A 57,174-nucleotide genomic window follows, 5' to 3' on the forward strand; every position below is an offset into this window, starting at 1 on the left:
CCAGACCTCGGGGTAGTTGTCGCGGATATAGGTGGACACGGTGCCTTTGCCAACAGCCGTAGGACCAGCGAGGACTGTCAGTCCGGGTTTCTTGCTCACGTATTCCTTTGGGCGGTCTACAGATGACTCTGTTCGGATGTAGCTATTTCTCGTTCATAAAATCTACCAGCGCCCGGCGCTGGTGGATGCCCAGCCCCCGGACCCTGCGGGACGCGGCGATCCCCAGGCTGTCCATGATGGCCGCGGCACGGACCTTCCCGATCCCCGGCAGTGCCTCGAGGAGTTCCGAAACGCGCATGCGCGCTATGGCTTCCTCGGTGCCGCCGGAATCCAGGATCTGGGCCACGGTCAGCTCTCCGGATTTAAGCCGCTCCTTGGCCGTGGCCCTGGCAGCCCTTGCCGCCGCGGCCTTCCTGAGTGCGTCGGATCGTTCCTGCGGAGACAAGGGTCGCAAGCTCACGGTTATTTCCCCTGGGGTCAGCCAACGGATCCGCGGCCGGCGGCGTTGGAGCAGCCGCGGATTTGTCCTGAACCTACTCCCTGCCGGCCGGAGAAATCAATGGACTATTCGTCGCGGAGCCCGGCGAGCGTCCGCTCGGCCGCTTCCCTGAGCTCCCGGACGCCGGGACCGGCCTTGAGGATGTCGCGGCTGGAGGTTCCCAGGACCTGGGAGTAGGCGGCGCCGAAGGTCTTCCGCAGGTCTCCCGGAGTGGCCCCCTGCGCGCCCAGGCCAGGCGCGAGGATCGGACCTCGGACGGCCCCCAGGTCAAGCTGCAGGTCCGACAGTGCCGTGCCCACGGTGGCTCCCACCACGAGGCCCACCGAGCCCAGGGGCCCGGAGTAGCGTTCGTTCTCCCCCGCGGCGGCCTGGACGATCCGGCGTGCCACTGAATCGCTTCCGCCCACGTGCTGCACGGAGGCGCCCTCCGGGTTGGAGGTCAGCGCGAGGACGAACACGCCACGGCCGTGCTCGGCCGCAAGGTCCAGGGCAGGCCGGAGTGACTCAAAGCCCAGGTAGGGGCTCAGCGTCACCGAATCCGCGGCCAGGGCAGAGCCGTCGCCGAGCCAGGCGTCGGCGTACGCGGCCATGGTGGACCCGATATCACCGCGCTTGGCGTCGGCGATGGTGAGCACGCCCTCGTCCCGGGCAGTGGCGAGGACCTCTTCGAGGACCGCCATGCCGGCAGAGCCGTGCCGTTCGTACAGCGCCACCTGCGGCTTGACCGCGGCAGCGAGCGAAGCCACTGCCTCCAGGGCGGTGAGTGAAAAGCGCCTCAGGCCGGCGGCGTCGTCGTTCAGCCCCCAGCTGCCGAGGAGGGCGGGGTGCGGATCAATCCCGACGCAGAGCGGACCGCGGTCCGCCATGGCCCGGCCCAGCCGGGAGCCAAAGGACTCCCGGCTGGCACCGGCGGCAGTGTTTGCGCCTGCAGGTGCCTCAGGCATTCTGCTCTGCCGGAGTCTGCGCGGCGGCCTTCTGCAGGGCGGCCTCCTGCGATGCGATGAGCGCAGCGGCGTGCTCCTGCAGGCTGGTCACGGACCAGGCGTAGGTGCGCAGCGCCTCGATGGCCTGCACGGCGGCGTTGAACTCGGCCACGGTGGTGATGCAGGGAATGCCGATGGACGTGGCGGCGGCACGGAGTTCGTACCCGTCGCTGCGGGCCTCGCCGCCGGACGGGGTGTTGAACACCATGTCGATTTCGCCGGCGACCACGAGGTCGGCGATGGTGCCTTCACCTTCGGCGCTGCTGCCCTCGGCCACCTTGCGGACCGGAGTGGCCTGAATGCCGTTGCGGCGCAGGACGTCGGCAGTACCACCGGTGGAAACGATCTCGAAGCCGAGGTCGGAGAGGCGCTTGACGCCCATGATCACCGAACGCTTGTCGCGGTTGGCCACGGACACAAAGACCTTGCCCTCGGTGGGCAGTGCATTGTTGGCGCCCGACTGGCTCTTGGCGAAGGCGGTGTCGAAGTGCTTGTCGATGCCCATGACCTCGCCGGTGGAGCGCATTTCCGGCCCGAGCAGCGAGTCGACGACCTTGCCCTCCAGGGTGCGGAACCGGCTGAACGGCAGGACCGCTTCCTTGACGGAGACGGGGGCATCCAGCGGCAGGGTGGAGCCGTCGCCGGTTTCCGGCAGCATCTTGTACGCGCTGCGGAGCTGGCCGATGGTCACGCCGGTGCCGATCAGCGCGGCGGCCTTGGCCATCTGCACGCCGGTGGCCTTGGACACGAAGGGCACGGTCCGGGACGCGCGCGGGTTGGCTTCCAGGACGTACAGGACGTCGGAGGCCAGCGCGAACTGGATGTTGATGAGGCCGCGGACGCCCACGCCTTCGGCGATGGCCCGGGTGGCGGTGCGGACGCGTTCGAGTACGTTGCCGCCCAGGGTGATGGGCGGCAGGACGCACGCGGAGTCGCCGGAGTGAACGCCGGCTTCCTCGATGTGCTCCATGATGCCGCCGAGGTACATGTCCGTGCCGTCGAAGAGGGCGTCGACGTCGATCTCCACCGCGTCCTCGAGGAACCGGTCGATCAGCACCGGGTGCTCGGCGGTGATCTCCGTGGCGTTGGCGATGTAGCGGGACAGGTTCGGCTCGTCGTAGACGATCTCCATGCCGCGGCCGCCCAGGACGTAGGACGGGCGGACCAGGACGGGGTAGCCGATCTCGTCGGCGATCTTCTTGGCGTCCTCGAAGGAGACGGCGGTGCCGTTCTTCGGGGAGACCAGGCCGGCTTCGTCCAGCACGCGGGCGAATGCGCCGCGGTGCTCGGCGAGGTCGATCGCCTCGGGCGAGGTGCCCAGGATGGGCACGCCGGCGTCGGCCAGCTGCTGGGCCAGCTTCAGCGGGGTCTGGCCGCCCAGCTGCACGAAGACGCCCATCACGCCGCCGGTGCGTTCCTCGGCCGCGATGACCTCGAGGACGTCCTCCAGGGTCAGCGGTTCGAAGTACAGGCGGGTGGAGATGTCGTAGTCGGTGGAGACGGTTTCCGGGTTGCAGTTGACCATGACGGTCTCGTAGCCGGCCTTGCGCAGCGCCATGGAGGCGTGGACGCAGGAGTAGTCGAACTCGATGCCCTGGCCGATGCGGTTGGGCCCGGAGCCGAGGATGAGGATGGACGGCTTGGAGTGCAGCGCAACCTCATCCTCCTCGTCGTAGGCCGAGTAGTGGTACGGGGTGTAGGCGGCGAACTCCGCGGCGCAGGTGTCCACGGTCTTGTAGACCGGGCGGATGCCCAGCGCCTGGCGGACGCCGCGGACGACGGCCTCGGAGTTGTGCGTCAGGGCACCGATCTGCTCGTCGGAGAAGCCGTGGCGCTTGGCGTTGCGGAGCATGTCCTCGGTCAGCGCGCCGGAGCGGCGGATCTCCTGGGAGATCTCGTTGAGCAGCTGGAGCTGGTCCAGGAACCAGGGGTCGATCTTGGTGGCCTCGTAAAGCTCCTCCACACTGGCGCCGCCGAGCAGGGCGCGCTGCACCTGGTGCAGGCGTTCCGTCGTCGGGCGCTTGGCCTTCTCGATGAGCTCCGGCACTTCCCACTCGGGGACGGAGCTGAAGTCCAGCTGCGAGCCCTTCTGCTCGAGGGAGCGCAGGGCCTTCTGCAGGGCCTCGGTGAAGTTGCGGCCCATGGCCATGGCCTCGCCCACCGACTTCATGGTGGTGGTGAGGGTGGGGTCGGCGGCCGGGAACTTCTCGAACGCGAACCGCGGGACCTTGACCACCACGTAGTCGAGCGTCGGCTCGAAGGAGGCGGGGGTCTTCTGCGTGATGTCGTTCGGGATCTCGTCCAGGGTGTAGCCGAGCGAGAGCTTGGTGGCGATCTTGGCGATGGCGAAGCCGGTGGCCTTGGATGCCAGCGCCGAGGAGCGGGACACGCGCGGGTTCATTTCGATGACCACCACACGGCCGGTCTTCGGGTCGATCGCGAACTGGATGTTGCAGCCGCCGGTGTCCACGCCGACCTCACGGATCACGGCGATGGCGACGTCGCGCAGCTTCTGGTATTCGCGGTCGGTGAGGGTCAGCGCCGGTGCCACGGTGATGGAGTCGCCGGTATGCACGCCTACGGGATCGAAGTTCTCGATGGAGCAGACGACAACCACGTTGTCGTTCTTGTCCCGCATCATCTCGAGCTCGTATTCCTTCCAGCCGAGGATGCTCTCTTCGAGCAGCACCTCGCTGGTGGGGCTGTACTGCAGGCCCTGGCCGACGATGCGGCGCAGGTCCTCTTCGTTGTACGCCAGGCCGGAACCGAGGCCGCCCATGGTGAAGGAGGGGCGGACCACCATGGGGTAGCCGAGGTCACCGGCAGCCTTCAGGGCCTCGTCCATGGTGTGGATGATGTGGCTGCGGGCGGATTCGGCGCCGCAGCGCTCCACGACGCCCTTGAACTTCTCGCGGTCCTCGCCGAGCTCGATCGCGGCGATGTTCGCACCGATCAGTTCCACGTTGTACTTCTCGAGCACGCCGTTCTTGTCCAGCGCGATGGCGGTGTTCAGGGCCGTCTGGCCGCCCAGGGTGGGCAGCACGGCGTCCGGGCGCTCCTTGGCGATGATCTTCTCCACCACCTCGGGGGTGATGGGCTCGATGTACGTGGCGTCGGCGAACTCCGGGTCGGTCATGATGGTGGCCGGGTTGGAGTTGACGAGGATGACGCGCAGGCCTTCCTCCTTGAGGACGCGAAGCGCCTGGGTGCCGGAGTAGTCGAATTCAGCGGCCTGGCCGATGACGATCGGGCCGGAACCGATGACCAGGACGCTCTTAAGGTCAGTTCTCTTGGGCATTACTTCTTGTCCTCAGTCTTGTTGTCGGTCGTGTTCGGCCCGGCCTGATTCTGGGCCTCGGCGGGGTGCTGCGAGTCCACCGGTTCCTTGGACAGGTTGGCGGTGCGGCCGTCACGCGTGCCTTCCATCAGCTCGATAAAGCGGTCGAAGAGGTAGGCGGCGTCGTGCGGGCCGGCGGCGGCTTCGGGGTGGTACTGGACGGAAAAGGCCGGGATGTCCAGGCAGGCCAGGCCTTCAACGACCTCGTCGTTCAGGCTGACGTGGCTGACCTCGACCCGTCCGTAACGCTCTTCCGGCGCGTTGGTGGGGCCATCCAGCGGGGCGTCGACGGCGAAGCCGTGGTTCTGTGAGGTGATCTCCACCTTGCCGGTGCGGCGGTCCATGACGGGCTGGTTGATGCCGCGGTGGCCGTAGCGCAGCTTGTAGGTGCCGAAGCCGAGCGCACGGCCCAGGATCTGGTTGCCGAAGCAGATGCCGAAGTAGGGCAGCTTCTCGTCCAGGACGGTGCGGAGCAGCTTGACCTGGCTGTCGGCGGTGGCGGGGTCGCCGGGGCCGTTGGACATGAAGAAACCGTCGGGGTTGACGGCCTTGACGTCGTCGATCGTGGCGGTGGCGGGCAGCACGTGCACGCGGACGCCGCGCTCAGCGAAGCGCACCGGCGTCATGGCCTTGATGCCGAGGTCGATTGCGGCGATGCTGAAGCGCGGGTCGCCGTCCCAGCCGTGGTCCTTCGGCTCCACCACGTAGGCTTCGTCGATGCTGACTTCCTCGGCGAGGCGGGCGCCTTCCATCGGCTCGCTGGCGAGCACGGCGTCGATGAGTTCCTTGTCCGAGGCCTTGGCTGCCTCGCCGGAGAAGATGCCGGCACGCATGGTCTTGTGCTCGCGAAGGTGCCGGGTGATGGCGCGGGTGTCCACGCCTTGGATGCCCACAATGCCCTGCTCGACGAGCTCGGAGTCGAGGCTCCGCTCAGACCGCCAGTTGGAGGGGCGGCGGGCGGCGTCACGGACAATGTAGCCGGCCACCCAGATGCGGCGGGATTCGGCGTCCTCGCTGTTCACACCGGTGTTGCCGATGTGCGGGGCCGTCTGCACCACCAGCTGGCGGGCGTAGGACGGGTCGGTAATGGTCTCCTGGTAGCCGGTCATGCCGGTGGCGAAGACCGCTTCCCCCAGGGCGGTGCCCTGCGCGCCGTAGCTGCGGCCGCGGAAGATGCGGCCGTCTTCGAGCACCAGGACGGCGGGGGCGGAGGCTGCGGCCTGCGGCGCAGTGCCTGCGTTTACTGTCACTTCGGTTTCCGTCACTTTATTACTTTCCACTATTGGGCACCTGCCTGGGGGCCTGGGGAGATCATTTCCTGAAGTTGTTGGAGGATGGCCGGCTTGTCCGCGGCACGGCGCGTGCGGAAGCCGGTGTCCAGGGCGTGGGTTCCGAGCATCCAGCTGAGGACCAGCAGGCCGTCCTTTTCCACGAATTTGCCGGCCATGCCGCTGTCCTGCCGGACGCCGGCCAGCGAGGCTGCAGGGATGAACAGCGGTCCGGCACCCGCACGGTCCAGGAGCACGCCCTCCGGATGGATCGAGAGTTCCGCATTGGTGCGGATCCCGAGACCGTGCACAGCCACCCTGTCCAGCCAGTCGCCCGCGGTGGTCGAGGCCACGTACTGTCCGTCAGCTGAGAGCAGCGGTTCGCCCAGCCCGACGGGAACTGCGGGCAGCTGTGCAATGTCGGACTGCCGCCGCAGCCGGTTGCGCCAGCCGAGCCAGATCAGGACAAAAACGACGGCGGCGATGGCCAGCATCGCAAGTCCGGGCAGGACTTTTTCCATCAGTTCGCACCCGGGGCGCCGGCGACCGGCGCTTCCGAGGGGTAGCGGTACGGCGTGTTGAGCTTGCCGTCCAGGACCGTGGGGTGGCCCTTGAAGAACGTGGCCACCACCTTGCCCGGGAGCTCCATGCCGCGGAACGGCGAGTTGCGTCCCATGGTTGCCATGGCGGAAGGGTCGACGGTCCAGCGCGCTGCCGGGTCCACGAGGACGATGTTGGCGGGTTCGCCCTTTTCGAGCGGCCGGCCCTGGTCCGGAAGGCGTCCGATGCCGGCGGGCGCGGTGGAGGTGGCTCGGGCGAAGTCGGCCCAGGTCATGAGGCCGGTTTCGATCATGGCGTGCTGGACCACGGAGAGGGCGGTTTCCAGTCCGGTCATGCCCATGGCAGCCTGCGCCCATTCGCATTCCTTGTGCTCGCTCGGGTGCGGAGCGTGGTCGGTGCCGACGACGTCGATGGTCCCGTCGGCGAGGGCGGCGCGCAGGGCCTGGACGTCGTCGTTGGTGCGCAGCGGCGGGTTCACCTTGTAGACGGGGTCGTAGCTGCGGACCAGCTCATCGGTGAGCAGCAGGTGGTGCGGGGTCACCTCGGCGGTGACGTTGATACCGCGGGCCTTGGCCCAGCGGATGATCTCCACCGAGCCTGCGGTGGACACGTGGCAGACGTGGAGCCGGGAACCGACGTGCTGGGCCAGCAGCACGTCACGGGCAATGATGCTTTCCTCGGCCACTGCCGGCCAGCCGGTGAGGCCGAGGACCGCGGAGACTTCGCCCTCGTTCATCTGTGCGCCGGCGGTGAGGCGCGGTTCCTGCGCGTGCTGGGCCACGACGCCGTCGAACGCCTTGACGTATTCAAGGGCGCGTCGCATCAGCACGGGGTCGTGAACGCAGATGCCGTCGTCGGAGAACATCCGGACCCGGGCGCGGGAGTCGGCCATCGCGCCGAGCTCGGCGAGCTGCTCGCCCGCGAGCCCCACAGTGACGGCGCCCACGGGACGGACGTCCACCCAGCCGGCGTCACGGCCCAGGCTGTACACCTGCTCCACCACACCGGCGGTGTCCGCCACCGGCATGCTGTTGGCCATGGCGTGCACGGCGGTGAAGCCGCCGAGGGCTGCGGCGCGGGTGCCGGTTTCCACGGTCTCAGCATCTTCGCGGCCGGGTTCACGGAGGTGCGTGTGTACGTCCACCATCCCTGGCAGCGCGATGAGGCCGTCGGCATCGATCACGGTGGCGCTGTCCGCTATGTCAGCCTGGGACAGGCCGGTCCCGCGGGCGGCGATGACGCCGTCGCGGATGAGCAGGTCCTCTGCGTCGCCGCCCAGGATCGCGGCGCCCCGGATCAGATATGTGGTTTCTTCAGCCATCAGTTGCTCTCCTTCAGGGTGGCGGCTGGTTCACGGGTGTCTCCGGAGAGCAGCAGGTACAGGGCGGCCATGCGGATCGACACGCCGTTCTTCACCTGTGCGAGCACGGTGGAGCGGGGCGAATCGGCGGCGGCCGCGGAAATTTCCAGGCCCCGGTTCATGGGACCGGGGTGCATGATGATGGTGTCCTTCAGGCCCAGACTGTCCAGGGCGCGGAGCCGGTTGTCGTCGAAGCCCCAGCGGCGGGAGTACTCCCGGGTGGACGGGAAGAAGGAGGCGTTCATCCGCTCGCCCTGGACGCGCAGCATCATGACGGCGTCGACGCCCTTTTCCAGGGTCTCATCCATGTCGTAGCTGATGCTGCAGGGCCAGTGTTCGACGCCGATGGGCAGCAGGGTGGGCGGCGCCACCAGGGTGACGTCGGCGCCGAGCGTGCGCAGGAGCCACACATTGGACCGCGCCACGCGCGAGTGCAGGACGTCGCCGGCGATGGCAACGCGCATGCCGCGCAGGTCCGCCCCCGCGGAGGGCAGGCCGGAGAGTTTGGTCCAGTGCCGGCGCATCGTGAAGGCGTCCAGGAGCGCCTGGGTGGGGTGTTCGTGGGTGCCGTCGCCGGCGTTGATCACTGCGGCGTCGATCCAGTCGGTGGCCGCGAGCCGGTGCGGGGCACCGGAGGCCCAGTGGCGGATCACGACGGCGTCGGCGCCCATGGCCGACAGTGTCTGTGCGGTGTCCTTGAGCGACTCGCCCTTGGAGACTGATGAGCCCTTGGCGGCGAAGTTGATGACGTCGGCAGAGAGCCGCTTGGCTGCGGCCTCGAAGGAAATGCGTGTCCTGGTGGAGTCCTCGAAGAAGAGGTTCACCACGGTCCGTCCGCGGAGGGCGGGAAGTTTCTTGACCTCGCGCTCCCCCACCGTCGACATCTCTTCGGCGGTGTCGAGGATGCGGACGGCGTTGGGCAGGCTGAGGTTTTCGGTGGAAAGGAGGTGTTTCATGCGCCGCCCTCGATGACCACTTCGTTGACCGGCTGGCCGTCGACGGCGTCGGTCTCCTCGAGCCGGACCCGGACCTTTTCGGCGGAGGACGTGGGAAGGTTCTTCCCCACGTGGTCGGCGCGGATGGGGAGTTCGCGGTGGCCGCGGTCAATGAGGACTGCCAGGCGCACAATGCGCGGCCGTCCGAGGTCCACGAGAGCGTCCAGGGCGGCGCGGATGGTGCGGCCGGAGTACAGGACATCGTCGATCAGCACCACGACCTTGTTGTCGATGCCGGTCAGCGGCAGCTGGGTGCGGTGCGGGGGCCTCGTGGGCTGGTGCGAGAGGTCGTCGCGGAACATGGTGACGTCCAGCTGGCCGACGATGGCGGCAGCGTCCACGGCCGGATCGGCGGCGGCGATTTTCTGGGCGAGCCGGACGGCCAGCGGGTAACCGCGGCGGGGAATGCCCAGCAGCACCAGGTCCTGGGAGCCCTTGTTGGCCTCGAGGATCTCATGGGCGATACGAGTGAGGGCACGGTCAATGTCCGCCTGGTTGAGTACAACCCTGGCCGGTACCGGTGCCTGCGTGACAGGAGTCATCGCTCGTCTCCCCTTTCCCCGCCTCACGGGACGGAATTAAAAAAGGAACATTTGCCCTCCAAAATTACCACACGGGCACCTGCTCCCCGCCCCGGCAGCAGGCGTCGTCCGTCACACCGCAAGGCCGTGTGCTTTGTTGCCACTCCCGCGGCACATAGGCTCGTGTCTATGTCGATGAACCCGCAGCAGAGGCAGTTTCCCGGGCCTGACTTCCCTGGACAGCCCGCGAATCCAAGCTGGATGGGCCACGTCCAGCCGCAGAACTACCGCCCGGCCCCGGGCCACCGCGGCGGCGCTGTCCACCAGGTCATCCCGGAAGCCGCCTCAACGGTCGCCGCCCGCCCCGGGGCAGGCACCCTGGGGCTCGTCGTGACCGGCGGGATCCTTGCCTTCGTCAGCCTGTTCCTCGTGGTGCCGTTCCTCCTGGCCAGCACCGGCGTCACCGGCTTCGTCATCGGCTGTGTCGCGTCCCTAATCCCGCTGGCGGCGGTGCTGTCCGCCGTCGCCATCATTGACCGGTGGGAACCCGAACCCAAGCGCCTGCTGCTGTTTGCCTTCACCTGGGGCGCGGCGGTGTCGATCGCCGTAACACTGCTCATCCAGCCGGTGTTCGCCCTCGCCGCCCCGGATACGAACGAGGCGGCCTTCCGCGACTTCATGACCACGGTGCAGGCCCCCGTGGTGGAGGAGTTCGCAAAGTCATTGGGCCTGCTGCTGCTTCTCCTGTTCGCCCGCCGCAACTTCGACGGCCCGGTTGACGGGGTGGTGTTTGCCTTCACCATCGCCGGCGGCTTCGCGTTCACCGAGAATATCCTCTACTTCGGCCGTGCCATTGCGGAGTCCGGCACCGGCAGCGACCTGGTGCAGATCTTCTTCCTCCGCGGAGTGATGTCGCCGTTTGCGCACGCCATCTTCACCGGCACCACCGGCCTGGTCATGGGCCTCGCCGCGCGCCGGGGGCATTCTGGCGCCGCAGTGTTTGCGTTCTTTGTGGGCCTGGTTCCCGCCATGATCCTGCACAACAGGTGGAACAGCATGGGCCAGGACTTCCTGGCCCAGTACGTGCTGGTGCAGGTCCCCATCTTCGTCCTGGCCGTGGTGTGCATCGTGGTGCTGCGGGTCGCCGAGCGGCGACTGACCCGGCAGCGCCTCCAGGAGTACGCCGCCGCGGGCTGGTTCGCACCCGCCGAGGTGGAGCTACTCGCCACGCCGGCCGGCCGGCGCCAGGCAGTGCGCTGGGCAGCGTCCTACAACCGGGGGGAACAGATGAAGGAGTTCGTCAAGGCGGCGACGCGCCTGGCGTTCACCCGGCAGCGGATCCTCAGCGGCAGGGATGTGCCGGCCCACCAGCACGAGGAGGCGCAGCAGCTGCGCCACCTGACGGCACTGCGTGCCGCGGTCCAACAGTAGAGCGCCGTCCAGCAGTGGGCGCCCTCCAGCATGCAGAAAGCCCCTGCCGGCTCACCGGCAGGGGCTTTCTGCGTACGTCAGCTCAGGCGAGCAGGGACGGCTTCAGCTGCTGCAGCCGGCCCAGGAGGCCGTTGATGAACGACGGCGACTCGTCCGTGGAGAGCGTCTTGGCCAGTGCGACGGCTTCGCTGACGGCAACGCCGTCAGGAACGTCGTCGTTGTAGAGCAGCTCCCAGGTGCCGATCCGCAGGATGATGCGGTCCACGGACGGCATCCGCTCAAGGGTCCAGCCCTGTGAGTAGGTCTCGAGGAACTCGTCGATGGTGGACTGCATGGACACCACGCCTTCGACGATCTCGAGGGTGTACGGATTGACGATCTGGTCGGTCCTCTCGCGGCGCGCACGCAGCACGTCGAAGGCTGAGACAGAACGCTGCTCGGCTTCGAAGAGGACCTCAAGAGCCCTGTTGCGGGCTTTACCGCGGGCGCTCACTAGTCGTTGACCCGGCCCAGGTAGCTGCCGTCGCGGGTGTCGACCTTGACCTTGGTGTTGTTCTCGACGAACAGCGGCACCTGAATCTCGTAGCCCGTCTCCAGGGTGGCGGGCTTGGTGCCGGCGGAGGAGCGGTCGCCCTGGAGGCCCGGCTCGGTGTAGGTGATTTCGAGGACAACGCTCGCCGGCAGTTCGATGTAGAGGGGCGTGCCCTCGTGCATGGCGATGTTGACCTGCTGGTTTTCCAGCATGAAGTTGGTGGCGTCGCCCACAACCTCGCCGGAGACGTGGACCTGGTCGTAGTCCTGGGTGTCCATGAAGACGAAATCAGCGCCGTCCTGGTACAGGTACTGGTAGTCGCGGCGGTCAACCGTGGCGGTTTCGATCTTCAGGCCGGCGTTGAAGGTCTTGTCAACGACCTTGCCCGAGAGCACGTTGCGGATCTTGGTGCGCACGAAGGCACCGCCCTTGCCCGGCTTGACGTGCTGGAACTCAAGGACGTTCCAAAGCTGGCCGTCCAGCTTCAGGACGGTTCCATTCTTGATGTCGTTTGTGGTTGCCACTGTTTCCTCTGGTTTCGTCTGACTGGTTCTGGCTGCCAGCTGGTTATGCCATGCCGGCAGACCGAACAGCCCGCCAGCGTGTGTTTATCAAAAATCCAGAAACCATTCTAGCGGACAAAGCCGGGCCCGGTTTTCCTGGGCCCGGCGGCCGCAGGTCAGGAGGCCAGCTCGAACACGTCCCGCGCCCGCGCCAGCGCCACCGTTGAGGAGTAGATGAGGGCTGCATCGGCGGACTGCGCCACCCGCAGGTCCAGCGCCCGGGTGAAGGATTCCACCGCGGCAGCGATGTTCCCTGCCACAAACTGCATCCGGCCGAGGTACTGGTATGCAAGGGCCTCGTTGGCCGTTCCCTGCGCCTCGGTGAGGAGCTGCCGGAAGAGTTCAACGGCGCGGTCGTAGCGGTGGGAGACGCGCAGCACGTCCGCTTCGTAGGCCCGCAGCGTGAACGACTCGGGATCCTTGTAGCGGGCTTCCGCCACCAGCTCGGCGGCGTCGGAGGCGCGTCCCTCGACGAGCAGCACCAGGACCCGGTCGGCCGGATCAGTGGATGCCTCGAGTGCGGCGGCGCAGGTCTCTTCGTTGACAATTTCGGAAAGCAGGGTGTCCGGGTTGATCCGGATCCCCGGGAACCCGCCGTCGGGCCATTCGATGGTTCCGCTCTGGTCGTCGCGCATCAGGACGCAATCTCCTGGTAGGCGGCAAAGAGCAGGGACGTGTCGGGCACGTCCAGGATTCCCGGCTTGGCGATGCCGTCGAGGACCACGAAGCGCAGGAGGTCGCCGCGGGACTTCTTGTCGCGGCGCATGCCGTCCAGGAGCCCCTGCCAGCGGTCGCGCCGGTACGTGACGGGCAGCCCGAGGGATTCGAGGATGCTGCGGTGCCGGTCGGCGTCGGCGTCGCTGAGCCGGCCGACGCTGCGGGAAAGCTCTGCGGCGAACATCATGCCCACCGAGACTGCCGCGCCGTGCCGCCAGGAGTAGCGTTCCACGAGTTCAATGGCGTGGCCCAGGGTGTGGCCGTAGTTCAGAATTTCGCGGAGTCCGGATTCCTTGAGGTCCTCCGAGACGACGCGGGCCTTCACGGCGATGGCACGCTCGATGAGCTCGCGCAGGGCGTCCGAGCCCGGATCCGTCACGGCGTCCGGATCCTTCTCCACGAGGTCCAGGATGGCGGGATCGGCGATGAAGCCGCACTTGATGACCTCGGCCATACCGGAGATGATCTCGTTCCGGGGCAGGGTCTTCAGCGTGTCCAGGTCGGTGAGGACGGCCGCGGGCGGGTGGAAGGAGCCCACGAGGTTCTTGCCTTCGGCCGTGTTGATACCGGTCTTGCCGCCGACGGCCGCGTCCACCATGCCGAGGAGGCTGGTGGGCATGTGGATGACCTTGACGCCGCGCAGCCAGGTGGCGGCCACGAAGCCGGCAAGGTCGGTGACAGCGCCGCCGCCGACAGAGACCACGGCGTCCGAGCGGGTGAAGTCGTTCTGGCCCAGGACCTGCCAGCAGAACGCGGCGACTTGGATGTGCTTGCCTTCTTCGGCGTCCGGGATTTCCGCGGTGACCGCGGTGAAGCCGGCAGCTGCCAGTTCATCCCGGACGGTGTCGCCGGTGAGCCGGAGGGCGCGCGGGTGAATGACCAGGACGCGGCGGACGCGCTCCCCCAGCAGCCCCGGCAAGGTGCCGAGCAAGCCGCGGCCAACTACGACGTCGTAGTTGTCCCCGGCCTGCTGGCCGGTGACCTTGATAACGGTTGATTCGCTCACTTTTCAACTTCCTGATTCGCGGCAGCGCATTGCTGGGCTGCCGTCGTCGCGGTTTTGTTGATCTCGCCGATGGTGGGCCCGGCGGCGTTGCCGGCGGCGGACTGGCCCCTGCCGGCAAAGTCGCACAACGCGGCTTCAAGCTTCAGGCCCAGCTGCGGCACGGTTCCCTGCCGGACGTCCAGGACGATGTCCGCGAGGCGTTCATAGACGGGCTTCCGGGTGGCGAACAGCGCCTTCCAGCGCCGGATGCCGTCGCCGGCCAGCAGCGGCCGCCCGGAGTTCTTGGCGATCCGGGCGGCGACGGTATCGGCGTCGCACTCCAGGTACACCACGGTGCACCGTTCCAGCAGCTGCTGGGTCCCGGAGTCCAGGACCGAGCCGCCGCCCAGGGAAACCACGGTGGCGGTGCCGGCCGCGGCTTCGATGATGCGGGCAACCGTCCGGGCTTCGATTTCACGGAAGGCACGCTCGCCGCGGTTTTCGAAGATGTCCGCGATGGCACCGTGCCCTTCGACGATGACAGCGTCGGTGTCTACGAACGGGGCATCCAGCTGCTGCGCCAGCTGCTGCCCGATCGCCGATTTGCCGACCGCCATGGGCCCAATGAGCACAATGGGCCGGTCCCCCGCATTGCAGGGTGTATTGCTCCGGGGCACTAGAGTCCGATCGTATCCAGCGACGCCGGAATGTTCTCGAGGTAGCCCCTGATGTTGCGGGCTGTCTCGGCCACGGAGTCGCCGCCGAACTTTTCGGTCACGGCCTCGGCCAGGACCAGCGCAACCATCGCCTCGGCCACCACGCCGGCAGCCGGAACCGCACAGACGTCGGAACGCTGGTGGTGTGCCTTGGCCGCTTCTCCGGTGCTGATGTCGATCGTCTTCAGGGCACGCGGGACGGTGGCGATGGGCTTCATGGCGGCCCGGACGCGCAGGACATCGCCGATGCTCATGCCGCCTTCGATGCCGCCGGCCCGGTTGCTGGTGCGGATGATCCGGCCGTCGGCGTCCTTGACGATTTCGTCGTGGGCCGCCGACCCGCGGCGTGCGGCGGTGAGGAAACCGTCGCCCACCTCGACGCCCTTGATGGCCTGGATGCCCATGAGGGCAGCCGCCAGGCGGGAATCCAGGCGGCGGTCCCAGTGGACGTAGCTGCCAAGTCCCGGGGGCAGGCCGTAGGCCAGCACCTCCACCACGCCGCCGAGGGTTTCGCCTTCCTTGTGGGCGGCGTCCACCTCAGCCACCATGGCATCGGACGTTTCACGGTCGAAGCAGCGGAGCGGATCGGCGTCGAGTGCTATGACGTTGTCCGGCACGGGCAGCGGCCGGCCCTCGGGCACGGTGACGCTCGCGATGGACACGGTGTGGCTCACGAGCTCAATGCCCAGGTGCTTCAGGAACTGGGCGGCTACCGTGCCCATTGCCACACGGGTAGCGGTTTCGCGGGCGCTGGCGCGTTCCAGCACGGGACGGGCCTCGTCGAAGCCGTATTTCTGCATGCCGGTGAAGTCGGCGTGTCCCGGGCGGGGCCGGGTCAGCGGGGCGTTGCGGGCCTGTCCCTCGAGTTCCTCGGGGTCCACCGGATCGGCCGACATGATCTGTTCCCACTTGGGCCATTCGGTGTTGCCCACCTGGATGGCGACGGGGCCACCCTGGGTGATGCCGTGGCGGACACCACCGAGGATCGTGACGACGTCCTGCTCAAACTTCATCCGTGCCCCGCGGCCGTAGCCAAGCCGCCGGCGGGCCAGGGCATCGGCGATCTGCCCGCTGGTGAGTTCAACTCCCGCGGGGACGCCTTCGATAATTCCGACCAGTGCCGGGCCATGGGACTCACCGGCGGTCAACCAACGCAACATAAAAACCATCCTGCCATGATTGGCGGTTAGGACACTCGCCGGGGTGCCCCGACTGCGTCGCACATCACATCTATGACTTCGGCACTTGCGGCGTCCGGCAGGCGTGTGAAGTAGCGCACTTGTTCGACTGCCTGGTAGAGCAGCATTTCAAGGCCGGGGACCACTGTTCCGCCGCCGGAGTGCCATGCGGCGGCGATTTTGCTGGGCCAGGGATCGTAAGCAACGTCGAGCAGGACGCCGTCCGTGCGCCGTCCCAGTGCCTCCAGTTCCGCCGCCATCCCGTCTGCCGCCCGCGGCGGCAGCGTGGATATTACGACGCCGGCAGCGGCCATCGCTACGACCGCACCGTCGAGGGTATGGACGGAGATGTCCATGCCGAGGCCGGCCGCTGCCGCCCTCGCTTCCGCGGCCCGCGCAGTGTTCCGGACATACACGTCCACCGAAACAGCGCCGAGCTCCTGCAGCGCTGCCACAGCCGCGGCCGCCGTTCCACCGCCGCCGAGGATCACCCCGGAGGGGTTGTCGGCGGCACCGGCATTGCGGAGCGCGTTGACGATTCCGGTGACGTCGGTGTTATAGCCGATGCGCCGGACCGATTCCCCATCACCTTCGAAGGCCACGGTATTGATGACGCCCAGGACCCGGCCCACGCCGCGGACCTCGTCCACCTCGGCCACCATGGCCTTCTTCAGCGGCATGGTGACCGACAGCCCGCGCCAGTCCGGCTCAGCCCGGACGGAGTCCATGAATGCCGGCAGCGCTTCTTCCGTCACATCGATGGCGGTATAGCCGATCTCCACACCGAGCCGCGCATAGGCGGCCAGGTGGAGGGCCGGTGACTTCGAATGGCCGATGGGGTGCCCCAGGACCGCTGCCCGCAGGCTCATACGCAACGGCCCGGGTTGGCCTCGCACCAGGTGTTGTACTGCTCGACGAAGACGTTATGTTCGGCCAGCGTCTTGGAGAACTTCGTCTCCTTGGTGTCGAGGTTGATGGTCACCCAGTACAGGTAGTCGTTCTTATTCGGCTTGGCCGCCGCATCGATGGCCGTCTTGCCCGGCGATCCGATGGGCCCGACAGGCAGGCCCTGGATGGCGTAGGTGTTGTACGGGTTGGACTTGTCGGCTTTTTCGGCCTCGTCAATGTGGAAGCTCTTCTTGCCCAGGCCGTAGGTGACGGTGGCGTCCGACTGGATCAGCCCGTTGGTTTCGGTGTTCGTGGGCTTCAGGCGGTTGTAGATGGCGCCTGCCACATCCTTGTACTCGGCCTGGCCGCCTTCTGCCTGCACGATGCTGGCAACGGTCACAACGTCGTACTGCTTGGCGGCATCCGTCACGCCCTGCGCCTTCAGCTCATCCTGGGTGGTCTTCACCAGCTTGGTCAGGATCTCCTTGGCGGTGGAACCGAGCGGGAAGCGGTACTCTCCCGGGGCCAGGAACCCTTCGAGGTTCTTCGCCTTGGACGAGAGCCCGAACTGCTTGGGTGAATCGCTGAGTGCCTTCAGCTGGGCGACGGACAGGCCGGAGCCCTCGGAAATCGCCTGCAGCGATTCATCGATCCGCAGGCCGGCATTCAGCGCGAAGTACATGACCCTCGCCTGCCCCTCGTTGAGAAGCACGGAGACGGCGTCGGAGTTCTTCATTTCCTGCTTGAAGTCATACTCCCCCGGCGACAGCGTGCCGCCAGATGCGGTCAGCGCCGTCATGAACGTATCCGCGTTGGCAACCACCTTCGCCTCTTCCAGCTTGGCTGCAACAGACACCGGACCTTCACCCGGAACAACGGACACCTTGACCTGGCCGGTACCGGGGCCCGGATAGTCGGACGGCTTGTTCTCGCCCAGCAGCGGCTTCAGGAACTGCGCCCCGACGACGGTTGCCGTGACAAAGAGCGCGAGCGTAAGCAGCAGCGCCACGAAACGGCGCCGTCGCCGGACCTTCTTGGACGGCCGGTTCACAGTGGCTGTGGTTTCGGCGCCGGCCAGGAGCTGGTGCCCCACTGCCTGGTGCTCATAGGGCGCGTGGTCCTCGTAAGTTTCGTGATCAGCGTCGTAGTGGTGGCTGTCCTCGTAATGGTGGCCGGGCTCAAACTCGGCATGGTGGCCCCGCGCGAATTCGTCGAAGTGCGGCGCATCTTCGGACTGGGCGCCGTGGACCTCAGAAGCGGTATTCCCGGGCACAGTGTCCGCGTGTGCGCCGGCGTCCGCATGGTCGGCGGGATCGTGGATAGTGGGCGGAACCTGGGGGGCATCGGGAACCTCGGCGGCCGGTATGGGTTCGGCAGCCGGAACAGGCCGGGCGTCAGGAACGTGGGCCTCCGGGACAGCGGACGCAGCGGGATCGGCCACCGGAGGGGCCGGGATTGCCGCCGTCCGGGCACTGTCCGCACCGGAGACCGAAGCCGCAGACGCCGACTGCCGTGCGGCGCCCGCTCCGGCGTGCACCTCTTCACCGGACTCGTAGGCCTGCTCGGGCACGGCATCGCCGGATTCGGCGGTGACGGCCTTCTCGCGGGCGCGGATTTCCTTGCGTGTCAGGGGCTGTCTGGCGTCCGCGAAGGGTTCGCCGGAGGAGTCGTCACGATTGACCGGGCTCACTGTAGCTTTCCATCCTCTGAAGATCGTGTTTCCGTTTCCGGGCCAGGCCGTTCAGCAGTATCTGCTGCAGCGTGTCCGGACAGCCCCGCACGGGGAAGCGCGCGCACACGGCTCCCCACATCCGTTCCCCTGGCTTTTTGCATGTCGATGGCGTGCTGCAGTATTCCGGCAGCCGCAACCTGATCCACCACTTTACGGTGATTTTTGCTGCTCATGCCAGCTTGGTGAAGGCTGCGGTGGGCCGTGACGGTGCTGAGCCGCTCGTCGATCAGGTGCACCGGGACGTCCAAACCAGTGCGGTCCAGCTCCTCGGCCAGCAGCTGTGCGTACTCGGTGGCCATGCGCGCCGAGGCGTGTTCCTCGCCTTTCATGGTCCTCGGCAGCCCCACGAAAATCTGCACGGCATCCCGGTCTGCCGCAAGGGCGGCGATCACCCGGACATCCGAATTCTTCTTGGGATTGCGGTCGAGCGTTTTCAGCGGTGTGGCAAGGATCTCATCCCGGTCACAGATGGCGACGCCGACGCGGACGGTGCCCACGTCCACCCCCAGTTTGATGCCCCGGGGGTGGACGTGCGGCTCAGCGGAGGAAGTCACGGGCTGCTAGCGCCTCGTGACGGCGTCGACGATGGCAGTCAGAGCGGCGCCGACCTTGGAGGCGTCAGTGCCGCCGCCCTGGGCAACGTCGTCCTTGCCGCCACCGCCGCCGCCGAGGATTCTGGCGGCGAGCCGGACCAGGGCGCCTGCCTTCACGCCGGCTTCACGGGCGGCTTCATTGGTGGCCACCAGGATCACCGGGCGGTCGTTGCTGACGCCGGCCACGGCTACCGTGGAGGCTTCGGAGCCGAGCCGGTTGCGCAGGTCCAGGGCGAGGCCCCGGATGTCGTCGGCACCGCTGACCTGGCCGGCGTCGTGCGCGATCACCCGGACGCCGGCAGCGTCCACGGCCGATCCGGCGAGCTGGGCTGCAGCGGCAGCGAGCTGTTCCTTCCGGAGCCGCTCGAGTTCCTTCTCCGTGGCCTTCAGCTTGGTGAGGGTCGCGGAGATACGGTCCGCCAGCTGGCCCGAGGGAACCTTGAGCATTTCGGTGAGTTCCGTCACCAGGGCGCGCTCGGCGGCCAGGTGGCGGAACGCGTCCATGCCGACGAACGCCTCGACGCGGCGGTTTCCCGACCCGACGGACTGTTCGCCCAGCAGCGAGAGGCTGCCGATCAGGGAGGTGTTGGACACGTGAGTGCCGCCGCAAAGCTCACGGGACCACGCGCCGTCGATCTCCACAACCCGGACTTCGCTGCCGTAGTTCTCACCGAACAGCGCCATGGCGCCCAGGGCCTTGGCCTCGGTGAGGCTCATGACCTTGGTGTCCACGTGGAAGTTGTTCCGGATGGCGAGGTTGGAGACTTCCTCGATCTCGGACTTGGTGGCGGCGCTGAGGCCCTCGCCCCAGGCGAAGTCGAAGCGGAGGTACCCGGCCTTGTTGAACGAGCCGCGCTGGGTGGCCTGCGGGCCGAGGATCTGGTGCAGCGCGGCGTGCACGATGTGCGTTCCCGTGTGCGCCTGCTCGGCTGCGTGGCGCCGCTCCCGGTCCACTGCCGCGCGGACCAGCGCATCGGAGGCGATTTCGCCTTCGCGGACGATCGCCTTGTGCACGCTCAGGCCCTTCAGCGGACGCTGGACGTCCAGAACCTCGACGACGAAGCCGTCGCCGGTGATCAGTCCGGTGTCGGCCGCCTGGCCGCCAGCCTCCGCGTAAAAGGGGGTCTCGGCGAGGACGAGTTCGATTTCGTCGCCGGTGGCCGCCTGCGCCACCTTGGCGCCGCCGCTGAGGATGCCGCGGACGCGGGATTCGCCTTCGAGGTCGGTGTAGCCGGTGAAGACGGTTTCGCCTTCGGCCAGCAGTTCCTGGAAGGCGGAGAGGTCGGCGTGGCCGCCCTTCTTGCCCTTGGCGTCGGCCTGGGCGCGCTGGCGCTGTTCGAGCATGAGCTTGCGGAACTCAGGCTCGTCCACCTTCAGGCCGGCTTCCTCGGCCATTTCCAGGGTCAGGTCGATCGGGAAGCCGTATGTGTCATGGAGAGTGAACGCATCGGAGCCGGAGAGCGGGCGCCCTGCTGCCTTGGATTCTTTGACGGCGTCCTCGAGCCGGGCAGTGCCGGACGCGATGGTTCGCAGGAACGCCTTTTCTTCGGCGTAGGCGATCCGGCTGATGCGGTCGAAGTCCGTGTCCACCACCGGGTACACGCCCTTCATGGCGTCACGCGAAGCAGGCAGCAGGTCCGGCAGGCAGGCCTGTTCCACGCCGAGCAGGCGCATGGAGCGGACCGCGCGGCGGATGAGGCGGCGCAGCACGTAGCCGCGGCCTTCGTTGGAAGGCGTGACGCCGTCGGCGATGAGCATCAGGGCCGAGCGGATGTGGTCGGCGACGACGCGCATGCGGACGTCGTCGGCGTGGTGCGGGTCGTCCTCGGCTTCGGCGGAGGTGTATTCCTTGCCCGAGAGCTTGGAAGCCATGTCGATGACCGGGCGGACCTGGTCGGTCTCGTACATGTTCTCGACGTCCTGCAGGATCATGGCCAGACGCTCCATGCCCAGGCCGGTATCGATGTTCTTCTTGGGCAGCTCGCCCATGATGTCGAACTCGACCTTCGAACGGACGTTGTCGATCTGGTACTGCATGAACACGAGGTTCCAGATCTCGACGTAGCGGTTCTCGTCGGCGATGGGGCCGCCCTCGGCGCCGTAGGCGGGGCCGCGGTCGTAGTAGATCTCCGAGCACGGGCCGGCGGGGCCGGGCTGGCCGGTGGACCAGTAGTTGTCCGACTTGCCCATGCGCTGGATGCGCTCAGCGGGCACTCCGGTGTTCTTGAGCCAGAGTTCCTCGGCTTCGTCGTCCTCTTCGTAGACGGTCACCCACAGCAGCTCCGGCGGAAGCCCGTACCCGCCGTCGGCGACGCTGGTGGTGAGCAGCTCCCACGCGAACTTGATGGCGTCTTCCTTGAAGTAGTCGCCAAAGGAGAAGTTGCCGCACATCTGGAAGAACGTGCCGTGACGGGCAGTCTTGCCGACTTCCTCGATGTCACCGGTCCGGATGCACTTCTGGACGCTGGTGGCACGGGTGTAGGGCGGTTCCTCGCGTGCGGTCAGGTACGGGATGAACGGGACCATGCCGGCAACCGTGAACAGCAGGGAGGGGTCGCTGGAGACCAGCGATGCGGAGGGAACCGCCGTGTGGCCTTTGCTGACGAAAAAGTCCACCCAGCGCTTTGTGATCTCCTGCGACTTCATGAGCTGATTACTTACCCTTCTTGGTTCACGCATGCTGGCGCGTGACAGTTTGATTCAGAGGCAGCCCCGGTGTTTGGACGGTGCTGCAGGTTTTAATTCTCGCGCGTTTAGCGGTGGACGACGTCCTGGGATTCAACACCCAGCGCGGTGCGCAGGTCCGTTTCCCGTTCGCGCATGCCGGCGCGGACGGCGTCGGCGAAGTCGTAGACCCCGTCGGCGAGCCGGCCCACGGCCCGGTTCAGGCCTTCGGGGCCGAGAGCTGACTGCGCCTCGGTGACCTTGCGGAAGGCGATGACGCCGATGGCCACGCCGATTCCCATCCAGACAAGTCTTTTCATTTCAGTTCTCCGGGCGGGTTAGCGGCTGCGGCGGCCGGTGGCGGGCTTCTTGCGGGTGGCGAACGCGGAACGGACGCCGTAGCTGAACGCAGCCACCTTGATCAGCGGCGAACCGATGGTGGCGGCCATCAGCGAGGACAGCGCCGAGATGTTGGCCGAGGCATCCGAAACGTTGGAGGCAATGCCGTCCACCTTCTTCAGCTGCTGGTTGGTGGTGGATACCGTAGCGGTGACCTCGTCCATGAGGGGGGTGGCGCCGTCGCTGATCGAGCGGATGGATGTCCGGACCTCGTCGAATACCCGTCCGAGCTTGAGGATGGGGACAGCAAGCAACAGGACCAGGAGCGCAAATACCCCGGCCGCGATCAGGCCGGCAATATCGCCACCAGACATAGACGTTCATCTCCTTGAAACTCCGTGGAACCGTACCGGGCACGCGGCCGCGAAGGTCCGCAGCCGCAAATGTCCCCCAAGTACCTTACATACAAAAGCCCAGTACCCTACATACAAAGAAGCCCGCGGCGCTTGCCACGGGCTTCTTTGTATACGCTGCCGGAATTTAGCGTGCGTAGAATTCGACGACGAGCTGCTCTTCGCAGGTCACGGGGACCTCGGAGCGCTTCGGGCGGCGGACCAGGCGGGCCTGGAGGGCGTCAAGCTTGACGTCCAGGTAAGCCGGAACGGCGGGCAGGACGTCGCGGTGGGCGCCGGCTGCTGCAACCTGGAACGGAGCCATCGTTTCGCTGCGGCTGTGAACGTGGACCAGCTGGCCCTCGCCGACGCGGAAGGACGGGCGGTCAACGCGGATGCCGTCAACCAGGATGTGGCGGTGCACAACCAGCTGGCGGGCCTGTGCGATGGTGCGGGCGAAGCCGGCACGCAGCACGAGGGCGTCGAGGCGCATTTCGAGCAGTTCGATGAGGTTTTCACCGGTCAGGCCCTTGGTGCGGCGTGCTTCTTCGAAGGCACGGGTCATCTGGGCTTCGCGGATGCCGTACTGGGCGCGCAGACGCTGCTTTTCGCGCAGACGTACGGCGTAGTCGGAGTCCTGCTTCTTGCGGGCGCGGCCATGCTCACCGGGGCCGTACGGGCGGCGCTCCATGTACTTGGCGGCCTTGGGGGTCAGAGCGATGCCGAGGGACCGCGAGAGGCGGGCCTGACGGCGAGCACGAGTGTTGTTAGCCACTTGTGTCCTTCCAATATCTGCGGTGTGTCAGTGTTACTGGCCTCCAGAAGGGAGAGCATCGGCCAACCGCTGCCTTTTGCTACTGGGCGCAGGGCACAGCACCGTCGAACGGAAATTCGGTGGAGTGTGCGTCCGTGCCTTGCCAGACAAAGATCAAGCTTACCATGCGGGTCACTTGCCCCGGACGATCTTCCGGAGCCGTTCGAGCCGCACGGCAATGTCCCGCTCCGCGCCGTTGGCGGTGGGCTCGTAGTAGTCGCGGCCCACGAGATCGTCCGGCGGGTACTGCTGGGCTGCCACCGAGTGCGGGGCATCGTGGGCGTATTTGTAGCCCACGCCGTGACCAAGCTGCTTGGACCCGGGATAGTGCGAGTCGCGCAGGTGCGTGGGGATGCCGTTGCCCAAACCTGCCCGCACGTCCGCAATGGCCTTGTTGATGCCCATGTAGGCAGCGTTGGACTTCGGCGCCGTGGCCAGGTGGACCACCGCCTCGGCCAGGATGATGCGCCCCTCGGGCATTCCGATCAGCTGCACCGCCTGCGCTGCGGCCACCGCCGTCTGCAGCGCCGTCGGATCCGCCATGCCCACGTCCTCGGCGGCCGAGATCACGATCCGGCGGGCCACGAAGCGCGGGTCCTCCCCCGCTTCGAGCATCCGGGCGAGGTAGTGCAGGGCCGCGTCCACGTCGGAGCCGCGGATGGACTTGATGAACGCGCTGGCCACGTCGTAGTGCTGGTCCCCGGCGCGGTCATAGCGGACTGCTGCTGCGTCCAGCGCGCGTTCGGTGTGCCGCAGTTCAACGGTGACCGGTTCCCCGGTGACCGGCGTCCCCGGCTCGCTTTCGGCGTTAACGGAATTTACGACGTCGTCCGCGTCGCCGAACGCGACGCCCGCCGCAGCTTCCAGCGCCGTCAGCGCCCGGCGGGCATCGCCGCCGGAAAGCCGGACCAGGTGCTCCAGGGCCTCGTCGCTGAGCCGGACATTGCCGTTCAGCCCGCGCGGGTCCTCGACGGCCCGGACCAGCAGGCCCTCAATGTCGGCGTCGGTGAGCGGCTTCAGCGTGAGCAGCAGGGATCGGGACAGCAGCGGCGACACCACCGAAAACGACGGGTTCTCCGTGGTCGCCGCCACCAGCACAACCCAGCGGTTTTCGACGCCGGGCAGCAGCGCGTCCTGCTGTGCCTTGTTGAAGCGGTGGATCTCGTCGAGGAACAGGACGGTGGTGGTCTTGTAGAGGTCGCGGGCGGTCAGGGCGTCGTCCATGACCCGGCGGACATCCTTGACGCCCGCGGTGATGGCGGACAGTTCCACGAACTTGCGGCCGGGACCGCGCGCGATCACGTGCGCCAGCGTGGTTTTCCCTGTGCCCGGAGGGCCCCAGAGAATCAGCGAGCTCGGCCCGGCCGGGCCGGCGGCATCTGCCCCGGCCCCGGCTGCCAGCTGGCGCAGCGGCGACCCCTGGCCCAGCAGATGCTGCTGGCCCACCACCTCGTCCAGCGTCCGGGGCCGCATTCGGACCGCCAGCGGACTGCGCGGCTGGGTGGCACGTGACTGACCCGATCTGGGGTGAACAGAACCGGTCGAGCCGGCGGTGCTGACGGCGTCGTCGTTGTCGTCGTCGCCGTCCTGCGCCGCCGAACCAAAGAGATCATCCACATAGATAGGCTACTTCCAGAATCAGCAGGAAAAATCCGGCCATGAAAGCAGGGGATCCGGCAATGGCAGGCAACCGCCCGGAACGGGGACAACCAGCACCGGGACGCGGCGTGTCCACCAGGACCGCGTTCATCCCCGGTCCGCGGCTGGCCGGCTGGGTGGAACGGTTCGCCGCCAGCCACGGTGACCTGGAGATGGAGGACCACGACGACGGCGTTCGGCTGGCCGCCGCGGACGGTGCCACTGCACTGCTGCAGGCGCCGTGGCCCGACGACGGCCGGCCGGGCCGCGGGTCAGGCCTGGTGGAAAGGCTGGCTTCACTGGCTTCCCAGCCGCGCACTGTGGGCCTGCTCCTGGTCCGCCGGGGAGGCTACGGGGTGGCCGTGGCCAGCGAAGGGAGCATCCTCGCCGCCAAGACCGGTTCCAAGTACGTGCAGTCCCGCTCCGCGGCCGGCGGCCAGTCCCAGCAGCGGTTTGCCCGGCGCCGCGCCAACCAGGCGGACGCGATGGTGGAGGCGGTGGCGGAGCAGGCGAGGCTGGTTTTTGCCGCCCAGACGTTCGAATACATCCTGCCGGGAGGTGACCGTGCTCTGGCGGACGATGTCCTGGCGCTGCCTGCCCTGAAGCCCTGGGCAGGCCTGCCCCGCCTGGCCTACCTCGACGTCCCCGACCCCCGCGCCGCCGTCGTGAAGAAGGCCGCGGCCGACGCCTGCGCGGTACGGGTGACGGTGACAGACCCGCCGGGGAGGTAGCTGCCGAAACGGGGCAGCGCCGGCTACTCCTCAGGAGCCAGCGTTATCGTGACCCCGTCCAGGTCCCGGCTGAAGCCCACCTGGCACGAGAGGCGCGAGCCGCATTCCCGGTAGCTCTCGGCCTCGACGAGCAGCTCGAGTTCGTCCTCGCTGCGTTCCTCGAGGGTGTCGAAGACCGCCTGCTCGAGGAACACGTGGCAGGTGGCACAGGAGGCCGTGCCGCCGCATGAGGCCAGGACGGGCAGGTCGTTGTCCCGGAGCGCCTCCATCATGGTCTGGTCAGGCTCCCATTCAAGGTCATGGGTGGTGCCTTCACGGTCCACGACCGTCAGTTGGTTGCTGCTCGTGTGGGTGTTGCTCATGTCGGTCTCCTCAGCGTTGGGCTGCAGTGAGGGCAGCGGCTGCATGGTCGGGGTTGTTGGAAATAGGGCCGGTGAGGATGGTGTCGGCGAGGGGAATGCCGGGGTCAGCGGCCCGTGCCGGATCGATCCGGGCGCCCTGGGCAATGAGCCGCTTGGCGGACCGGAAGTCGGCAAGGTTGGCGATGGTGTCGACGGCGGCGAGGCGGCCGCCGCGGAGATAGACCACGGAGAATTTGCCGCCGGACGGTTCGCCGCGGACGATCACGTGGTCCTCCGGGTGGCGCACTCCGGCGGTCTGCAGCCGGACACCGTGCTGGACGGTCCAGAACCAGGGAACTTCCGGCTCTGCGGCCGCCTGGCCGGTGATGTGCGCGGCCACCCGGTCTGCCTGGGCCAGCGCGTTCTGGATGCACTCCAGCCGCTGGCTCACGCCGTCGATGGGGCTGGTGAACCGGGTGACGTCACCGCTGGCGTAGATGGCCGGATCCGACGTCCGGCCGTCGCCGTCCACCAGGATGCCGTCCCTGCAGTCCAGGCGTGCGTCCGCGGCCAGCTCCTGGTTGGGCAGGATGCCGATGCCGGCCAGGACGACGTCTGCCGGAAAGACGGAGCCATCGGCGGTTGTCACGCTATGGGCCGTCTGTCCGCCGCCGGTCGGTTGCCCGCCGTCGATAGACGTGACCGCGGCGCCGAAGACGAACCGCACGCCGTGCCGCTCGTGGAGCTGCTCGAAGTGGCGGGAGACGGGAGCCGCCGTTACCCGGCTCATGACTCTGTCCTGGAATTCGAGCACCGTGACGTCGCAGCCTTTCGCGGCAGAAGCGGCGGCCACCTCCAGCCCGATATACCCCGCGCCGATGATGGCGACGCGGGCTCCCGGGACCAGCAGGCCTTTGAGTTCCAGGGCATCGTCCCGGGTCCGCAGCGATCTGACTCCCGGCAGGCCCGCACCCGGCACCGTGAGGGGCCTCGCCCGTGACCCGGTGGCGATCACGAGCCGGTGGTAGGGCTGCCGCGTGCCGTCGGACAGCAGCACGGTCCGGCGGTTCCTGTCGATGGACTCCGCGGTGACGCCTGCCAGGCGGTCGATGCCCTTGTCCGTATAAAACCGTTCCTTGCGCAGGACGGCTGGCTCATCCACTGCGCCGGCCTTCAGAAGTTCCTTGGAGAGCGGCGGCCGCTCGTAGGGAAGCCCGTTGCCCGCGTCGATCAGCAGAACGCCGCCTTCCCAGCCCCTCGCCCGGAGCCCGGCGGCAACGGCCACGCCGGAGTGCCCCGCACCGACGATGACCACCGGACCGCCATTGCCCGTTGCGGCCGCGCTACTCATTGGGCTGTCCTGCCATGGCCTGCACCGCAGTGGTCTGCACTGTCTTGGCGTGCCCTGCGTTCAATTGATGCAGCACCACGTGGAGGTGCTCCGGCCCGGAGTTGGTCAGGTTGTTGCCGCGCACATACTCGATGGGCCGGTCCGGATCCTGGCTGACCGATGCGAGCTTTTCGGCGAGGAGCCTCACCGTCACCAGGACCTCGAGTTTGGCCAGGGGAGCGCCGAGGCAGCTGTGGACCCCGTGCCCGAAGCCCAGGTGCCCGTCGGTGCTGCGGTCGATGTCGAAGCGCTCGCCGTCCGGGTACTTCCTGCTGTCACGGTTCGCTGCGGCGGGCAGCAGGCGGACAATGGCGCCGGCAGGAATCGTCACTCCGGCAACCTCCACCTCCTCCGTGGTGATCCGGCTGGCGCGCTGCACGGTGCCGCGGTAGCGGGCCAGTTCCTCGACGAAGAGGTTTGCGTCGTCCGGATTCCGGCGGATCCGGCCCAGCAGGCCAGGGTGCTCGCTGAAGACGCGGAATGCGTTGGCCAGCAGGATGGTGGTGGTGTCGTGGCCTGCGACGAAAACGAAGGCGCAGAGTTCCTTGGCTTCCTTCTCGCTGAGCAGCCCCTCCTTCCACATCCGGGCAATGTGTCCGCCCACGGAGCCGCTCTCCTCGCGGTACAGCCGCTCCATAGTGCCCTTGAGGTATTCGAAGAACTCGAGGGCGCTCTGCTCGTCGGTCCCGGTGCCCTGCGCATTGCGGGCCAGCCGGCCGAAGTAGCTGAACGTTTCGTCGGACCAGAACTTCATCTTCCCGAAGTCCTCGGCAGGCACATCGAGCAGAGCACTGATGGTGGACATGCTCAGCGGGATAGCGTACTCGTCCACTGCGTCCCCGCCGCCGGCGGCAAGCATCGGCACCAGGTACTTTTCCGCGTTCTCCCGGACCCGGTCCTCGAAGCGGGCAATGGCCTTGGGGGTGAAGGCCTGCGCCACCACCTGGCGGAGGCGGGTGTGGTTGGGGGCGTCGAACAGGGTCAGAAAGGTCAGCGGGACCGGGTCCACAACCTCGGACGAGAAGACTTTCGGTGCGCGCATGGCCCGGCGGACATCGTCGTACCGGGAGATGAACCAGACGTCCGAAACGGGTGACTGGGCGCGGAGCACCGGGGCGTGCTCCCGCATCCACGCATAGTGGCCGTAGGGATCCCCCTGGGTGCCGTCGTCGACCACCTTGAACGGTGCCATACCCTGTGGCCAGTCCAGTTCATGTGAATACGGAGGCAGGGTTTCTGTCAGTGCGGCAGGCATCATCGTCCTTCTTTCCGGTTGGCTTCGGCGTGATCCGGTGTGATCCGCCTCTCACTCCACGGTGCGCCATCCGCCGTTCCGGCACCCACGGGTCTTCCGTTCATCGGTTGCGAAAGTCCGCCCGGCCTACCGGCCAGGCAGCCTGCACCTGGGCGGATTTCAGCGCGCGGGAGATCCCGTGTGCAGCAGTCAGAAGGGCCGGGACGATCAACGGCACCGCGGCGTCCCGCCTGGGCACGATGGCGTTAAGCGCCGCAGCGACCGTCTTGCCGGGCCCGAAAACGGGCACGGCAATGCCCGCCCATTCGGTGACGCCGATGCCCGGCAGAGCCACGTAGCCGCACTGCCTGATCTCGGCCAGGTGCTTGCGGATAAGCCGGGGATCGGTCAAGGTCTCTGGAGTCACCGCGGCTAAGGGCTGCGAGAGCACCGCGGCCTGGACGGCCGGCGGCGAGAAGGCCAGCAGCACCAGGCCGGACGAAGCTGCGTGGATGGGCATCCGCTGTGCAATGTGGGCCGCGTCCAGGCTGGAATGTGGCGAGGAGAGCCGCTCCACGTACAGCACAGTCCCGTGGTCCAACACGGCCAGGGTGGTGTGCTGGTGGACCGCTGCCTGGACATCCTCCATGAACGGCAGCGCCAGCTCACGAAGGTTCAGGGCGCGCGATCCCCGGGCGGCGAGTTCCCACATCCGCATCCCGGAGCACAGATTACCGTCCGGCAGCCGCTCAACCAGCCCGTGGGCCACGAGTTCGTCCACGAGCCGGTGGGCGGTGGTCAGCGGGAGGCCGGCGCGGCGGGCGAGACCGGAGAGGGGCAGGGACTGCAGGTTCCGGTCGAAGGCGCCCATGAGCCGTACGACACGGCTGATTACCGATTCCCCGGATGGTGAGTTGGCCAAGGTTCCTGCTCCGTTCTGCCTCCCGGCCTCTTTCGTGCGGCGGCAGGCGGGTGACTGACAAACGCCCAGTAAATCCGGAAGCGCAGCCGCCGGGGAGCGGGATTACCATTGAGCGGGAATCGACAGGAGGAACCGTGGCCAACTCCGCGTCCGGCGAGTCGATCATCGGCCGCTTCGTGAAGATCGTGAGCGCTTTCGACGACCGGCACTCCGCCATGAGCGTCGCAGAACTGGGGCGCCGCACCGGCCTGCCGGTGACAACCACTTACCGGCTGGTCAACGACCTGCTCCTCGAGCGGCTGCTGGAGCGCGAGCCCGGCGGCGACATCCACATCGGCACCCGGCTGTGGGAACTGGCTTCCCGCGGTTCCAAGATGCTGGGCCTGCGCGAGGCGGCCCTGCCGTTCATGGAGGACGTCCAGGCGGTGGTGCAGCACTCCACGACCCTGGGGATTCTCGACTCGGACGAGGTCCTGTACATCGAGCGGCTTGGCTCGGACAGGACCATCGTGGACATCACCAAGATCGCCGGGAGGCTGCCGGTCCATGCCACCTCCTCGGGCTTGGTGCTGCTGGCCCACTCCCCCGCTGCCTACCAGGACGCGTTCCTGGCCCGGCCCCTCAGCAAGTTCACCGAGACGACGCTGACCGAGCCGGCTGCCCTCAGGCGCCACCTGGCGGAGATCCGCCAGCGCGGATTTGCTGCCATGCCCGGGGTGATCGTGCCGGAGTCCAGCGGCATCGCCGTGCCGGTGTTCGGTGCCGACAACACGGTCCGTGCCGCACTCAGTGTCGTGGTGCCGCGCAACGAGGAGAACGCCCCCGCCCGGGTGCCCGTGCTGATGGCAGCGGCCCGCGGAATTTCGAGGGCCCTGGGCTGGCGGGGCGAACTGAAGGGAACTCTCCGCCAGAGTCATTAGCCAAAGGCACTGAAGCCGGTTTTGCCGTTCATCGGTAATCGTGTGGTTCCACTCACAGGCCCCCTGCCACGCTGGCTGGGAAGCAGCGACGAGGCTGCAGGATCACGAGGAGCACCACATGAATCCCACCCAGAACCGCGTGGCCGGCAAAACGGCCATAGTCACCGGAGGCCGCGGCGACCTGGGCAGCGCCACCGCCGCCCTCCTTGCCGAGCACGGCGCGAACGTTGCCAGCCTGGACGTTGGCGGCATCCCTGCCCCCGCTTCCCACAAGAACATCAGCGAGTACGACGTCGATGTCACCAATGAAGACAGCGTCGCCGATGCGGTCCGCAGGGTCCGCGACGAACTGGGCACCCCGGACATCCTGGTCAACGCCGCCGGCATCATCGGCCCGGCAGGAGCGTCCCACACCGCCTCGACGGCGGACTTCGACGCGATTTTCAACGTCAACGTCAAAGGCGTCTGGCTGATGACCAAGCACGTGGTCCCCGGCATGATCGAGAAGAGCGGTGGCAGCATCGTCAACTTCTCCTCCATCCACGGCCTTACCGGCGGCCGGAACGTGCCGCTCTACCATGCCACCAAGGGCGCCGTGCGGCTCCTGAGCAAGTCGGACGCGGCGGCCTACGGCGGCTACGGCATCCGGGTCAATTCCATCCATCCCGGGTCCATGAACACCAGGATGAGCCGCCGTTCCGCCGAGCAGTCGGACATCGGCCCCGAGGCCTACTACCGGCAGCTGGTTGGCTCCAACCCGCTCCCCCGCCAGGGTGAACCCGACGAGATCGCCTACGGCGTGCTCTACCTGGCCTCGGACGAATCACGCTTCACCACCGGCGCCGAGCTGGTCATCGACGGCGGCTACACGGCTGTCTGACGCAGCCCTGGCTCCCATTGCGGCACCGGCCGCAGCACCCTTCATCTTCCTTCCGAAAGGCAACACCCCCATGAAATTCATCAACGGCACCCCCGCTGACAGTTACGACGTCGTTGTCGTCGGTTCCGGCGCGGGGGCACTGACTGCGGCGGCCACCGCCGCCCGGGCCGGCAAGTCCGTCGTCGTGCTTGAAAAAAGTGAACTGCTCGGCGGAACCTCCGCCGTTTCCGGCGGCATGCTCTGGGTGGCAGACAACCACCACGCCCGGAAGGCCGGGATCGCCGATTCCAAGGCCGCAGCCGCCCGGTACGTGCGCGCTGTTGCCCGCGGAAGGGGCCGCGAGGAACTGCTGGACGCGGCGCTGGACTACGGCGACCAGATGCTGCGCTTCGTCGAGGAGGAGTGCGGTGTCCGCTTCATCTTCCTCAACAACTTCCCCGATTACCGGCAGGACCTGCCCGGGGCCGTGACAGGCGGCCGGACCGTGGAGCCCGAGCTGTTCAACAGCACCGCGGCGCTGGGCGAACTCAAGGAGCACGTGCGCAGTGACGGCCGTGCCCCGTTCACCATGCAGGAGTACGAGGACTGGGGCGCCTTCACCAAGTTCCCTTGGGATGAACTTGCCGGCCGTCAGGACAAAGGTCTCGTCGCCAAGGGCCAGGCGCTCGTTTCCATGCTGCTCGCCAGCCTGGTCCGCGACGGTGCCTCACTTGTCACCGGGGCACGCGGCCACCGCCTGCTGACCGACGGCGGCCGGGTGACCGGCGTCGAACTGGAAAGCGGCGAGGCGTTTCATGCCCGTGACGGCGTGGTGCTCGCGACCGGCGGCTTCGAGTGGGACAAGGCCCTGGCCGACTCGTTGCTCGCATCCCGGCTGTACACAATGTGCTCGACGCCGTCGAACACCGGCGACGGCCTCCGGATGTCACAGCGGATCGGCGGCCAGACCCGCGGCACGCGTGAAGCGTGGTGGGCGCCGATGTCCGTCACCGGCGACACCCGCGACGGCCAACCGGTAGGCACCCTGCTGCGGTTCGAACGGCAAGGCCCGGGGTCCCTCATGGTGAACCGGCATGGCCGCCGCTTCGCCAACGAGTCCCAAAACTACAACGACCTCGCCCGCAGCCTGCAGTCCTGGGACTCCGCCGCCAACCAAACCCTGAACACGCCGGCGCACGTCATCGTGGACCACGGCTACCTGGAGCGTTACGGCATCCTGGCCCACCGTGCCGGCCAGCCGACACCTGACTACCTCATCGAGGCGCCCACCCTGGCCGGGCTCGCCGCGAAGATCAACGTGCCGGCGGAAAACCTCGAGGCCACCGTGGCCCGCTTCAACCGGTTCGCGGCGCGCGGTGAGGACCCTGACTTCGGCCGCGGCGAAAGCGCCTACGACAAGTACTGGGGCGACGCCGACTGCCCGTGGCCGAACCCCTCGCTGGGGCCGCTCGAGTCCGGGCCCTTCTACGCACTGGAGGTGGTGAATGGGGCCTTCGGCACCAACGGCGGCGTGGCCACCGACGGTTCAGCCCGCGTGCTCGACGTCGACGACCGCCCCATCCCGGGCCTGTTCGCCGCCGGCAACACCACGGAAAACGCCTATGCTGCGGGTTATCCCGGCGCCGGTGCCACCCTCGGCCCGATCATGACCATGGGCTACCTCGCCGGACGCGCCCTGGCCGGCCAGTCCCCGGAGTACGCCACGTCACCGGTGGCCGAGCTTGTCGAGGCGGGTGCCTGAGATGATCCGCCACACCGTGCTCTTCAAGTTCAAGCCCGACTTCCCGCCGGCCGACCGGCGGGCCTGGATTGACGGGCTCAACCACATGGCCGGAAAGATCCCCGGCATGCACAGCCTCAGCCATGGCCCGGACGTCCTCAAGACGGAACGCTCCTTCGACTACGCCATCGTGGCCGACTTTGAGAGCGTCGAGGACATCGCCGTGTACAACACGCACCCGCTCCACGAGCCGCTGAAGGCGTACTCATTCCCCAACAGCCGGCAGATCCTCGCGGTGGACTTCCACCTCCCGGATGCCACGCCGGCGCCCATTGAGACAACGCAGTCTTAAGGAGATTCCCGTGACCGCTTCCCCATCACCGCAGGTACCCCGTAAGACACCCCGCAAGGCCGCCCTGGCGTCCTTCCTCGGCAGCACGCTGGAGTACTACGACTTCTTCATCTACGGCACCGCCGCAGCCCTCGTGTTCCCCCACCTGTTCTTCCCGTCCGCGGATCCCGCCATCGGCCTGATCGGCGCCTTCGCCACCTTCGGCGTCGCCTACGTGGCCAGGCCCGTCGGCGGGCTGGTGATGGGCCACTTCGGGGACAAGCTGGGACGCAAGAAGATCCTGCTGCTGACGCTCGGCATCATGGGCGTGGCGTCCCTCGGCATCGGGTTCCTGCCCACCTACGACCAGCTCGGCATCTGGGCACCCATCCTGCTGGTGGCGGGCCGGCTGGCGCAGGGCTTCTCCGCCGGTGCGGAATCGGCCGGCGCCTCCACGCTGACGCTGGAACATTCGCCCGAGGGCAGGCGCGGGTTCTTCACCAGCTTCGTGATGACGGGGTACGCCTCCGGCATGGTGCTGGCCACCCTGGTCTTCATCCCGGTCACGTCGCTGCCGCGGGAGGCCATGATGAGCTGGGGCTGGCGCATCCCGTTCTGGCTGTCCATCGTGGTGCTGGCCATCGCCTACTGGGTGCGCACCCACCTGGATGAGACCCCGGTCTTCGAGGAGGCCCAGGACCGCCGCCAGGTTACCCCGATGCCCATCAAGGAAGTGCTCCGCTTCCAGGCCCCGGATGTGCTGCGGGTGGCGGGAATGTCCATCATGTCCGTGATGCAGACCATCTTCACCGTCTTCGGACTCGCGTACGCCACGGCCGACGCCGGGTTCGACCGTGCCTCCATCCTGACCGTCAACGCCGTGGCCATCGGCCTGTCCATGTTCGCCATGCCGCTCGCGGCCAGGCTGTCCGACCGGATCGGAAGGCGTCCCCTCCTGCTGACGGCCGCGATCGGCTGCTCGGTCACGATCTTCCTGTACTTCCTGGCGCTCTCCTCCGGCAACATCGTGCTGGTCTTCGGTGCCGCGTTCCTGAACATGACGGTGCTGTACTCGGGGTTCAACGGCGTCTGGCCGGCGTTCTTCGCCGAGCAGTTCGCAGCGCCCGTGCGGTACTCCGGCATGGCCCTGGGCAACCAGTTCGGGCTGGTGCTCGCCGGCTTTGGCCCGATGATCGCCGGACTGCTGCTGGCCCCCGGGACCTGGGGCTGGGTGCCGGTGGCCGTCTTCGGCACCGTGTGCATGATCATTGCCGCAGGATCCGCGTTCTGGTCCCGCGAGACTGCCGCGACCCCCATCGGGGAACTCGGCGCGCCGTACCTGGAAGGCACGGCACGCCGGCGGCAGGCCGAAACGCAGCAGGCCGCCCTCCAGCACCGCTGACCCGGCGTCAGCAGCCGGTGAGATGCCGCTTCGGCCGCTCCTGCCGGTAGTAGTAGCGGGACACTTCGTGGAATCCTGCCCGGGAGTAGAGCTCCCGGGCAGCGGTGTTCGACGCCATCACCAGCAGCCAGTAGCCGGCCATCCCCCGCGCCGCGCCTTCCCGGAACAGAGCTTCCTGGACCCGCGCGGCATAGCCGCGGCGCCGGGCCTCGGGCCGGGTGGCCATGCAGTACAGTCCGCCCCAACTGCCTGCTGTACCGGGAACAAGGGCAAGGCGTCCGACGGCGGCCGGCTGGCCGCCGTCGTCCCGCACCAGGGCGTACAGTGCAGGGCAGCCGGTAAGGATGGCCCGGGCTGGAAGATCACGGGCAGGCGGCGGCCGCGGTACCAGCTTCGGGCATCGCGGAGCGCCGCGAGCCGTTCATCCCCCGTTCCCAGCGGCTCCGTCCGGGGCCAGATGGAGTTGGCACGCTGGGTCAATCCGCCGGCGGCGCGGAGAACCCAGCCGCCGGACACTTTCCGGTCCGGTGCGGGCCAGGCTGCATCCATGACGGCTTCCAAATCGGGCAGGACAGCATCCGGCTGGGCGGTGTCCCCCACGGCACTCCTTCGTCAAACGGCAGGAGGCCCCCCGGCATCTGCAGTCCAGATCCGGGGAGCCTCCTGCTCCTGGTTAAGCTTCGCGACCGTCTATGCGGTCAACTCCGGCTCACTTTTCCTCGGGCTTCTTCGCTTCGGGCTTCTTGGCCTCGGGCTTGAAGTCCACGCCGGCCTCCTTGCGCTGCTGCGAGGTGATCGGAGCCGGAGCGTCCGTCAGCGGGTCGTGGCCGCCGCCGGACTTCGGGAAGGCGATGACGTCGCGGATGGAGTCAACGCCGGCCAGCAGCGCAACGACGCGGTCCCAGCCGAAGGCGATGCCGCCGTGCGGCGGGGCACCGTACTTGAACCCCTCCAGCAGGAAGCCGAACTTCGTCTGGGCATCGGCCTTGTCCAGGCCCATGAGCTCGAAGACGCGCTCCTGGACGTCCCGTTCGTGGATACGAATGGATCCGCCGCCGATCTCGTTGCCGTTGCAGACAATGTCGTAGGCGTAGGAGAGGGCGGATTCCGGGTCCTGGTCAAAGGAGTCCAGGAACTCGGGCTTCGGCGAGGTGAAGGCGTGGTGCACGGCGGTCCATTGGCCGGTACCGACCGCCACGTCGCCGGAGGCCACCGCGGCAGCGGCGGGTTCGAACATGGGGGCGTCAACCACCCAGCAGAAGGCCCAGGCGTTGGGGTCGATCAGGCCGGTGCGGTGCCCGATTTCGACACGGGCAGCACCCAGCAGCGCGCGGGACGGGGTCTTCTCGCCGGCGGCGAAGAAGATGCAGTCGCCGGGCTTGGCACCGACAGCGTCGGCCAGGCCGGCGCGTTCGGTCTCGGTGAGGTTCTTGGCCACCGGGCCGGCGAGCTCGCCGTCCTCCTTGTAGAGGACGTAGGCCAGGCCCTTGGCGCCGCGCTGCTTGGCCCATTCCTGCCAGGCATCGAGGGCGCGGCGGGCCTGTGAGGCACCGCCGGGCATGACGACGGCGCCGACGTAGGGCGCCTTGAAGACACCGAAGTTGGTGTCCTTGAAGAACTCGGTCAGCTCGGTCAGTTCCTGGCCGAACCGCAGGTCCGGCTTGTCCGAGCCGTAGCGGGCCATGGCGTCGGCGTAGGTGATGCGCTGGATCGGCGTCGGAATTTCGACGTCGATCAGGTTCCAGACGGCCTTCACGATGTTTTCACCCAGCCGGATGATGTCATCCTGCTCCACGAAGCTGGCTTCGATGTCGAGCTGGGTGAACTCGGGCTGGCGGTCCGCGCGGAAGTCCTCATCGCGGTAGCAGCGGGCGATCTGGTAGTACTTCTCGAAGCCGCCCACCTGCAGGAGCTGCTTGAACAGCTGCGGCGACTGCGGCAGCGCGTACCAGGAACCAGGCGCCAGACGGGCGGGGACCAGGAAGTCACGGGCGCCTTCCGGCGTCGAACGCGTCAGGGTCGGCGTTTCGATTTCGACGAAGCCCTCTTCGTGGAGCAGCTCGCGCGCCACGCGGTTGGCCTCGGAGCGGAGGCGGATGTTGCGGCTGGGTCCGGGACGGCGCAGGTCCAGGTAACGGTGCTTGAGCCGGGCTTCCTCGCCGACCTCAACGTGCTCGTCGATCTGGAAGGGCAGCGCGTCGGCGGTGTTGAGGATGACCACCTTGTCCGCCATGACCTCAACGTCGCCCGTGGCCAGGGCAGGGTTCTCGTTGCCTTCCGGGCGCTTGGAGACCGTTCCGGTCACCTGCAGCACATATTCGTTGCGCAGCCCGTGGAAGACCTCTTCCTCACGGACCACCACCTGCGCCACGCCCGAGGCGTCACGCAGATCGACGAATGCGACACCACCGTGATCACGACGGCGGCCGACCCAGCCTGCCAGGGTTACGGTTTGTCCAATGTGCTCGGAACGAAGGGATCCGAGGTCATGTGTGCGCAGCACAGCATTCCTTTCAGAAGGAAGACAGAATGAAGTTCAAATACGATCGTTGCGGAAACGATCCCGTCCGAGTTTACCCGTTTGAAAGGTTCCTGCCCTGCATGACCAAGCACCAGCAGCTGCAACGAAGGCTGGGTGTGGCCGACGCAACAGCCATCGGCCTCGGATCCATGCTCGGCGCCGGCGTTTTTGTCGTCTTCGCCCCCGCCGCCCGGCTGGCCGGAAACCTGCTCCTCGTGGCCATCGCCCTGGCCGGGGCCGTGGCCTACTGCAACGCCGTCGCCTCGGCCCAGCTCGCGGCAAAATATCCGCAAAGCGGCGGCACCTACGTCTATGGCCGGAAGCGACTTGGCGAGTGGCCCGGGTTCCTCGCCGGCTGGGGTTTCGTCACCGGCAAGTCGGCCTCCTGCGCGGCCATGGCCTTCACTTTCGGCCAGTACGTCGCACCGGGGTTCGCCACCCCCGTAGCCATCGCGGCGGTCGCGGCACTGACCGGCGTGAACCTGCTGGGCATCACCCGGACCGCTTTCCTGACGCGCATCCTGCTGGCTGTGGTCCTGGCGACCCTTGCCTTCGTCGCCACGGCGAGCATCCTGGGACCGCACGTGTCCGGCGGCGCTGTGTCAGAGCAGCCGGACAGCGCCTGGGGCATCCTGCCCGCTGCGGGTCTGGTGTTCTTCGCCTTCGCCGGTTACGCACGTATTGCCACGCTCGGCGAGGAGGTCAGGGACCCGGCGCGGGTCGTCCCCCGTGCCATCCTGGGCGCCCTGGCCGGCGCCCTGGTGATCTACCTGCTGCTGGGGGCCCTGCTGCTGGCGCATCTTCCCGTGGATGTGCTGGCCTCCTCTGCCGCGCCGCTGCTCGACGCGGTGCAGCAGTCCCGGCTGTCTGCCGGGGCACCGGTGGTCCAGGCCGGCGCCGCCGCCGCTTCGCTCGGCGCACTGCTGGCCCTCATCACCGGCGTGGGGCGCACAGCCATGGCGATGGCCCGGGAACGCGATCTGCCCGGCCCCCTGGCCCGCGTGGGCGGACGCCACACGGTGCCGGTGACCGCCGAACTGTCAGTGGCCGCCGTCGTGGTTCTACTGCTGGTGACCACCGATGTGCTGACAGTGGTCGGCTTTTCCAGCTTCGGCGTCCTGCTGTACTACGCGGTGACCAACGCCGCAGCGTTCACGCTCCAGGACCGGCCCCGGCACGCGCCCAAATGGCTCAACGCCGCCGGGCTGGCCGGGTGCCTGGTTCTGGCCTTCACGTTGCCGCCGGCCTCGGCGCTGGGCATGGCGGCTGTGATGGCCGCCGGGCTGTTGGGACGGGCAGTCGTGCTTCGCCTGCGGAAGCTCAGGAAGCGGGTGCGGCGATGACCTGTACGTGGATGTCCTCGTCAGACGGCGTCCAGGTCGCCGGATCGGCGTCGACCTGCACGCCGGAGCGGATGTCCTTCACCTGGTGCTTGCCGTCCTCGTCCGTGAACCAGACGAAGGGGATGCCGCGCTTGTCCGCGAACTTGATCTGCTTGCCGAACTTCTCCGCCTTGGCGGCCACCTCGGCAGAGATGCCGCGGCTGCGCAGCTCCGTGGCCACGTCCTGGGCTTCTCCCCAGCTTTCGTCCGAGGTAAGCGCCACGAACACCGCCGTAGGCACGGAACGGGAAGCCTTGGCCAGGTCCTGGCTGAGGATGCGCGAGACGAGCCGGGTCACGCCGATGGACAGCCCGACGCCGGGGAACTTCCGGTTGCCCTTGCTGGCGAGGGCGTCGTAGCGGCCGCCGGAGCAGATCGAGCCGAGCTGCTCGTGCCCCACCAGGACGGTTTCGACGACGGTTCCGGTGTAGTAGTCCAGGCCGCGGGCGATGCTGAGGTCGGCAACAACCTTGCCCGGAACCCGCTTTACGGCGGCCTCGATCACCTGCTCGAGTTCGTTTAGTCCCTCCTCCAGGAGGTCGTCGCTCACCCCGAGCGAGCGGACCTGCGCCACGAAGGAGGTGTCCTCGGTCCGGATGCTGGCCAGCTTCAGGGCCGCCTGCGCCTGCTCGTCGGTGGCGCCAAGCTCGGCCTTGAGCAGCTCAGCCACCTTTTCCGGGCCGATCTTTTCCAGCTTGTCGATGCTGCGCAGCACTCCTGCGGTGTCGGTCAGGCCGATGCCGCGGTAGAAGCCCTCGGCCAGCTTCCTGTTGTTGATCCGCAGCCGGAACTCCGGGATGGGGAGGGCGCCCAGCGCCTCGGCGATGACCAGGGCGATCTCGACGTCGTAGCGGAAGGGCAGCTCGCCGTCGCCCACCACGTCGATGTCCGCCTGCGTGAATTCGCGGGCACGGCCCTCCTGCGGGCGCTCCCCGCGCCAGACCTTCTGGATCTGGTAGCGGCGGAACGGGAAGGCCAGGTAGCCGGCGTTTTCCACGACGTAGCGGGCGAAGGGAACGGTCAGGTCAAAGTGCAGGGCAAGGGCGTGGGGATCGTGCTTGCCCTTGGATTCCTCCCCTTCATCGTCCTGCAGCCGGCTCAGGCCGTACACCTCTTTGTCGATCTCGCCCTTCCGCAGAAGCTGTCCCACGGTTTCCACGGCGCGGGTCTCGATCGAGGTGAAGCCGTGCAGCTCGAAGGTGCGGCGCAGCGAGTCCAGGACATGCTGCTCCACCAGCCGCTCCTCGGGAAGCCACTCGGGGAATCCGGACAGGGAGGCGGTGCGTGCCATGGTGGAGTTTCTCCTCAGGTAAACGAAGGCCGGAGCCGCTGCGCTCTGTTCCGCGTCGCCGTTTGACTCACACGGCGGCGGCAGCGGCGGGAGTCCAGCCTCTTCTGCATAAACTTATTGCGGCAGTCAGTTTATGCTTTCGGCGCCCGCATCTCTAATGCGGCGGGCCGGGCTCTGGCGGGCTGCCGCTGTTTCAAATTTGACGCAGCGCAATCTGCTGCCGGGGGTGCCTTCAGGGCTTGCCCGGCGCGGCAGTCCGATCGATGAGGAGGACCCGTGGCGGCCAGTCCACGCGAAACACGCGAAGCCAAGCGGCGCATCCAGCAGATGGAGGCCAAACGCGAGCTTCGCCGTGACCAGGAGAAGCGCCGCAAGCGGGACAATCTGGCAGCAGGAAGTGCGGGGGCTGCAGCAGTGGTGCTCGCCGTCGTGCTTCAACTGACTGTATTCGCCGGAAACCCGACCGAAGAGGAATTCGCCGCCGCTGAAGCGGGCCTGGCCACGCCGTCCGCCTCCCCTTCCGCGTCGGCGACGCCCTCGGCCACGCAAACCAACGCTGCGAACATCCCCAAGCCGGCGACTGCGGCCGGCAAGACGTTTACCGGCTCACTGACGCTGAACAGGGGCACCGTGGGTGTGCAGCTGGACGGCACCAAGGCGCCGCAGGCGGCCGCCGTGTTCAAGTCCCTCGCCGACCAGGGCTACTACAAGGGCGTCAGCTGCCACCGCCTCACCACTGCCGAGAACTTCGGCGTCCTGCAGTGCGGTTCCAAGACCGGCGACGGCCAGGGCGACCCCAACTACACGTGGGGACCGTTGGAGAACACGCCGGCGGACAACAAGTACCCGGCAGGCACCATTGCCGTGGCCCGCACGGGCAACAACGCCTACGGCAACGGCACGCAGTTCTTCATCGTCTACAAGGACACCGTCATCCCGGCCGACTCCGCCGGCGGCTACACCATCGTGGGCAATGTGACCTCGGGCCTGGACGTCGTAACGAAGATTGCGGCTGCCGGTCTTAAGACGGGCGAAAGTGGCGCAGACGGCGCACCTGCGGAAGCAGTCACGATAGACTCATTTTCTCTGAAGTAGGAAGCCTGCGGCGCCAGCGGCCACGGGCAGCTTATGAACGAGTATTTTCCTCCAAGCGAAAGACTTTTAGCGGTGACAGACAGTCAGAAATCCGACGAAACAGCAGCCGAAGTGACCGAGGTCCAGGCTTCCCCCGAATCTGTGGATCCCGAATCTGTGGATGCAGCACAGTCCGTGGAAGCGGCACAGCCTGCGCAGGCTGCCGAGCCAGCGGCACAGCCCGAACAGGCTGTCGAGGCCGAGGCTGGGCAGGAAAAGCCGGCACCCAGCCCCGAGCCGGCTGCCGAGCCGGCTGCCGAGCCGGAGGCTGCGCAGGAAAAGCCCGCACCGTCACCGCGTCCGACGCCGGCACCCCGGCCCGCGCCCACGCCCGCGGCGTTTGCCGCCCGGCCCAAGGCCGGCCCCGCTGCCACCGTGACGCCGGTGCAGGCTCCCCCCGCCACCTCGCTGGCCGAAGCCGCCCGCTGGGGCCGCGTTGAGGGCGACGGGCACGTCTTCCTGACCATCGACGGCGAAGAACACCCTGTCGGGCAGTACCCGGACGTCAGCAACGACGAGGCCCTGGCCTACTTCGCGCGGAAGTACGACGACGTCGTCGCCCAGATTGTGCTGCTGGAACAGCGCGTGGCCTCGAAGGCCCCCACCACTGACATGCAGAAGACCGTGACGCACCTGCGCGAGCAGCTCGCCGAGCGGAACATGGTGGGCGACATCCGTTCCGCCGAGGGCCGGCTGGACACGCTGTCCACGCAGATCACGGAGCTTGAGAAGGCGGAGAAGGCCCAGCATGACGCCGTCCGCGCCGCCGAACTGGCCGCCCGCGAGGCCATCGTGGCCGAGGCCGAGGCGATCTCCGGAACCGATCCGGCCCAGGTTCAGTGGAAGACGTCCAGCGCACGCATGAACGAGCTGTTTGAAAGCTGGAAGGCGGCGCAGAAGAGCGGCGTACGGCTGGGCCGCAGCAACGAGGACGCCCTCTGGAAGCGTTTCCGTGCAGCCCGGACCGTCTTCGACCGGCACCGCCGCGCTTACTTCTCCCAGCTGGACAGCAACAACTCGGCGGCCAAGGCTGCCAAGGAGAAGCTGATTGCCGAGGCTGAGGCACTGTCCACGTCGACGGACTGGGGCTTCGCCGCCGGGGAATACCGCCGGCTGATGGACGAATGGAAGGCATCGCCGCGCGCCAGCCGCAAGGATGACGACGCCCTGTGGGCCCGGTTCCGTGCCGCCCAGGACGTCTTCTTCAGCTCCCGCCAGGCAGCCAACGATGAAATCGACCAGGAGTACGCCGCCAACCTCAAGGTCAAGGAGGCGCTCCTCGAGGAGGCTTCGGGCATTCTTCCGGTCAAGGACATCGCCGCCGCCAAGAAGGCCCTGCAGTCCATCCACGACCGCTGGGAAGAGGCCGGCAAGGTTCCGCGCGCGGACATGGGCCGGATTGAGGCCGGGCTGCGCCGCATCGAGGACGCGGTCCGCCAGGCTGAGGACGAGAAGTGGCAGCGCTCCAACCCGGAGACCAAGGCCCGCACCAACAGCGCCCTGAGCCAGCTCGAATCCGCCATCGCCGGGCTGAAGGATGACCTGGCTGAGGCAGAGAAGGCCGGCGACCAGCGCAAGATCAAGGCCGCGAAGGAAGCCCTGGAAGCCCGCCAGGCGTGGCTGGACCAGATCCAGCGTTCGGCGAGCGAGCTCTCCTAGGCAGCACGAGCTCTCCTAAACACCACCAGGAAAGGTCCCGTTCCGGTTATCCACATAGCCGGGGCGGGGCCTTACCCGTTGGTACGTTTCCGGGCAGGATGACGGAATGGCACCGTTCTCCCATCCTCCTTCTTCCCAGGCACCGGTTTGCCGGCCCCCTGCTTCGCCGGCGCCTGTGACTCGGGCAGCCGCGCCACAGTCGCGGGGCGAGTCCCCGCCCGCGGACTCCCCCGCACAGCTGCTGGAGCTCTATTCGCCGGGGCTGCCGTTCACCTGGCCGGAACTTCAGTCGATGGCGGCCGACGGCGTGCTGACGCAGCTCTACCAGCACGGCTACACCCTTCCCGGGACTGCGGCTTCCCCGCAGCTGCGGGCACGTGCCGCCGCGTACGGGGTGCCTGCACCCGTACGACGGCGGGTGGTGGCGGGCCGGATGACGGCTGCCTGGATTTATGGCTGCGCCCGGGAACCGGACCGGCTGGCCCTGCTGGTGGACGCCAAACGCCGGATCTCCAGCCTTCGCTCCACCCGGGGCTGCACCCTCCACGAGGTCCGGCTCGGCCCGTTCGACGTCGTGAGCCTGGGTGGCCTGATGGTCTCGAGCCCGCTCCGCACGGCACTGGACATCGCTCTGCATGTGGATGCCGAGAGGGCTGTTCCCGCGTTGCGGCTGCTCCTGGCGAAGCCCGAACTCGATGTCAGGCTCCGGCTCCTGGTTCTTGCGGTGGAGGCGATGCCCCGGCTGCCGCACAAGAATGCGGCGTTGGAGAAACTATCGCAGTTAGCCTCTCCGGCGGTTGCCGGTGGTCCGGTAGACGTCGAACACCCCGTCGATCCTCCGCACGGCACTGAGCACGTGGCTGAGGTACTTGGGGTCCCCCATCTCGAAGGCAAACTTTGAGATCGCCACGCGGTCCGTGGACGTGTGGACGCTGGCGGCCAGGATGTTCACGTGGTTGTCGGAGAGCACGCGCGTCACGTCGGAGAGGAGCGACTTCCGGTCCAGCGCCTCCACCTGGATCTCCACGAGGAACACGCTGGACTGCGTGGGCGCCCAGTCGACGTCGACAATCCGGTCCGGCTGGTCCTTCAGCCCGGCAACGTTGGTGCAGTCCGTCCGGTGCACCGACACACCCGACCCGCGCGTCACGAAGCCGAGGATCGGGTCCGGCGGCACGGGGGTGCAGCAGCGCGCAAGCTTCACCCATACGTCGCCCACGCCGCGGACCACCACGCCGGAATCGGAGAACCGGGCCTTGCTGACCTGGGTGGGGATGCTGACTTCGGTGAGGTCGTCGTCGGGGGTTTCGTTGCCGCCGAGGCTCTCGACGAGCTTCTCCATGACGGACTGCGCGGAGGTGTGGCCGTCGCCCACGCCGGCATACAGGCCGGCAATGTCCACGTACTTGAAGTCCTCCGCCACGGCGGCCAGTGCATCGTGCGTCATCAGGCGCTGCAGCGGAAGGTTCTGCTTCCGCATGGCGCGGGTCAGCAGCTCCTTGCCGCGGTCGATCGCCTCTTCGCGGCGTTCCTTGCTGAACCACTGCCGGATCTTGTTCCGTGCCCGGGCGCTCTTGACGAAGTGCTGCCAGTCCTGGCTGGGGCCGGCCCCTTCGGCCTTCGAGGTGAAGATCTCCACCCAGTCGCCATGGTTGAGCTCGCTGTTGAGCGGGACGAGCTTGCCGTTGACCCGGGCCCCGATGGTGCGGTGGCCCACCTCGGTGTGCACCGCATAGGCGAAGTCCACCGGCGTCGAGCCGGCGGGCAGCGCCATGACCTCGCCTTTGGGGGTGAAAACGAACACCTCACGCGCGTTGATCTCAAACCGGAGCGAGTCCAGGAATTCGCCGGGATCGGACGTCTCCTGCTGCCAGTCCACGAGGGAACGGAGCCAGCCCATGTCTCCATCGCGCGGGCTCCCCGGCCCGGTGGCGGTCCGGTTCGGCTGGTCCTTGTACTTCCAGTGCGCTGCCACACCGTACTCGGCGCGCCGGTGCATCTCGTGCGTCCGGATCTGGATTTCAACCGGCTTGCCGCCGGGGCCGATGACCGTCGTGTGAAGCGACTGGTACATGTTGAACTTTGGCATCGCGATGTAGTCCTTGAACCGGCCCGGCAGCGGGTTCCAGCGCGAATGCAGGGTTCCCAGGGCCGCGTAACAGTCGCGGACCGAGTCCACCAGGACCCGGACGCCCATGAGGTCATTGATGTCGTCGAAGTCTTTGTCCCGGACGATCATCTTTTGGTAAATCGAGTAATAGTGCTTGGGCCGGCCGGTGATCGTGGCCTTGATCCGTGCCGTGCGCAGGTCGTCCGCGATCTGGTTGCGGATCACGCTGAGGCTCTTCTCCCGCTCCGGGGTCCGGTCGCCCACCATCCGCACAATTTCCTCGTACACCTTCGGGTAGAGCGCCGCGAAGGACAGGTCCTCGAGCTCCCACTTGATGGTGTTCATGCCGAGCCGGTGCGCCAGCGGCGCAAAGATCTCCAGCGTTTCCCGGGCTTTGCGGGCGGACGATTCAGCGGAGACGAACCGCCACGTGCGGGCATTGTGCAGCCGGTCGGCGAGTTTGATCATCAGGACGCGGATGTCCTTGGCCATGGCCACAACCATCTTGCGGACGGTCTCGGACTGGGCGGCCTCGCCGAAGCTGACCTTGTCCAGCTTGGTGACGCCGTCAACCAGCATGGCCACCTCGGAACCGAAATCGGCCCGGAGGTCCTCGAGGGTGTACGGCGTATCCTCGACAGTGTCATGGAGCAGCGCCGCCGCCAGTGTGGTGCCACTGAGTCCCAGCTCGGCGAGGATGGTGGCGACGGCGACCGGATGCGTGATGTAGGGGTCACCGCTCTTGCGCTTCTGGCCGCGGTGGCTTTGCTCCGCGACCACGAAGGCCCGCTGGATGAGGTCGAAGTCTTCCTTCGGGTTGTTCGCCCGGACGGTCCGCAGGAGCGGTTCCAGGATGGGCGAGTAGGTCGCGGTGCTCCGGCCCGTCAGCCGTGCAAGGCGGGACCTGGTGCGCTCACGTCGGCCCGGGAACGTGGGCCGGACGCCGGAACTGTCCACGGGCACGCCCGGTCCCGGGCGTCCGCCAGCCACCAGGCCAGTCTGCTGTCCCTGGCCCGGACCGTTGCCTCCGGCCGCCGTTGGCGCCGACGTCGAACGTTCTTCCAATGAAGTACCCCTCACGACCCGTTTAATTATCCCAGTGTATTCCCGCTGCGTACCCGACCGATAACCGCGTCCATCACCTGGAGGTGGCCGAACCCGGGTGGCTCGGCCCGGACAGGCACATTGCGGTTAAAGCAAGACCGGATGCCGTCGCGTGACGGCATCCGGTCCGGGTGCAGGTGCCTAGGCTTTTGCCGGCTCTGCGGCGTCAGCCTTGGCGGCGGCGTCCGTGCGGCGCTGCTTGACGCGCTGGGCCTGCTTGACCAGCGGCGCCTCTCCCTGGCGCAGCCAGGCATACATCGGCGCAGCGATGAAGATCGTCGCCGCGGTGCCGATCAGGATCCCGACGAACAGGGCCAGCGAAAGGTCGCGCAGCGTTCCGGCGCCCAGCAGGCCGGCCCCGATGAACAGGATGGCACCGACCGGAAGGATGGCAACCATCATGGTGTTGATGGACCGGACCAGGGTCTGGTTGACTGCCAGGTTGACTTCCTCGCCGAAGGTGCGGCGCGTGGAGGAGTCGATGTCGGCCGTGTTTTCACGGATCTTGTCGAACACCACCACGGTGTCATACAGCGAATAGCTGAGCACGGTCAGGAAGCCGATGATCGCCGACGGTGTGACCTCGAAATCGCTGAGGGCGTAGACGCCGGCGGTGATGAACATAGTGACAAGCATGCCGATGATGGCCGACAGCGACATCTTCCAGGTCCGGAAGTACAGTGCCATCAGGACCGTTGCAAGTGCCACGAAGACCACGAGGCCTATCAGGGCCTGCTTGGTGACGTCAGCACCCCACGTCGGACCCACGAAGGTTGAGGTGACCTCGTTGTCGGTCACGCCGTAAGCCTTGGTCAGGCCCTCCTTGATCTTGAGGGTCTCGTCGTCGCTGAGCTTGTCCGTCTGGATCCGCATGGTGGTGCCGGCGACGTTGGCGACGCGGGGCACGCTGCCGGGAACGACGTCGTGGACCGCCTTCTCGCCCAAAGCGGCTTCGGTGGTCTTGACGTTGGACACGGTGAACTCGGAGCCGCCGCGGAACTCGATGCCCAGGTTGAACCCGCCCTTGACGGCCGGAATCAGGATGGACAGGGCAACCGCGACGGCGGCCACGAGGAACCAGATCTTCTTGGTTCCGACGAAGTCGTAGGAACGCTTGCCCGTGTAAAGCTCGTTACCGAATTTCGCGAAATTGGACATTACTTGCCCTCCTTGGCCGGGCCCTTGGAGGAACCGGCGAGCTGCTCCTGCTGCTCCGCGCGGCGGCGTTCAGCGATGGTCATCCGGCGCTCAGCCTCAGCAGCGGCGCCGGTGTTCTTGGCGCGCACCACGGACGGCTTGTCCTCGGGGCTGCGGAGCCTGCCGGCGCCGCGGTAGAGCGGCACCGCGCCGAGGCGCTCGGGGTCAAGACCGGAGAACCTGTGCCCCTCGCCGAAGAACCGGGTCCTGGCCAACTGCTGCAGGGTCGGGTGCGTGAACATGAACACGACGATGAGGTCGGCGATGGCGGTGAGGCCGAGCGTGAAGGCAAAGCCACGCACGTTGCCGACGGCCACGAAGTAGAGCACGAGGGCGGCGAGAAGGTTAACCGCCTTGGATGCCAGGACGGTCCGTTTTGCGCGCTTCCAGCCGTTCTCCACCGCGGATACCAGGCCGCGGCCTTCGCGGAGCTCGTCACGGATTCGTTCGAAGTAAACGATGAACGAGTCCGCGGTCTGGCCGATGGCCACGATGATGCCGGCCACACCGGCGAGGGACAGCCGGTAGTTCTCAGTCCAGCCGAGGATGGCAATGGCAAGGTAGGTGAGAGCACCCGCCACCACCAGCGACGCGATGGTGACGAAGCCTAGCGCCCGGTATTGGAACAGGGAGTAGACAACCACGAGCAGCAGGCCGATCATGCCGGCCAGCAGGCCCATCCGGAGCTGCTCACCGCCGAGGGTGGCCGAAATCTGCTGCTCGCTCTGGATGTCGAAGCTGATGGGCAGGGCACCGAACCGCAACTGGTCGGACAGGACCTTGGCTGACTGCTCGGTAAAGCCGCCAGTGATCTGGGGACGTCCGTCGGTGATAACAGCCTGGGTCCGCGGAGCGGAAATCACCTGGTCATCCAGGACGATGGCGAACTGGGACTTGGGGTCGGAACCGCTCTCACCCCCCGCGGCGACGTAGAACTGGTTGAGGCGTTCGGTGACCGTCTTGAACTTGGCCGTGCCCTCGGCGTTGAACTGGATGTTCACAGCCCAGTCGTTGGTGACGGCACCCTGCGCGCCCTGCTGCAGCTGGAAGGTGGAGCCCTGGATGTCCACGCCCTTGACCTCCACCGGGCCAAGGATGTACTTGATCGCGGGTGTCTGGTCCGTGGCAGGCTCGCAGGTGACCAGCGGCTTGGCGGGGTCGGAACGTTCCTGCTTGTCCTGGGCCGGGTTATCACAGTCAAGGGCTTCGAACTGCTTCTGGACGTCCGCAGTGATCCAGTTCGAATCGCTCGCGTTCGTGGGCTTGGCGGTCGGCTTCGGCAGTTGGGCAGCGGGTGTCCGCTGGTCGGCAGGTACCGGTGCACCTGCGCCCGCGACGAGGACGGGCCGGAAGTTCATGTCCGCGGATGCCTGGATGAGGGCGCGGGTCTCCGAAGAGGGAGTTCCCGGCAGGCTCACCACCACGTTGCGGCCGGACTGGGTGCTGATCTCAGCCTCAGCGACACCGGAGCCGTCCACACGCTGGCGGATGATCGCCACCGCCTGGTTGAGCTGCTCCTCGTTGATGTCCGAGCCACCCTCAACCTTGGGCGCCAGGATCATCTGTGTGCCGCCCTCCAGGTCCAGGGCAAGCTTCGGGCTCCAGCTGGCCACCCCGGACATTGTGCCGCCCGCAAGGACGGCAGTCATGGCAGCCAGGATTACGCCAAGCCAGACCAGCACCCGAAGGGATGGTTTATTGCGGCCAGTTCGTGCCATTGCCTATCTTTCTATTAATTGCGGAGGGCCGCCGGGGCGAGAATGTCGCATCCGGCGGCTCCGCAGCCGTAGACAGCTGTACTGTGCGGAAGCAGCTGTACAGCGCGGAAGCGGCGGACTAGATGTCCTTCTTGCCCTCGTCGTTGAGGCGCTTGAGGGTTTCATCCGGAGTCTCGGTGGACGTGCCCGTCTTGTGCTCGGTGGGCAGCTTGTCCTCAGGGGCCAGCGAGTCGCCGGCCGTCAGCGCCGACGCGTCGTCGGGAACGGCGTGGGCTTCGGCGGCGGGTTCAACGATCTTGGTCACGGCCTGGCGGTGGACGGTGGCAAGGTGGCCGGGCGACAATTCCAGGACAACCTTGTTCTCCGCCTCATCGATGGACACGATGCGGCCGAACAGTCCGAAGCTGGTCATGACCTCGATGCCGGGAGCGAACTGCGACTGCAGCTGCGCCTGCTGCTGCTGGGTCTTCTTGTTGCGGCGGAACATCATGAAGATGAACACGCCGAGCATGACGAACAGCAGAATGGTCATGATGTCGATGCCGCCGCCGGCCTGCGGCTGGGCCTGGGCCTGGACACTAAATACTGCGAGCAAGTGAGTTCCGTTCTGTACTTACGTAGCTGGTTGACAGCGACGTCCGCTTTGTACCGGGCTGCCCGCCCGGACGCGGGGGAACCGGCCGCGGGCGGCCCGCCGGAGCGGGACACGGAAACAAAGCCCGGACGTGCCGAGCGTCTTTCCAGTCTAGAGGGAAAAGCTGGGAGGGCGCTCCTATTGGTTGCTGGAAACCCATTCAGATGACGATTCCTCATCACCGGGTTCGGCTCCGAAAAGATCCAGGGTTTCCTGCCCGAACACCCCTGCCGGCACTGTCAGTCCAAGGTGGGTCCAGGCCGGGGCCATGGCAATCCGGCCACGCGGCGTCCTGCCCAGCAGCCCTTCCCGGACCAGGTACGGCTCGGCGACCGTCTCCACGGTCTCCGGCTCCTCCCCCACGGCGATGGCCAGGGTGGACAGGCCCACCGGGCCGCCGCCGAACTTGGTGATCAGGGCTTCCAGCACGGAACGGTCCAGCCGGTCCAGCCCCCGCTTGTCCACTTCATACATGTCCAGTGCGGCGGAGGCCGAGCGGGCATCAATCTGTTCGATGCCATGGACCAGGGCCCAGTCCCGGACCCGCCGCAGCAGCCGGTTTGCAATACGGGGGGTTCCGCGGGAGCGGCCGGCGATTTCCGTGAATCCGGCGGAGTTCACCTTCAGGTCGAGGAGGCCGGCAGACCGACGCAGCACGAGCTCAAGCTCCTCCACCGAATAAAACTCCAGGTGGCCGGTAAACCCGAAGCGGTCCCGGAGCGGACCCGGCAGGAGCCCGGCGCGCGTGGTGGCGCCCACCAGCGTGAAGGGCGGCAGCTCCAGCGGAATGGCCGTGGCGCCGGCGCCTTTGCCCACCACGATGTCCACACGGAAATCCTCCATGGCCATGTAGAGCATTTCCTCCGCCGGGCGGGACATGCGGTGGATTTCGTCGAGGAACAGGACTTCCCCCTCGGAGAGCGAGGAAAGGATGGCGGCCAGGTCACCGGCGTGCTGGATGGCCGGGCCGCTGCTGATCCGCAGCGGAGCGTTCATCTCCGAGGCGACAATCATGGCGAGGGTGGTCTTGCCCAGTCCCGGAGGGCCGGAAAAGAGCACATGGTCTGCGCTGCGGCCGCGCATCCGGGATGCCTTCAGCACCAGGGAAAGCTGCTTGCGGACCCTGTGCTGGCCGACGAAGTCGTCGAGGTTCTTGGGCCGGAGCGCCGCCTCAATGGCCCGCTCCTCCGGCTCTTCTCCCCCGGCGACCAGGGACGGTTCAGCCACGGCTGCCTACCCTGTTGCCCGCCCGGGCGCCGTCCTGGCCGAGCCAGCGCAGTGTGGTGCGCAGGATCTCGGCAACATTGCCTTCGCCTGCGAGCTCGGGGGCGTCCGCCAGGGCCTTGTCGATGCTGCCCGTGGCGTCCTTCTCCGACCAGCCCAGGCTGGTCATGGCAGCAACCACCTGCGGCTTCCAGAGCTCCTCAGCGGAAACCGCCGGTGCTCCGGCCGGAGTTGCCGTGCCGTGCGGAACCAGCTTTCCGGCGAGTTCGAGGACGATGCGGCCGGCCACCTTCGGGCCGATGCCCGGCACCTTGGTGAAGGTTTTGCTGTCGCCGGTGTGCGCCGCCACGCGGATTGCCTCGGGATCGTGCACGGCGAGGACGGCCAGGGCGAGCCGCGGGCCCACACCGCTGACACTGAGCAGAACGTCGAAAACTTCCCGCTCGTCGTCGTTCGCGAAACCGAACAGGGTCAGGGAGTCCTCCCGGACGATCAGGGACGTGAACAGCTTCCCCTCCTCGCCGGTCCGCAGCTTGCTGAGCGTCTGGGGAGTGGCCTGGACGCTCATGCCGGCGCCGTTGAGGTCGATAACGGCGGTGGACAGTCCGACGTGCGCCACGGTTCCGCGGAGAAAACTGATCAAGGCCGGGGCTCCTGAAGTTGCGCCGGCAAAAACCGACTATCCGAACATATCTACGAATACCCTAGCAAGGGCCTGCGACATTCAGCGTGCACGGCGCGCCTTGGCCTCCGCCTCGGCCCAGGCGCGCTGCGCGGGCGTCAGCGACTGGTTGCCTGAACCGCGGGTCGCGCCAGCACTGCTGCCCGCTATCGAGGCACCGCTGCCGGCCCGCCAGGCGTGCGTAATGGCAAGGGCCAGGGCATCCGCCGCGTCCGCGGGCCGCGGCGGAGCGTCCAGCCTGAGAATCTTGGTGACGAGCTTGGTGACCGCGTCCTTGTTCGAGGAGCCGCTGCCGGTCACGGCCGCCTTCACCTCCGACGGCGTGTGCAGCGCCACCGGTATGCCGCGCCGGGCAGCGGCGGCGATGACGACGCCGGAGGCCTGCGCCACGCCCATGACCGTGCTGACGTTCATCTGCGAGAACACCCGTTCCACCGCGAGCACGTCCGGCTCATAGCGGTCGAGCCAGTCGTCGACGGCGAGGGCGATCACCAGCAGCCGCTGGTCGAGAGTCTCCTCCGGGGAGGTGCCCACCACGCCGACTGCCACCATGGTGGCTCGGCGGTTCTTTTCGACGTCGACCACGCCGATGCCGCAGCGGGTCAGTCCGGGGTCGATGCCCAGTACGCGCAGCGTCACGTGCAACCGCCCCGGTACGCTACGCGGGAAATCACTCGGCTTCCAGGGCTGCCTGAACTTCGTCGCTGAGGTCAGCGTTGCTGTAGACGTTCTGGACGTCGTCGAGGTCCTCAAGGGCGTCCACGAGCTTCATGAACTTCTTGGCGGCGTCCAGGTCCAGCGGCACCTCCATGGAGGGCACGAACTCGGCCTCGTCGGTGTCGTATTCGATCTCGGCTTCCTTAAGCGCGTCGCGGACGGCCTGCAGGTCCTTCGGCTCCGAGTGGATCTCGAAGGTGTCCCCGTTGTCCTTGACCTCTTCGGCACCGGCATCCAGCACCGCCATCAGGACGTCGTCCTCGGTGAGGTCGTTCTTGGGCAGCGTCACAACGCCCTTGCGGGTGAACAGGTAGCTGACGGAGCCGGGGTCGGCGATGGTGCCGCCGTTGCGGGAGATGGCCAGCCGGACTTCGGATGCCGCGCGGTTCTTGTTGTCGGTAAGGCACTCGATCAGCAGCGCGGAGCCCTGCGGCCCGCGGCATTCGTACATGATCTCCGTGTAGTCAACGACTTCACCGGTGAGCCCGGCACCGCGCTTGATGGCGCGGTCGATGTTGTCGTTGGGAACAGACGTCTTTTTGGCCTTCGTGACCGCAAGTTCGAGTCCGGGGTTGCCGGAGAGGTCGGGACCGCCCATGCGCGCCGCGACTTCAATGTTCTTGATCAGCTTGGCAAACGACTTTGCACGGCGGGCGTCGATGACGGCTTTCTTGTGCTTGGTCGTTGCCCATTTGGAGTGGCCTGACATGCTTTACGCTTCTCCTCTGATCATGCGGATAAAAAGTTCATGCACGCGCTTCTCGCCCGTCACTTCCGGATGGAAGGAGGTGGCCAGCAGCTGGCCTGAACGCACTGCAACAATTCTAGCCGTCCCCTGCAGGTCGGCCGCGTGGGAGGCGTGCTCCGGGTCGGCGGGTTCCACCTGGGCCAGAACCTCAACGCCGGGTCCCACGCGTTCCACCCAGGGGCCCCGGATGAACACCGCGTGAACCGGCGCCACGCCCTGTTCGGTGGCGCTGAATTCCAGGCCCTTGAAGTCGAGGTCGGTTTCGAAAGACTCGCGCTGCCGGCCGAAGGCGTTGCGGCGCACAGTGATATCCAGGCCGCCGAACGTCTGCTGGGGATTGCCCGCGAGGTCGGCGGCGGGGTCGGCGATGTCGTGCGCCAGCAGGATCATGCCCGCGCAGGAGCCGTACACCGGCAGGCCTTCGGCGATGCGCTGCCGCAGCGGTTCGGCGAGGTCGAAGGCGCGGGCCAGCTTGTCGATGGCCGTTGACTCGCCGCCGGGAATGATGAGCCCGTCGAGTCCGTCGAGCTCCGCGGGGCGGCGGACACCCACCCCGGCGGCGCCGGCGGTCTCCACCGCGCGCAGGTGCTCACGGAAGTCGCCCTGGAGCGCCAGAACACCGATGCGCAGGCCAGCCCCGGGTTTTTCGGGCACGTCGGCCGGGCGCGGAAGGGCGCTGGAAAGGGAATTGGTCATCTAAACAGCATAGTGTCCCGGGCGTGTACCGCCGTCCCCGCCAGCTGCCGCCCGCCGCATTGCATGCCGCTGCTGGGATATATTACAGAGCATGTTTTCCCTCAGCGTTCCGCTCGGCAAGTTCGTCCGCCGGGTTTCCCGGCTCAGGGGCGGAGGCTCTGCATTCCCCGGTTTGGTGGTCGAAAAAATCGATCCCGGCTTCATGCAGCGGACCCTGTCCACCCTTCCCCACGGCGTGGCCGTCGTCAGCGGCACCAACGGCAAGACCACCACCACCAAGATGGTGGTGGAGCTGCTGGAAAGCCAGGGTTTGAAAGTGTTCACGAACCGGACGGGAAGCAACTTCACCCGGGGTGTGGCCGCCGCCCTGCTCGGCGACGTCGACTGGCGGGGACGGCTCGACGCCGATATCGCCGTGCTGGAGCTGGACGAGGCCCACGCCGTGCACTTCGTCAACCGCGTGCCTCCGCGCTACAGCCTCCTGCTGAACGTGCTCCGTGACCAGCTGGACCGCTTCGGGGAAATCGACAAGACCGCCCAGCTCCTCCAGCACATCGCCGCGAAGACGACCGGGACCGTGGTCCTGAACCGTGAGGACCCGCGGGTGGCACGGATCGCCGATACCCTGCACGGCCCCGAGGTCCGCTACTTTGGGCTCGACGATTCCCTGCTGGGCACCTTCCCCAGCGACGATGAGCTGCGCGCCGGGCCGGGCAGCCCGGCACCTGCGGTGCCGGAACGCCCGCAGGGTGACGTCGTCCTCCGCCGTGTGGGCGCCGATGACGCGGATTTTGAGTACGACGGCGTCACTGTCACCACCGGGATGAAGCTCCGCGGCGTCTACAACATCTTCAACGCCGCTGCCGCGCTGGCCCTCGCCCGCAGCATCTGCGGCGGCGGCGCCGCCACGCCGGATCATGAAACCCTGCTGAAGGCCCTGTCCGAGGTGGCACCGGCCTTCGGACGCGGCGAGAGCCTCACCGTGGACGGGCTCCCGCTGGACCTGGTCCTGGTCAAGAACCCGAGCGGCTTCCGGCTGGGCCTGAAGTCGTTCCCCTCCGGCGGCTACGCCACCATGATCGCCATCAACGACAACTACGCGGACGGCCGTGACATGTCCTGGCTGTGGGACGTGGACTTCGACTCCCTGCGGGCGGATGGCGTCGACCAGGTCACCGGTTCCCGGGCGTACGACATGGCGCTGCGCCTGCAGTACGACGAGGTGCAGATCGGAGACGTGAACACCGACATCCCGGCCGCGCTGGCCGACTTCATCCGCAAGGGGAAGGGCAAGCCGAAGCGCGTCTTCTGCACCTACACCTCAATGCTCGCCATCCGCCGTGAGCTGTCCAAAATCACCACAGTGGAGGTGGTCTCTTGACCCCCGATTCGGCCGGAACGCACGCGTCCAAGGGCACCATCCGGGTCCTGCAGCTCTATCCGCGTGACATGAACATCTACGGTGACTGGGGCAATGCGCTGGTGCTGCAGCAGCGGCTGAAATGGCACGGATACACACCCGAACTTCTCGAGTACAACGTGGGCGACGAGTTCCCGGACAACGTGGACATCATCCTTGGCGGCGGCGGCCAGGACAGCGGGCAGCTGGTCATCCAGGACGACCTGCAGTCCCGGGCCGGGCTCCTCAAGGGGATGGCCGAGGACGGCACGCCCATGCTCCTCATCTGCGGCCTCTACCAGCTTTTCGGCCGCTTTTTCAAAACCCGCTCAGGCCCGGTCATTCCCGGCATCGGAGTCCTGGACATTGAAACCCACGGCACGGATGAGCGGCTGATCGGCAACGTCAAGGTCACCACCGCAGAGTTCGGGGAGGTGCTGGGCTACGAAAACCACAGCGGCCAGACCACCCTGGGACCCGGCGTCGAACCCCTGGGGACGGTGGCGAAGGGAACGGGCAACAACAGCAGCGACGGCCACGAGGGCGCACGGTACCGCAACATCGTGGCCAGCTACCTGCACGGTTCCCTGCTGCCCAAGAATCCGGCTCTCGCCGACTTTCTGATCCGGACCGCCGTCGAACGCAAGTACGGAACCTTCACTCCCGGCGAACCGGATGACCGCTACGCCGTCCTCGCCCGCGAGCACGCGGCCCGCCGTCCCCGTTAGCAACCAGGCGGCTGGTCAGGGTCTTTGGTATCAAGGGCCTTGGTATCAAGGGCCTTGGTATCAGGGGCCCTTGCTGTCAGGGTCTTTGGTAACCAGCAGCTCATGGGCTCCGGCCTGCGCCGCGCCCATGGACTCCACCACCTGCCTGGTCCGCAGCCGCGTTTCGGCGTCAGCCGCGGGAGTGGAGCAGACGCCCTGCGGGGCGTCACTGGCCACCGAGCACCAGCGATAGGGTGCGCTGACGATGACCGACGGTGCCCAGGCGACGTCGGATGCGGTCCACCTTCCGGCACTGTCCTGGCTGAACTGTGCCCTCAGCAGCAGGCCCTCGTTGTTGACGACGTACGTCGGCGACAGTTCCGTCACCCCGTTGCCCAGCCCGTAGGCAATCCAGGTTCCCTTGTACTTTTCGATCGGGAGCACCGAGTGCGTGTGGTGCCCGTAGATCATGGTGAACTGGCCGCTGTCAGCCAGTGCGTGCGCCACTTCCAGCTGCTGGGCGTTGGGGGCGCTGGCGTACTCATCCCCCGCGTGCATGGCGGCCAGGACGATGTCCGCGCCCTGGCTCCTGGCCTCTTTGGCCTTTGCGACCATGGCCGGCGCGTCGAGCATATCCACCTGCCACGGCTGCTCCGGGACCTGGCCGTTGAGGCCGTAGGTGCCGGTGATCACGGCGATCCGGGCGGCTTCCGTCTGCAGAATGAGAATGCCCCGGGACTCAGCCTGCGTCCGGTAGGAGCCGGTGTGTTCCAGACCTGCGGCGTCCAGTACATCCAGCGTCCTCGTCAGACCCTCGGTGCCCTGGTCGATGGTGTGGTTGCTGGCCGTGGTGCAGGCCCGGTAGCCGACGGCTTTGGCGGCAGCGGCGATCTGCGGCGGCACGTTGAAGGACGGGTAGGCGGAAAACGGGCCGCCGGGCAGGGCCACGGGCGTTTCCTGGTGGCAGACGGCGACGTCACTCTGTTCGATGTAGCGCCGCTGGCCTTCCAGCAGCGGACCAAAGTCGAGCCCCTTCACTCCGCCGGCCACCGCGTCATCGTGGGCCTGTTGCCATAACTGGGTGTGGACCAGCATGTCCCCGGTGACCAGGACGGACGTGCACCGGACCGCCTTGCACGCAGGGCCGGAACCCGGAGTCGGGGTGGGTGTCGCACTCGGGGTGGGGGCCGCCGTCGGTGGTGTTGAAGGGGGTGGTGGAGGCGCAGTAGCTTGGTCGGCGACAACGCCGCACGATGCCAGCGCCGCCATCAGCAGTGCGGCCGCGGCCGCCTGGACCGCACGGACACGAACGTTCTTTTTCCCCATGTCCTCAGCGTACGTCCGGGGCACCCCGGCGGCGGGCAACCGGCGCGCAGAAGCCCGGCAAAAATCGTTGTGCACCGCAGGCCTGCATGAAAGGGTTGCTTCATGACCAATCCCCTCCTGTCCCCCAGCACCCTGCCGTTCGGACTGCCGCCGTTTGCCGACATCGACGACGCCCATTACGCCGAGGCGGTTGACGCCGGGCTCGCCGAACACCTGGCGGAAATCCAGGCCATCGTGGACAACCCTGAACCGGCCAGTTTCGACAACACGGCGCTGGCCATGGAACGGTCCGGCCGGCTGCTGGACCGTGCTGCGGCGTCCTTCTTCACACTGGTCTCGTCCGACGCC

Annotated in this window: 52 protein-coding genes and 3 pseudogenes (2 of these 55 only partly in view); 14 read left to right on the plus strand and 41 right to left on the minus strand. The window is 67.3% G+C overall.

Annotation, left to right across the window (positions count from 1 at the left end; genetic code table 11):
• The 9 genes from gmk to pyrR all read right to left on the minus strand — a co-directional run.
• Positions 1 to 99 carry the 5' portion of a guanylate kinase gene (gene gmk, locus ACFTR6_RS03990; protein ID WP_087874645.1) on the minus strand. The gene continues 498 nt to the left of window position 1, outside the view, so 99 of the gene's 597 nt are visible here — the first part of the coding sequence; the start codon lies at positions 97 to 99; its stop codon lies beyond the left edge, outside the window.
• Between the two features lie 43 nt (positions 100 to 142).
• Positions 143 to 460, minus strand: a complete 318-nt coding sequence (gene mihF, locus ACFTR6_RS03995; protein WP_076802772.1) for an integration host factor, actinobacterial type — start codon at positions 458 to 460, stop codon at positions 143 to 145.
• A 104-nt stretch (positions 461 to 564) separates the two neighbouring features.
• The gene (gene pyrF, locus ACFTR6_RS04000; protein WP_087874646.1) at positions 565 to 1,443 is read right to left on the minus strand and encodes an orotidine-5'-phosphate decarboxylase; all 879 of its coding nucleotides are present in this window, start codon (positions 1,441 to 1,443) and stop codon (positions 565 to 567) included.
• Entirely contained in the window at positions 1,436 to 4,780 is a 3,345-nt protein-coding gene (carB, locus tag ACFTR6_RS04005) for a carbamoyl-phosphate synthase large subunit (RefSeq protein ID WP_076802768.1), read from the minus strand. Before carB ends, pyrF begins: the two co-directional genes overlap by 8 nt.
• Entirely contained in the window at positions 4,780 to 6,084 is a 1,305-nt protein-coding gene (gene carA, locus ACFTR6_RS04010) for a glutamine-hydrolyzing carbamoyl-phosphate synthase small subunit (protein ID WP_377956948.1), read from the minus strand. The genes carB and carA overlap by 1 nt, the downstream gene beginning before the upstream one ends.
• Positions 6,085 to 6,098: 14 nt before the next feature.
• Entirely contained in the window at positions 6,099 to 6,608 is a 510-nt protein-coding gene (locus tag ACFTR6_RS04015; RefSeq protein WP_076803867.1) for a hypothetical protein, read from the minus strand.
• Positions 6,608 to 7,969 (minus strand): dihydroorotase, encoded by a 1,362-nt coding sequence (locus ACFTR6_RS04020; RefSeq protein WP_377956949.1) that lies wholly within the window; start codon positions 7,967 to 7,969, stop codon positions 6,608 to 6,610. The genes ACFTR6_RS04015 and ACFTR6_RS04020 overlap by 1 nt, the downstream gene beginning before the upstream one ends.
• Entirely contained in the window at positions 7,969 to 8,964 is a 996-nt protein-coding gene (locus ACFTR6_RS04025) for an aspartate carbamoyltransferase catalytic subunit (RefSeq protein ID WP_377956950.1), read from the minus strand. Before ACFTR6_RS04025 ends, ACFTR6_RS04020 begins: the two co-directional genes overlap by 1 nt.
• On the minus strand, positions 8,961 to 9,545 hold the full coding sequence (pyrR, locus tag ACFTR6_RS04030) for a bifunctional pyr operon transcriptional regulator/uracil phosphoribosyltransferase PyrR (protein WP_076802762.1): 585 nt from the start codon (positions 9,543 to 9,545) through the stop codon (positions 8,961 to 8,963). The genes ACFTR6_RS04025 and pyrR overlap by 4 nt, the downstream gene beginning before the upstream one ends.
• 168 nt (positions 9,546 to 9,713) lie before the next feature.
• On the opposite strand from pyrR, the gene ACFTR6_RS04035 reads away from it, so the two are divergent.
• Positions 9,714 to 10,955: a PrsW family intramembrane metalloprotease gene (locus tag ACFTR6_RS04035; protein ID WP_377956951.1), complete on the plus strand. Its 1,242-nt coding sequence runs from the start codon at positions 9,714 to 9,716 to the stop codon at positions 10,953 to 10,955.
• Between the two features lie 82 nt (positions 10,956 to 11,037).
• On the opposite strand, the gene nusB is transcribed toward ACFTR6_RS04035, so the two are convergent.
• From nusB to ACFTR6_RS04105, 14 genes are all read right to left on the minus strand, one after another.
• The gene (gene nusB / locus ACFTR6_RS04040; RefSeq protein ID WP_076802758.1) at positions 11,038 to 11,448 is read right to left on the minus strand and encodes a transcription antitermination factor NusB; all 411 of its coding nucleotides are present in this window, start codon (positions 11,446 to 11,448) and stop codon (positions 11,038 to 11,040) included.
• Entirely contained in the window at positions 11,448 to 12,011 is a 564-nt protein-coding gene (gene efp / locus ACFTR6_RS04045; RefSeq protein WP_076802756.1) for an elongation factor P, read from the minus strand. The genes nusB and efp overlap by 1 nt, the downstream gene beginning before the upstream one ends.
• Positions 12,012 to 12,166: 155 nt before the next feature.
• Positions 12,167 to 12,685: a hypothetical protein gene (locus tag ACFTR6_RS04050; RefSeq protein ID WP_076802754.1), complete on the minus strand. Its 519-nt coding sequence runs from the start codon at positions 12,683 to 12,685 to the stop codon at positions 12,167 to 12,169.
• Positions 12,685 to 13,773, minus strand: a complete 1,089-nt coding sequence (gene aroB, locus ACFTR6_RS04055; RefSeq protein WP_087874653.1) for a 3-dehydroquinate synthase — start codon at positions 13,771 to 13,773, stop codon at positions 12,685 to 12,687. Before aroB ends, ACFTR6_RS04050 begins: the two co-directional genes overlap by 1 nt.
• A complete protein-coding gene (locus ACFTR6_RS04060; RefSeq protein ID WP_377956952.1) occupies positions 13,770 to 14,369 on the minus strand; it encodes a shikimate kinase in 600 nt (199 codons plus the stop codon). The genes aroB and ACFTR6_RS04060 overlap by 4 nt, the downstream gene beginning before the upstream one ends.
• Before the next feature lie 59 nt (positions 14,370 to 14,428).
• Positions 14,429 to 15,628 (minus strand): chorismate synthase, encoded by a 1,200-nt coding sequence (gene aroC, locus ACFTR6_RS04065; protein ID WP_076802749.1) that lies wholly within the window; start codon positions 15,626 to 15,628, stop codon positions 14,429 to 14,431.
• A gap of 26 nt (positions 15,629 to 15,654) precedes the next feature.
• Positions 15,655 to 16,515, minus strand: coding sequence for a shikimate dehydrogenase (locus ACFTR6_RS04070; RefSeq protein WP_377956953.1), 861 nt, complete (start codon positions 16,513 to 16,515; stop codon positions 15,655 to 15,657).
• Positions 16,512 to 18,224, minus strand: coding sequence for an endolytic transglycosylase MltG (gene mltG / locus ACFTR6_RS04075; RefSeq protein ID WP_377956954.1), 1,713 nt, complete (start codon positions 18,222 to 18,224; stop codon positions 16,512 to 16,514). Before mltG ends, ACFTR6_RS04070 begins: the two co-directional genes overlap by 4 nt.
• The gene (gene ruvX / locus ACFTR6_RS04080) at positions 18,221 to 18,820 is read right to left on the minus strand and encodes a Holliday junction resolvase RuvX (protein ID WP_076802743.1); all 600 of its coding nucleotides are present in this window, start codon (positions 18,818 to 18,820) and stop codon (positions 18,221 to 18,223) included. The genes mltG and ruvX overlap by 4 nt, the downstream gene beginning before the upstream one ends.
• 6 nt (positions 18,821 to 18,826) lie before the next feature.
• On the minus strand, positions 18,827 to 21,505 hold the full coding sequence (alaS, locus tag ACFTR6_RS04085) for an alanine--tRNA ligase (protein ID WP_377956955.1): 2,679 nt from the start codon (positions 21,503 to 21,505) through the stop codon (positions 18,827 to 18,829).
• 107 nt (positions 21,506 to 21,612) lie between these two features.
• A complete protein-coding gene (locus ACFTR6_RS04090; protein WP_377956956.1) occupies positions 21,613 to 21,843 on the minus strand; it encodes a DUF6167 family protein in 231 nt (76 codons plus the stop codon).
• Between the two features lie 18 nt (positions 21,844 to 21,861).
• The gene (locus tag ACFTR6_RS04095; protein ID WP_076802738.1) at positions 21,862 to 22,236 is read right to left on the minus strand and encodes a DUF948 domain-containing protein; all 375 of its coding nucleotides are present in this window, start codon (positions 22,234 to 22,236) and stop codon (positions 21,862 to 21,864) included.
• 166 nt (positions 22,237 to 22,402) lie between these two features.
• A complete protein-coding gene (rpsD, locus tag ACFTR6_RS04100; RefSeq protein ID WP_076802735.1) occupies positions 22,403 to 23,029 on the minus strand; it encodes a 30S ribosomal protein S4 in 627 nt (208 codons plus the stop codon).
• Positions 23,030 to 23,200: 171 nt separating this feature from the next.
• Positions 23,201 to 24,685, minus strand: coding sequence for a replication-associated recombination protein A (locus tag ACFTR6_RS04105; RefSeq protein ID WP_377956957.1), 1,485 nt, complete (start codon positions 24,683 to 24,685; stop codon positions 23,201 to 23,203).
• A 62-nt stretch (positions 24,686 to 24,747) separates the two neighbouring features.
• On the opposite strand from ACFTR6_RS04105, the gene ACFTR6_RS04110 reads away from it, so the two are divergent.
• Complete coding sequence (locus tag ACFTR6_RS04110; protein WP_377957026.1) at positions 24,748 to 25,437, plus strand: acVLRF1 family peptidyl-tRNA hydrolase; 690 nt, start codon at positions 24,748 to 24,750, stop codon at positions 25,435 to 25,437.
• A 23-nt stretch (positions 25,438 to 25,460) separates the two neighbouring features.
• Here ACFTR6_RS04110 and ACFTR6_RS04115 read toward each other — a convergent pair whose 3' ends face one another.
• The 5 genes and pseudogenes from ACFTR6_RS04115 to ACFTR6_RS04135 all read right to left on the minus strand — a co-directional run.
• Positions 25,461 to 25,799, minus strand: a complete 339-nt coding sequence (locus ACFTR6_RS04115) for a 2Fe-2S iron-sulfur cluster-binding protein (RefSeq protein ID WP_377956958.1) — start codon at positions 25,797 to 25,799, stop codon at positions 25,461 to 25,463.
• 10 nt (positions 25,800 to 25,809) lie between these two features.
• Positions 25,810 to 27,129: an NAD(P)/FAD-dependent oxidoreductase gene (locus tag ACFTR6_RS04120; protein WP_377956959.1), complete on the minus strand. Its 1,320-nt coding sequence runs from the start codon at positions 27,127 to 27,129 to the stop codon at positions 25,810 to 25,812.
• Complete coding sequence (locus ACFTR6_RS04125; RefSeq protein ID WP_377956960.1) at positions 27,122 to 28,360, minus strand: cytochrome P450; 1,239 nt, start codon at positions 28,358 to 28,360, stop codon at positions 27,122 to 27,124. The genes ACFTR6_RS04120 and ACFTR6_RS04125 overlap by 8 nt, the downstream gene beginning before the upstream one ends.
• A 244-nt stretch (positions 28,361 to 28,604) precedes the next feature.
• Positions 28,605 to 29,120: pseudogene (locus ACFTR6_RS04130) on the minus strand (IclR family transcriptional regulator); the annotation flags it as partial.
• Positions 29,121 to 29,156: 36 nt separating this feature from the next.
• Positions 29,157 to 29,324: pseudogene (locus tag ACFTR6_RS04135) on the minus strand (helix-turn-helix domain-containing protein); the annotation flags it as partial.
• A gap of 134 nt (positions 29,325 to 29,458) precedes the next feature.
• On the opposite strand from ACFTR6_RS04135, the gene ACFTR6_RS04140 reads away from it, so the two are divergent.
• The 5 genes from ACFTR6_RS04140 to ACFTR6_RS04160 all read left to right on the plus strand — a co-directional run bounded on the left by ACFTR6_RS04140 (position 29,459) and on the right by ACFTR6_RS04160 (position 34,577).
• Entirely contained in the window at positions 29,459 to 30,244 is a 786-nt protein-coding gene (locus ACFTR6_RS04140) for an IclR family transcriptional regulator (protein WP_377956961.1), read from the plus strand.
• A 118-nt stretch (positions 30,245 to 30,362) separates the two neighbouring features.
• Complete coding sequence (locus ACFTR6_RS04145) at positions 30,363 to 31,124, plus strand: SDR family NAD(P)-dependent oxidoreductase (RefSeq protein WP_377956962.1); 762 nt, start codon at positions 30,363 to 30,365, stop codon at positions 31,122 to 31,124.
• A gap of 70 nt (positions 31,125 to 31,194) precedes the next feature.
• On the plus strand, positions 31,195 to 32,865 hold the full coding sequence (locus tag ACFTR6_RS04150) for an FAD-dependent oxidoreductase (protein ID WP_377956963.1): 1,671 nt from the start codon (positions 31,195 to 31,197) through the stop codon (positions 32,863 to 32,865).
• 1 nt (position 32,866) lies between these two features.
• A complete protein-coding gene (locus tag ACFTR6_RS04155; RefSeq protein ID WP_377956964.1) occupies positions 32,867 to 33,196 on the plus strand; it encodes a Dabb family protein in 330 nt (109 codons plus the stop codon).
• A gap of 10 nt (positions 33,197 to 33,206) precedes the next feature.
• A complete protein-coding gene (locus ACFTR6_RS04160; protein ID WP_377956965.1) occupies positions 33,207 to 34,577 on the plus strand; it encodes an MFS transporter in 1,371 nt (456 codons plus the stop codon).
• A gap of 7 nt (positions 34,578 to 34,584) precedes the next feature.
• On the opposite strand, the pseudogene ACFTR6_RS04165 reads toward ACFTR6_RS04160, so the two are convergent.
• Positions 34,585 to 35,126 (minus strand): annotated as a pseudogene (locus tag ACFTR6_RS04165) (GNAT family N-acetyltransferase).
• Positions 35,127 to 35,286: 160 nt separating this feature from the next.
• Entirely contained in the window at positions 35,287 to 37,080 is a 1,794-nt protein-coding gene (aspS, locus tag ACFTR6_RS04170) for an aspartate--tRNA ligase (protein WP_377956966.1), read from the minus strand.
• A 98-nt stretch (positions 37,081 to 37,178) separates the two neighbouring features.
• On the opposite strand from aspS, the gene ACFTR6_RS04175 reads away from it, so the two are divergent.
• Complete coding sequence (locus tag ACFTR6_RS04175) at positions 37,179 to 38,441, plus strand: APC family permease (protein ID WP_377956967.1); 1,263 nt, start codon at positions 37,179 to 37,181, stop codon at positions 38,439 to 38,441.
• Here ACFTR6_RS04175 and hisS read toward each other — a convergent pair.
• On the minus strand, positions 38,419 to 39,771 hold the full coding sequence (gene hisS, locus ACFTR6_RS04180; protein ID WP_076802720.1) for a histidine--tRNA ligase: 1,353 nt from the start codon (positions 39,769 to 39,771) through the stop codon (positions 38,419 to 38,421). The genes ACFTR6_RS04175 and hisS overlap by 23 nt on opposite strands.
• A 276-nt stretch (positions 39,772 to 40,047) precedes the next feature.
• Between hisS and ACFTR6_RS04185 the strand changes: the two genes are divergently transcribed.
• The 3 genes from ACFTR6_RS04185 (at position 40,048) to ACFTR6_RS04195 (ending at position 43,465) form a co-directional block, all read left to right on the plus strand.
• Entirely contained in the window at positions 40,048 to 40,866 is an 819-nt protein-coding gene (locus tag ACFTR6_RS04185) for a peptidylprolyl isomerase (protein WP_377956968.1), read from the plus strand.
• A gap of 72 nt (positions 40,867 to 40,938) precedes the next feature.
• Positions 40,939 to 42,564: a DUF349 domain-containing protein gene (locus tag ACFTR6_RS04190; protein ID WP_377956969.1), complete on the plus strand. Its 1,626-nt coding sequence runs from the start codon at positions 40,939 to 40,941 to the stop codon at positions 42,562 to 42,564.
• Between the two features lie 175 nt (positions 42,565 to 42,739).
• Positions 42,740 to 43,465 carry a hypothetical protein gene (locus tag ACFTR6_RS04195; RefSeq protein ID WP_377956970.1) on the plus strand — a complete coding sequence of 242 codons (726 nt, stop codon included), beginning with the start codon at positions 42,740 to 42,742 and terminating at the stop codon, positions 43,463 to 43,465.
• Here the strand turns inward: ACFTR6_RS04195 and ACFTR6_RS04200 are convergent.
• The 9 genes from ACFTR6_RS04200 to pdxT form a co-directional block, all read right to left on the minus strand.
• Entirely contained in the window at positions 43,346 to 45,739 is a 2,394-nt protein-coding gene (locus ACFTR6_RS04200; protein WP_076802714.1) for a bifunctional (p)ppGpp synthetase/guanosine-3',5'-bis(diphosphate) 3'-pyrophosphohydrolase, read from the minus strand. The genes ACFTR6_RS04195 and ACFTR6_RS04200 overlap by 120 nt on opposite strands.
• Positions 45,740 to 45,919: 180 nt before the next feature.
• Positions 45,920 to 46,936 (minus strand): protein translocase subunit SecF, encoded by a 1,017-nt coding sequence (secF, locus tag ACFTR6_RS04205; protein WP_076802712.1) that lies wholly within the window; start codon positions 46,934 to 46,936, stop codon positions 45,920 to 45,922.
• Positions 46,936 to 48,693, minus strand: a complete 1,758-nt coding sequence (gene secD / locus ACFTR6_RS04210; protein ID WP_076802711.1) for a protein translocase subunit SecD — start codon at positions 48,691 to 48,693, stop codon at positions 46,936 to 46,938. The genes secF and secD overlap by 1 nt, the downstream gene beginning before the upstream one ends.
• A gap of 118 nt (positions 48,694 to 48,811) precedes the next feature.
• Positions 48,812 to 49,225 (minus strand): preprotein translocase subunit YajC, encoded by a 414-nt coding sequence (gene yajC / locus ACFTR6_RS04215; protein WP_076803861.1) that lies wholly within the window; start codon positions 49,223 to 49,225, stop codon positions 48,812 to 48,814.
• Between the two features lie 240 nt (positions 49,226 to 49,465).
• Positions 49,466 to 50,554, minus strand: coding sequence for a Holliday junction branch migration DNA helicase RuvB (gene ruvB / locus ACFTR6_RS04220; protein ID WP_377956971.1), 1,089 nt, complete (start codon positions 50,552 to 50,554; stop codon positions 49,466 to 49,468).
• The gene (gene ruvA / locus ACFTR6_RS04225; RefSeq protein WP_377956972.1) at positions 50,547 to 51,194 is read right to left on the minus strand and encodes a Holliday junction branch migration protein RuvA; all 648 of its coding nucleotides are present in this window, start codon (positions 51,192 to 51,194) and stop codon (positions 50,547 to 50,549) included. The genes ruvB and ruvA overlap by 8 nt, the downstream gene beginning before the upstream one ends.
• A gap of 81 nt (positions 51,195 to 51,275) precedes the next feature.
• Positions 51,276 to 51,872: a crossover junction endodeoxyribonuclease RuvC gene (gene ruvC / locus ACFTR6_RS04230; protein ID WP_076803860.1), complete on the minus strand. Its 597-nt coding sequence runs from the start codon at positions 51,870 to 51,872 to the stop codon at positions 51,276 to 51,278.
• 31 nt (positions 51,873 to 51,903) lie between these two features.
• Positions 51,904 to 52,659, minus strand: coding sequence for a YebC/PmpR family DNA-binding transcriptional regulator (locus ACFTR6_RS04235; RefSeq protein WP_076802708.1), 756 nt, complete (start codon positions 52,657 to 52,659; stop codon positions 51,904 to 51,906).
• A 3-nt stretch (positions 52,660 to 52,662) separates the two neighbouring features.
• The gene (gene pdxT / locus ACFTR6_RS04240) at positions 52,663 to 53,394 is read right to left on the minus strand and encodes a pyridoxal 5'-phosphate synthase glutaminase subunit PdxT (protein WP_076802707.1); all 732 of its coding nucleotides are present in this window, start codon (positions 53,392 to 53,394) and stop codon (positions 52,663 to 52,665) included.
• A 91-nt stretch (positions 53,395 to 53,485) separates the two neighbouring features.
• Between pdxT and ACFTR6_RS04245 the strand changes: the two genes are divergently transcribed.
• Both ACFTR6_RS04245 and ACFTR6_RS04250 read left to right on the plus strand, forming a co-directional pair.
• On the plus strand, positions 53,486 to 54,775 hold the full coding sequence (locus ACFTR6_RS04245) for a MurT ligase domain-containing protein (protein ID WP_377956973.1): 1,290 nt from the start codon (positions 53,486 to 53,488) through the stop codon (positions 54,773 to 54,775).
• Positions 54,772 to 55,521, plus strand: coding sequence for a type 1 glutamine amidotransferase (locus tag ACFTR6_RS04250; protein ID WP_076802705.1), 750 nt, complete (start codon positions 54,772 to 54,774; stop codon positions 55,519 to 55,521). Before ACFTR6_RS04245 ends, ACFTR6_RS04250 begins: the two co-directional genes overlap by 4 nt.
• Positions 55,522 to 55,581: 60 nt before the next feature.
• Here the strand turns inward: ACFTR6_RS04250 and ACFTR6_RS04255 are convergent, their stop codons facing one another.
• The gene (locus ACFTR6_RS04255) at positions 55,582 to 56,826 is read right to left on the minus strand and encodes a CapA family protein (protein ID WP_377956974.1); all 1,245 of its coding nucleotides are present in this window, start codon (positions 56,824 to 56,826) and stop codon (positions 55,582 to 55,584) included.
• Between the two features lie 102 nt (positions 56,827 to 56,928).
• Between ACFTR6_RS04255 and ACFTR6_RS04260 the strand changes: the two genes are divergently transcribed.
• A protein-coding gene (locus tag ACFTR6_RS04260; RefSeq protein ID WP_377956975.1) for a M3 family metallopeptidase crosses the window boundary here: on the plus strand, positions 56,929 to 57,174 show its beginning. 1,767 nt of this gene lie beyond the right edge of the window; only the first 246 of its 2,013 coding nucleotides appear in the window; the start codon lies at positions 56,929 to 56,931; its stop codon lies beyond the right edge, outside the window.

The organism is Arthrobacter sp. NPDC057009, assembly GCF_042673905.1.
Taxonomy (GTDB): Bacteria; Actinomycetota; Actinomycetes; order Actinomycetales; family Micrococcaceae; genus Arthrobacter.

Coding starts and splice junctions, on each gene's coding strand:
- pyrF (WP_087874646.1), bottom strand. CDS start 1,443: ATGCCTGAGGCACCTGCAGGCGCAAACACTGCCGCCGGTGCCAGCCGG.
- carB (WP_076802768.1), bottom strand. CDS start 4,780: ATGCCCAAGAGAACTGACCTTAAGAGCGTCCTGGTCATCGGTTCCGGC.
- ACFTR6_RS04015 (WP_076803867.1), bottom strand. CDS start 6,608: ATGGAAAAAGTCCTGCCCGGACTTGCGATGCTGGCCATCGCCGCCGTC.
- ACFTR6_RS04020 (WP_377956949.1), bottom strand. CDS start 7,969: ATGGCTGAAGAAACCACATATCTGATCCGGGGCGCCGCGATCCTGGGC.
- ACFTR6_RS04025 (WP_377956950.1), bottom strand. CDS start 8,964: ATGAAACACCTCCTTTCCACCGAAAACCTCAGCCTGCCCAACGCCGTC.
- pyrR (WP_076802762.1), bottom strand. CDS start 9,545: ATGACTCCTGTCACGCAGGCACCGGTACCGGCCAGGGTTGTACTCAAC.
- ACFTR6_RS04035 (WP_377956951.1), top strand. CDS start 9,714: ATGTCGATGAACCCGCAGCAGAGGCAGTTTCCCGGGCCTGACTTCCCT.
- ACFTR6_RS04050 (WP_076802754.1), bottom strand. CDS start 12,685: ATGCGCGACGACCAGAGCGGAACCATCGAATGGCCCGACGGCGGGTTC.
- ACFTR6_RS04060 (WP_377956952.1), bottom strand. CDS start 14,369: ATGGCGGTCGGCAAATCGGCGATCGGGCAGCAGCTGGCGCAGCAGCTG.
- aroC (WP_076802749.1), bottom strand. CDS start 15,628: ATGTTGCGTTGGTTGACCGCCGGTGAGTCCCATGGCCCGGCACTGGTC.
- ACFTR6_RS04070 (WP_377956953.1), bottom strand. CDS start 16,515: ATGAGCCTGCGGGCAGCGGTCCTGGGGCACCCCATCGGCCATTCGAAG.
- alaS (WP_377956955.1), bottom strand. CDS start 21,505: ATGAAGTCGCAGGAGATCACAAAGCGCTGGGTGGACTTTTTCGTCAGC.
- ACFTR6_RS04090 (WP_377956956.1), bottom strand. CDS start 21,843: ATGAAAAGACTTGTCTGGATGGGAATCGGCGTGGCCATCGGCGTCATC.
- ACFTR6_RS04095 (WP_076802738.1), bottom strand. CDS start 22,236: ATGTCTGGTGGCGATATTGCCGGCCTGATCGCGGCCGGGGTATTTGCG.
- ACFTR6_RS04110 (WP_377957026.1), top strand. CDS start 24,748: ATGGCAGGCAACCGCCCGGAACGGGGACAACCAGCACCGGGACGCGGC.
- ACFTR6_RS04115 (WP_377956958.1), bottom strand. CDS start 25,799: ATGAGCAACACCCACACGAGCAGCAACCAACTGACGGTCGTGGACCGT.
- ACFTR6_RS04120 (WP_377956959.1), bottom strand. CDS start 27,129: ATGAGTAGCGCGGCCGCAACGGGCAATGGCGGTCCGGTGGTCATCGTC.
- ACFTR6_RS04125 (WP_377956960.1), bottom strand. CDS start 28,360: ATGGCACCGTTCAAGGTGGTCGACGACGGCACCCAGGGGGATCCCTAC.
- ACFTR6_RS04145 (WP_377956962.1), top strand. CDS start 30,363: ATGAATCCCACCCAGAACCGCGTGGCCGGCAAAACGGCCATAGTCACC.
- ACFTR6_RS04150 (WP_377956963.1), top strand. CDS start 31,195: ATGAAATTCATCAACGGCACCCCCGCTGACAGTTACGACGTCGTTGTC.
- ACFTR6_RS04155 (WP_377956964.1), top strand. CDS start 32,867: ATGATCCGCCACACCGTGCTCTTCAAGTTCAAGCCCGACTTCCCGCCG.
- ACFTR6_RS04175 (WP_377956967.1), top strand. CDS start 37,179: ATGACCAAGCACCAGCAGCTGCAACGAAGGCTGGGTGTGGCCGACGCA.
- hisS (WP_076802720.1), bottom strand. CDS start 39,771: ATGGCACGCACCGCCTCCCTGTCCGGATTCCCCGAGTGGCTTCCCGAG.
- secF (WP_076802712.1), bottom strand. CDS start 46,936: ATGTCCAATTTCGCGAAATTCGGTAACGAGCTTTACACGGGCAAGCGT.
- secD (WP_076802711.1), bottom strand. CDS start 48,693: ATGGCACGAACTGGCCGCAATAAACCATCCCTTCGGGTGCTGGTCTGG.
- yajC (WP_076803861.1), bottom strand. CDS start 49,225: ATGACCATTCTGCTGTTCGTCATGCTCGGCGTGTTCATCTTCATGATG.
- ACFTR6_RS04235 (WP_076802708.1), bottom strand. CDS start 52,659: ATGTCAGGCCACTCCAAATGGGCAACGACCAAGCACAAGAAAGCCGTC.
- pdxT (WP_076802707.1), bottom strand. CDS start 53,394: ATGACCAATTCCCTTTCCAGCGCCCTTCCGCGCCCGGCCGACGTGCCC.
- ACFTR6_RS04245 (WP_377956973.1), top strand. CDS start 53,486: ATGTTTTCCCTCAGCGTTCCGCTCGGCAAGTTCGTCCGCCGGGTTTCC.
- ACFTR6_RS04255 (WP_377956974.1), bottom strand. CDS start 56,826: ATGGGGAAAAAGAACGTTCGTGTCCGTGCGGTCCAGGCGGCCGCGGCC.